The organism is Bradyrhizobium sp. WYCCWR 12699 (assembly GCF_032144035.1).
Taxonomy (GTDB): Bacteria; Pseudomonadota; Alphaproteobacteria; order Rhizobiales; family Xanthobacteraceae; genus Bradyrhizobium.
On record NZ_JAVTJN010000001.1, the window covers coordinates 339648 to 396095 of the forward strand.

52 protein-coding genes and 1 pseudogene (2 of these 53 running past the window's edge) are annotated in these 56448 nt (G+C 64.4%); 20 read left to right on the forward strand and 33 right to left on the reverse strand.

All coding sequences use genetic code 11. From position 1 onward, the window contains the following. A protein-coding gene (locus RPS27_RS01625) for a glycoside hydrolase family 15 protein (RefSeq protein WP_212067240.1) crosses the window boundary here: on the forward strand, positions 1-391 show its end. It extends 1412 nt beyond the left edge of the window; the window shows 391 of its 1803 coding nt (coding positions 1413-1803); its start codon lies off the left edge, out of view; the stop codon is at positions 389-391. Positions 392-456: 65 nt separating this feature from the next. Here the strand turns inward: RPS27_RS01625 and RPS27_RS01630 are convergent, their stop codons facing one another. From RPS27_RS01630 to RPS27_RS01660, 7 genes are all read right to left on the reverse strand, one after another. After that, the gene (locus RPS27_RS01630; protein WP_212067239.1) at positions 457-1269 is read right to left on the reverse strand and encodes an HAD family hydrolase; all 813 of its coding nucleotides are present in this window, start codon (positions 1267-1269) and stop codon (positions 457-459) included. Between the two features lie 26 nt (positions 1270-1295). Beyond that, entirely contained in the window at positions 1296-1826 is a 531-nt protein-coding gene (locus tag RPS27_RS01635; RefSeq protein WP_212067238.1) for a gluconokinase, read from the reverse strand. Next, positions 1813-2562, reverse strand: a complete 750-nt coding sequence (gene pgl / locus RPS27_RS01640) for a 6-phosphogluconolactonase (protein ID WP_212067237.1) — start codon at positions 2560-2562, stop codon at positions 1813-1815. The genes RPS27_RS01635 and pgl overlap by 14 nt, the downstream gene beginning before the upstream one ends. After that, complete coding sequence (gene zwf / locus RPS27_RS01645) at positions 2562-4073, reverse strand: glucose-6-phosphate dehydrogenase (protein ID WP_212067236.1); 1512 nt, start codon at positions 4071-4073, stop codon at positions 2562-2564. The genes pgl and zwf overlap by 1 nt, the downstream gene beginning before the upstream one ends. A 28-nt stretch (positions 4074-4101) precedes the next feature. Continuing rightward, positions 4102-5100: a phosphogluconate dehydrogenase (NAD(+)-dependent, decarboxylating) gene (gene gnd / locus RPS27_RS01650; RefSeq protein WP_212067235.1), complete on the reverse strand. Its 999-nt coding sequence runs from the start codon at positions 5098-5100 to the stop codon at positions 4102-4104. A gap of 12 nt (positions 5101-5112) precedes the next feature. Beyond that, entirely contained in the window at positions 5113-7962 is a 2850-nt protein-coding gene (locus RPS27_RS01655; protein WP_212067234.1) for a bifunctional transaldolase/phosoglucose isomerase, read from the reverse strand. A 139-nt stretch (positions 7963-8101) separates the two neighbouring features. After that, positions 8102-8272, reverse strand: a complete 171-nt coding sequence (locus RPS27_RS01660) for a hypothetical protein (protein WP_212067233.1) — start codon at positions 8270-8272, stop codon at positions 8102-8104. A 40-nt stretch (positions 8273-8312) separates the two neighbouring features. Here RPS27_RS01660 and RPS27_RS01665 point away from each other — a divergent pair, with 40 nt between their 5' ends. From RPS27_RS01665 to RPS27_RS01680, 4 genes are all read left to right on the forward strand, one after another. Next, a complete protein-coding gene (locus tag RPS27_RS01665) occupies positions 8313-8987 on the forward strand; it encodes an STM3941 family protein (RefSeq protein WP_212067232.1) in 675 nt (224 codons plus the stop codon). Positions 8988-9282: 295 nt separating this feature from the next. Then, positions 9283-11226, forward strand: a complete 1944-nt coding sequence (locus RPS27_RS01670; protein ID WP_194404070.1) for a PrkA family serine protein kinase — start codon at positions 9283-9285, stop codon at positions 11224-11226. 30 nt (positions 11227-11256) lie between these two features. Beyond that, complete coding sequence (locus tag RPS27_RS01675; RefSeq protein ID WP_211416608.1) at positions 11257-12534, forward strand: YeaH/YhbH family protein; 1278 nt, start codon at positions 11257-11259, stop codon at positions 12532-12534. Then, complete coding sequence (locus RPS27_RS01680) at positions 12531-14069, forward strand: SpoVR family protein (protein WP_194404069.1); 1539 nt, start codon at positions 12531-12533, stop codon at positions 14067-14069. Before RPS27_RS01675 ends, RPS27_RS01680 begins: the two co-directional genes overlap by 4 nt. A 167-nt stretch (positions 14070-14236) precedes the next feature. On the opposite strand, the gene RPS27_RS01685 is transcribed toward RPS27_RS01680, so the two are convergent. From RPS27_RS01685 to RPS27_RS01710, 6 genes are all read right to left on the reverse strand, one after another. Continuing rightward, positions 14237-14680, reverse strand: a complete 444-nt coding sequence (locus RPS27_RS01685) for a DUF1801 domain-containing protein (protein WP_194404068.1) — start codon at positions 14678-14680, stop codon at positions 14237-14239. A gap of 9 nt (positions 14681-14689) precedes the next feature. Continuing rightward, the gene (locus RPS27_RS01690; protein ID WP_194404067.1) at positions 14690-14893 is read right to left on the reverse strand and encodes a hypothetical protein; all 204 of its coding nucleotides are present in this window, start codon (positions 14891-14893) and stop codon (positions 14690-14692) included. A gap of 45 nt (positions 14894-14938) precedes the next feature. Continuing rightward, a complete protein-coding gene (locus RPS27_RS01695; protein ID WP_194404066.1) occupies positions 14939-15370 on the reverse strand; it encodes an SRPBCC domain-containing protein in 432 nt (143 codons plus the stop codon). After that, entirely contained in the window at positions 15367-15690 is a 324-nt protein-coding gene (locus tag RPS27_RS01700; protein WP_194404065.1) for an ArsR/SmtB family transcription factor, read from the reverse strand. Before RPS27_RS01700 ends, RPS27_RS01695 begins: the two co-directional genes overlap by 4 nt. A 97-nt stretch (positions 15691-15787) precedes the next feature. Beyond that, entirely contained in the window at positions 15788-16237 is a 450-nt protein-coding gene (locus tag RPS27_RS01705; RefSeq protein ID WP_194404064.1) for a DsrE family protein, read from the reverse strand. A 41-nt stretch (positions 16238-16278) separates the two neighbouring features. Next, positions 16279-16899, reverse strand: coding sequence for a hypothetical protein (locus RPS27_RS01710; RefSeq protein WP_211416184.1), 621 nt, complete (start codon positions 16897-16899; stop codon positions 16279-16281). Between the two features lie 330 nt (positions 16900-17229). Between RPS27_RS01710 and RPS27_RS01715 the strand changes: the two genes are divergently transcribed. Continuing rightward, positions 17230-18744, forward strand: coding sequence for an SUMF1/EgtB/PvdO family nonheme iron enzyme (locus tag RPS27_RS01715; protein WP_211416185.1), 1515 nt, complete (start codon positions 17230-17232; stop codon positions 18742-18744). A gap of 17 nt (positions 18745-18761) precedes the next feature. After that, a complete protein-coding gene (locus tag RPS27_RS01720; protein WP_211416186.1) occupies positions 18762-19211 on the forward strand; it encodes a DUF4399 domain-containing protein in 450 nt (149 codons plus the stop codon). Here RPS27_RS01720 and RPS27_RS01725 read toward each other — a convergent pair whose 3' ends face one another. From RPS27_RS01725 to pqqA, 10 genes are all read right to left on the reverse strand, one after another. Continuing rightward, the gene (locus RPS27_RS01725) at positions 19212-20267 is read right to left on the reverse strand and encodes a 2-oxoacid:ferredoxin oxidoreductase subunit beta (RefSeq protein WP_211416187.1); all 1056 of its coding nucleotides are present in this window, start codon (positions 20265-20267) and stop codon (positions 19212-19214) included. Then, positions 20264-22111, reverse strand: a complete 1848-nt coding sequence (locus RPS27_RS01730) for a 2-oxoacid:acceptor oxidoreductase subunit alpha (RefSeq protein ID WP_211416188.1) — start codon at positions 22109-22111, stop codon at positions 20264-20266. Before RPS27_RS01730 ends, RPS27_RS01725 begins: the two co-directional genes overlap by 4 nt. Beyond that, a complete protein-coding gene (locus RPS27_RS01735; RefSeq protein WP_212067231.1) occupies positions 22081-23880 on the reverse strand; it encodes an FAD-dependent oxidoreductase in 1800 nt (599 codons plus the stop codon). The genes RPS27_RS01730 and RPS27_RS01735 overlap by 31 nt, the downstream gene beginning before the upstream one ends. Before the next feature lie 240 nt (positions 23881-24120). Next, positions 24121-24798, reverse strand: coding sequence for a DUF4286 family protein (locus tag RPS27_RS01740; protein WP_212067230.1), 678 nt, complete (start codon positions 24796-24798; stop codon positions 24121-24123). Positions 24799-24811: 13 nt separating this feature from the next. Beyond that, a complete protein-coding gene (gene pip, locus RPS27_RS01745; protein WP_212067229.1) occupies positions 24812-25798 on the reverse strand; it encodes a prolyl aminopeptidase in 987 nt (328 codons plus the stop codon). Further along, positions 25788-26969 carry a pyrroloquinoline quinone biosynthesis protein PqqE gene (gene pqqE / locus RPS27_RS01750; protein ID WP_194404055.1) on the reverse strand — a complete coding sequence of 394 codons (1182 nt, stop codon included), beginning with the start codon at positions 26967-26969 and terminating at the stop codon, positions 25788-25790. Before pqqE ends, pip begins: the two co-directional genes overlap by 11 nt. Beyond that, positions 26966-27277 carry a pyrroloquinoline quinone biosynthesis peptide chaperone PqqD gene (gene pqqD, locus RPS27_RS01755; protein WP_126255155.1) on the reverse strand — a complete coding sequence of 104 codons (312 nt, stop codon included), beginning with the start codon at positions 27275-27277 and terminating at the stop codon, positions 26966-26968. Before pqqD ends, pqqE begins: the two co-directional genes overlap by 4 nt. 12 nt (positions 27278-27289) lie before the next feature. Further along, a complete protein-coding gene (pqqC, locus tag RPS27_RS01760; RefSeq protein ID WP_212067228.1) occupies positions 27290-28069 on the reverse strand; it encodes a pyrroloquinoline-quinone synthase PqqC in 780 nt (259 codons plus the stop codon). Beyond that, on the reverse strand, positions 28066-28995 hold the full coding sequence (gene pqqB / locus RPS27_RS01765; RefSeq protein WP_212067227.1) for a pyrroloquinoline quinone biosynthesis protein PqqB: 930 nt from the start codon (positions 28993-28995) through the stop codon (positions 28066-28068). Before pqqB ends, pqqC begins: the two co-directional genes overlap by 4 nt. A gap of 131 nt (positions 28996-29126) precedes the next feature. Further along, positions 29127-29207, reverse strand: a complete 81-nt coding sequence (pqqA, locus tag RPS27_RS01770) for a pyrroloquinoline quinone precursor peptide PqqA (protein ID WP_007595659.1) — start codon at positions 29205-29207, stop codon at positions 29127-29129. Positions 29208-29468: 261 nt separating this feature from the next. Here pqqA and RPS27_RS01775 point away from each other — a divergent pair, with 261 nt between their 5' ends. The 5 genes from RPS27_RS01775 to tarD all read left to right on the forward strand — a co-directional run bounded on the left by RPS27_RS01775 (position 29469) and on the right by tarD (position 33363). Beyond that, the gene (locus tag RPS27_RS01775; RefSeq protein ID WP_194404052.1) at positions 29469-29726 is read left to right on the forward strand and encodes a DUF6894 family protein; all 258 of its coding nucleotides are present in this window, start codon (positions 29469-29471) and stop codon (positions 29724-29726) included. A 206-nt stretch (positions 29727-29932) separates the two neighbouring features. Then, the gene (locus tag RPS27_RS01780) at positions 29933-31333 is read left to right on the forward strand and encodes an amidase family protein (protein ID WP_212067226.1); all 1401 of its coding nucleotides are present in this window, start codon (positions 29933-29935) and stop codon (positions 31331-31333) included. A 2-nt stretch (positions 31334-31335) separates the two neighbouring features. After that, a complete protein-coding gene (locus RPS27_RS01785) occupies positions 31336-31812 on the forward strand; it encodes a glutathione peroxidase (protein WP_194404050.1) in 477 nt (158 codons plus the stop codon). An 11-nt stretch (positions 31813-31823) separates the two neighbouring features. After that, positions 31824-32066 (forward strand): DUF3297 family protein, encoded by a 243-nt coding sequence (locus RPS27_RS01790; protein ID WP_041748727.1) that lies wholly within the window; start codon positions 31824-31826, stop codon positions 32064-32066. Positions 32067-32193: 127 nt separating this feature from the next. Beyond that, entirely contained in the window at positions 32194-33363 is a 1170-nt protein-coding gene (tarD, locus tag RPS27_RS01795) for a D(-)-tartrate dehydratase (protein WP_212067225.1), read from the forward strand. A gap of 219 nt (positions 33364-33582) precedes the next feature. On the opposite strand, the gene RPS27_RS01800 is transcribed toward tarD, so the two are convergent. After that, complete coding sequence (locus tag RPS27_RS01800; protein ID WP_212067224.1) at positions 33583-34935, reverse strand: malonyl-CoA decarboxylase; 1353 nt, start codon at positions 34933-34935, stop codon at positions 33583-33585. A gap of 230 nt (positions 34936-35165) precedes the next feature. Beyond that, positions 35166-35987 (reverse strand): helix-turn-helix transcriptional regulator, encoded by an 822-nt coding sequence (locus RPS27_RS01805; RefSeq protein ID WP_371746173.1) that lies wholly within the window; start codon positions 35985-35987, stop codon positions 35166-35168. Positions 35988-36039: 52 nt separating this feature from the next. Between RPS27_RS01805 and RPS27_RS01810 the strand changes: the two genes are divergently transcribed. Together RPS27_RS01810 and RPS27_RS01815 are read left to right on the forward strand one after the other, a co-directional pair. Continuing rightward, a complete protein-coding gene (locus RPS27_RS01810; protein ID WP_211416196.1) occupies positions 36040-37212 on the forward strand; it encodes an MFS transporter in 1173 nt (390 codons plus the stop codon). A 371-nt stretch (positions 37213-37583) separates the two neighbouring features. Further along, positions 37584-39851 carry a cation:proton antiporter gene (locus tag RPS27_RS01815; RefSeq protein WP_313753857.1) on the forward strand — a complete coding sequence of 756 codons (2268 nt, stop codon included), beginning with the start codon at positions 37584-37586 and terminating at the stop codon, positions 39849-39851. Here the strand turns inward: RPS27_RS01815 and RPS27_RS01820 are convergent. Both RPS27_RS01820 and RPS27_RS01825 read right to left on the reverse strand, forming a co-directional pair. Further along, positions 39848-42997 (reverse strand): efflux RND transporter permease subunit, encoded by a 3150-nt coding sequence (locus RPS27_RS01820; protein ID WP_212067222.1) that lies wholly within the window; start codon positions 42995-42997, stop codon positions 39848-39850. The genes RPS27_RS01815 and RPS27_RS01820 overlap by 4 nt on opposite strands. Before the next feature lie 12 nt (positions 42998-43009). Beyond that, positions 43010-44203 carry an efflux RND transporter periplasmic adaptor subunit gene (locus RPS27_RS01825; RefSeq protein ID WP_211416199.1) on the reverse strand — a complete coding sequence of 398 codons (1194 nt, stop codon included), beginning with the start codon at positions 44201-44203 and terminating at the stop codon, positions 43010-43012. A 233-nt stretch (positions 44204-44436) separates the two neighbouring features. Between RPS27_RS01825 and RPS27_RS01830 the strand changes: the two genes are divergently transcribed. Then, positions 44437-45228 carry an ABC transporter substrate-binding protein gene (locus RPS27_RS01830; protein WP_212067221.1) on the forward strand — a complete coding sequence of 264 codons (792 nt, stop codon included), beginning with the start codon at positions 44437-44439 and terminating at the stop codon, positions 45226-45228. A gap of 29 nt (positions 45229-45257) precedes the next feature. Continuing rightward, a complete protein-coding gene (locus RPS27_RS01835; protein ID WP_212067220.1) occupies positions 45258-46142 on the forward strand; it encodes a hypothetical protein in 885 nt (294 codons plus the stop codon). A gap of 34 nt (positions 46143-46176) precedes the next feature. Here the strand turns inward: RPS27_RS01835 and RPS27_RS01840 are convergent, their stop codons facing one another. Then, positions 46177-47160 carry an NAD-dependent epimerase/dehydratase family protein gene (locus RPS27_RS01840; protein ID WP_212067219.1) on the reverse strand — a complete coding sequence of 328 codons (984 nt, stop codon included), beginning with the start codon at positions 47158-47160 and terminating at the stop codon, positions 46177-46179. A 251-nt stretch (positions 47161-47411) separates the two neighbouring features. Here RPS27_RS01840 and RPS27_RS01845 point away from each other — a divergent pair, with 251 nt between their 5' ends. Both RPS27_RS01845 and RPS27_RS01850 read left to right on the forward strand, forming a co-directional pair. Then, positions 47412-47591 carry a hypothetical protein gene (locus RPS27_RS01845; RefSeq protein WP_211416203.1) on the forward strand — a complete coding sequence of 60 codons (180 nt, stop codon included), beginning with the start codon at positions 47412-47414 and terminating at the stop codon, positions 47589-47591. 207 nt (positions 47592-47798) lie between these two features. Next, a complete protein-coding gene (locus RPS27_RS01850) occupies positions 47799-48569 on the forward strand; it encodes an outer membrane protein (protein WP_211416204.1) in 771 nt (256 codons plus the stop codon). 134 nt (positions 48570-48703) lie between these two features. Here the strand turns inward: RPS27_RS01850 and RPS27_RS01855 are convergent, their stop codons facing one another. The 3 genes from RPS27_RS01855 to RPS27_RS01865 all read right to left on the reverse strand — a co-directional run bounded on the left by RPS27_RS01855 (position 48704) and on the right by RPS27_RS01865 (position 51913). Then, positions 48704-49771 carry a hypothetical protein gene (locus RPS27_RS01855; protein ID WP_212067218.1) on the reverse strand — a complete coding sequence of 356 codons (1068 nt, stop codon included), beginning with the start codon at positions 49769-49771 and terminating at the stop codon, positions 48704-48706. A 95-nt stretch (positions 49772-49866) separates the two neighbouring features. After that, positions 49867-51354 carry a flavin-containing monooxygenase gene (locus RPS27_RS01860; RefSeq protein ID WP_212067217.1) on the reverse strand — a complete coding sequence of 496 codons (1488 nt, stop codon included), beginning with the start codon at positions 51352-51354 and terminating at the stop codon, positions 49867-49869. Positions 51355-51448: 94 nt separating this feature from the next. Further along, positions 51449-51913, reverse strand: coding sequence for a cupin domain-containing protein (locus tag RPS27_RS01865; protein ID WP_211416207.1), 465 nt, complete (start codon positions 51911-51913; stop codon positions 51449-51451). Positions 51914-52100: 187 nt separating this feature from the next. On the opposite strand from RPS27_RS01865, the gene RPS27_RS01870 reads away from it, so the two are divergent. Continuing rightward, positions 52101-53126 (forward strand): AraC family transcriptional regulator, encoded by a 1026-nt coding sequence (locus tag RPS27_RS01870; protein WP_212067216.1) that lies wholly within the window; start codon positions 52101-52103, stop codon positions 53124-53126. A gap of 102 nt (positions 53127-53228) precedes the next feature. Here the strand turns inward: RPS27_RS01870 and RPS27_RS01875 are convergent. After that, positions 53229-55096, reverse strand: a pseudogene (locus RPS27_RS01875) (ATP-binding protein). Positions 55097-55224: 128 nt separating this feature from the next. Continuing rightward, a complete protein-coding gene (locus tag RPS27_RS01880) occupies positions 55225-55857 on the reverse strand; it encodes a cupin domain-containing protein (protein ID WP_211416210.1) in 633 nt (210 codons plus the stop codon). Positions 55858-56071: 214 nt separating this feature from the next. On the opposite strand from RPS27_RS01880, the gene RPS27_RS01885 reads away from it, so the two are divergent. After that, positions 56072-56448, forward strand: the 5' portion of a protein-coding gene (locus tag RPS27_RS01885) for a peptide ABC transporter substrate-binding protein (RefSeq protein WP_211416211.1). It continues 1315 nt past the right edge of the window; the window shows 377 of its 1692 coding nt (coding positions 1-377); the start codon lies at positions 56072-56074; the stop codon falls past the right edge of the window.

Consider the following 56448-nt stretch of genomic DNA (forward strand, 5'->3'; position numbering starts at 1 on the left):
TTTTCTGCCGGCGGACGATCCGCGCATCCGCGGCACCATCACGGCTGTCGAGACACGCCTGATGCGCGACGGCTTCGTGCTGAGGCACGATCCGCGCGAGTTGCCCGCGGACCAGCCGCCGCTCGAAGGTGCGTTCCTGGCCTGCACATTGTGGCTGGCCGATGCCCATGTGCTGGCGGGCGATCTCGACAAGGCGCAAGGCTTGCTCGACCGCGTAGCCGGCATCGCGAACGACGTCGGCCTCCTGGCCGAGGAATATGATTCAGTCGCCCGGCGCCAGACCGGAAATTTCCCGCAGGCGCTGACCCACATCGCGCTGATCAACACCGCACATAATCTGTCCGCGGCGAGGCAGAAGAGCGAAAAGCCAGCGATGCAGCGGTCGAAGTGAGGAGGAGAGGTGCGCTCCCCCGCTGCGCGGCGACCTCTCCCGCAAGCGGGAGAGGTTGAAATACCTCACCCCACCCCGTTCCGCTTCAGGATCATCTCCATCGCTTCCGCAAATCCGTCCTGCTCGTTGCTCGCGGTGACGTGGGTCGCCTGGTCCTTGACGTTGTCGGTGGCATTTCCCATCGCGATCGAGGTGCCGCTGACGGCGAACATCGCGAGGTCGTTCTGCATGTCGCCGATGGTGGCGACGGCGCTGGTCGCGATGCCGAGCCGCTTGGCCATCGCCTCGACGAACGTGCCCTTGTTGAAGCCGGGCGGGGTGATGTCGAGATAATAGGTCTGCGAGCGCACCGCAGTGGCCTCGCTGCCGAGCGCCTCCTGCATCGCCTTTTCGCAACGTTCGAGCCCGGCGGCGTCGGCACTGGCGCCGACGATCTTGCAGGCACTGGCGAGATACGGCGAGAAATCCGTCACGATGGTGGGATCGGAGCGGATCGTGTGCTGCTCATGCGCGACGTATTTGCCCCCGGGATTGTCGATCAGCCATTTGTCGGTGGTGAAGAGCCAGATGTCTGCGCCGAACTCGCGAAGGATCTGCAAGGCGCGCTCGGCCGCGCCGGCCGGGATCAGGTGCTGCTCGACCGGCCGCATCTCGGGATCGACGATCGAGGAGCCGTTGAACGGCCCGACCGGCAGCCAGAGCGCCAGCGGTTCGATCAAAAAGCGCATGCCGATGGCGGGACGGCTGGAGGTGATGGTGAAGCCGATGCCGGCCTTATGCAGCCGCTGCACTGCGCTTCTCGCGCGCTCGGTCAGGGTCTTGTCCTTGGTCAGCAGCGTGCCGTCGACGTCGGATACGACCAGTGAGATTTGCGTCATGGCAGAACCTTCAGGTTTTTCAGGTCTCAGCGCTTCGCCCCGCCCAGCTTCAACTGCCGTACGATGCCGTCCACGATCGCTTCGACCGTTTCATCGATCGAGACGGTGATGACGTGCTCGCCGGCTTCCGGCGGCTCCAGCGTCTCGAACTGGCTCGTCAGCAACCCCGGCGGCATGAAATGGCCTTTGCGCTGGGCGAGCCGCTCGGCGATCAGCTCTTTCGTACCCTTCAGGAAGACGAAGCGGACATCGTCGCGCCCGCGCAGCAGCACGTCGCGGTAGGTGTGCTTCAGCGCCGAGCAGGCGATGATGACGTGCTCGCCCTTGTCGCAAACCCGCGCGATCTCGTCGGCGATGGCGTTGAGCCAGGGCCAGCGGTCCTCGTCGGTGAGCGGGTGACCGGCGCGCATCTTCTCGACATTGCTGGCGGGATGAAAGCTGTCGCCGTCCTCGAAGCGCCAGCCGAGCCGCTGGCCGAGCGCTGCCGCGATCGTGCTCTTGCCCGACCCCGACACGCCCATCACGATCAATGCACAAGGTGCTTCAACGCCCGCCACGAATGCCCTCCGGAAGCGCGGCTTGGTCGACCAGCCAGATGGTCTCACCCTTCGAGCGCGCGCGTAACGCCGGCAGAGTCTCGCCATTGAGGAGGCGCGTCAAGATCGCTTGCTTGTCGTGCCCGGCCATCTCGAACAGCATTTCGTAGCACGACGCAAGGACGGGCAGGGTAAGCGAGACCCGCGGCACGAAAGGCGCGACATTGGCCTTGGGCACCCCGACGACCCAGCGCTCGCTCTCCTCGATCTCGGGGAAGCCGGGAAACAGCGAAGCTGTGTGGCCGTCCGGGCCCGCGCCCATCAGGACCATGTCGAACAGCGGACGCGACGGATCGAGGCGTCCAGAGCCGTAGAAGGCCTGCAGCTCGCGCGCGTAGGCTTCGGCGCTTTCCTCGGGAGATTCAGTCCTGGTCGGAATCGGGTGGATGTGGCTCGAAGCTGCATTGCGGTCGAGAAACGTCGCGCGCGCCACCGCCATGTTGTTGAGGGGATCGCTCTCGCCGACAAAGCGCTCGTCACCGATGAACCAGTGCACGCGCTGCCACGGGATCTTGCCGCGATAGGCGTCGCTGCCGAGCAATTGATAGAGCTTCTTCGGGCTGGAGCCACCGGTCAGGCAGATCGCGATGCGGCCGGGATTGGCCGCGATCCGCGCCATCACCCGCTCGGCCGCGGCCTGCGCCAGGGCTTCGGCGTCGGCCGCGACGATCAGCTTCGGCTGGCCCGCTGCGGCCATCACGAGAACTTCCGCCAGCTTCGCCCGTCGCGCCGCAGCAGCTCGTCGGCGCATTTCGGCCCGTCGCTGCCGGCTTCATAGGTCTCGATGCCGTTGGTGCCTTCACTCTTCCAGGCGTCCAGGAACGGCTGCACCGCCTGCCATCCGGCCTCGATGCCGTCGGCGCGCTGGAACAGGATGTTGTCGCCGATCATGCAGTCGTAGATCAGCGTCTCGTATCCGGTCGAGGGATCGGCCTGGAAATAGTCGCCGTACTTGAATTTCATCTCGACGCCGTCGATCGTGATGCTCGGTCCCGGGATCTTGGCGTTGAACTGAAGCTCGATGGTTTCGGTCGGCGCGATACCGATGGTGAGGAAATTCTGCGACAGGCGGTCGACGTCGGTCCCCGAGAACATGGACAACGGCGCCTGCTTGAACTTGATCGCGACCTCGGTGCGCTTGTGGCCGAGCGCCTTGCCGGTCCGCAAATAGAAGGGAACGCCGGCCCAGCGCCAATTGTCGATCATCAGTTTCAGCGCAACGAAGGTCTCGGTGGTGCTGCCGGGTTTGACGTCCTCGGTCTTGCGGTAGTCCGGGACATCCTCGTCGCCGACGCGGCCTGCGAGATATTGCGCGCGGACCGAGTTTTTCAGCGCATCCTCCCGGCTCGGCAGCTGGATCGACGTCAGCACCTCGGCCTTTTCGGAGCGGACCGAATGGGCGTCGAAGCGCGCCGGCGGCTCCATCGCGACCAGCGACATCAACTGGAACAGATGGTTCGGCACCATGTCGCGCAGCGCGCCGGTCGCATCGTAGAAGCCGCCGCGATGGCCGACGCCGAGCTTCTCCTCGACCGTGATCTGGATGTGGTCGATGTGGTTGCGATTCCAGATCGGCTCGAACATGCCGTTGGCGAAGCGCAGCACCAGGATGTTCTGCACCGTCTCCTTGCCGAGATAATGATCGATCCGATAGATCTGGTGCTCGTCCATGATCTTCAAGAGCTCGGTATTCAGCGCCCTGGCCGACGCGAGATCGGTGCCGAACGGCTTTTCGATTACGAGGCGGCGCCAGGCGCTGTTCTCCTTCATCATGCCGGTGCGGCCGAGCTCACGCGCGGTCGGCGCGAACGCGGCCGGCGGCGTGGCCAGGTAGAACAGGCGGTTGCCGCCGGTTTCCTGCGCGCATTCCAGCGAATCCAGGTGTTCGCGCAGGCGATCGAACGACGGCGGGTCCTTCGGATCGGCCTCGACGAAGGTGACGCATTGCAGCAGCTGCTTTGCGATGTCGTCGTCGACCGGCCGCGTCGCGAACTTGCGCAGGCCCTTCATCAGGCTGTCGCGCAGTTCGTCATCCGACTGGCTCTTGCGGGCCACGCCGACGACACAGAACTTTTCAGGCAGCAGGTGCTCGGCGGCGAGATTGTAGAGCGATGGCATCACCAGCCGATGGGTGAGGTCGCCGGTCACGCCGAAGATGACGAAGGCGCAATTTTCCGGCTTGCGCTTGGCTTGCGGGTCTTTTGTCACGAATTGTTGGCCCTCGCTTCGCTACTTGCTATTTCGACTTCGCAGCGCCCGGCTGCTTGGGCTCCCTGTGGCCGCCGAATCCCGCGCGCATCGCGGAGAGAATTTTTTCGGCGAAGGTGTGTTCCCGACGGGAACGGAAACGTGTGTAGAGCGCCGCGGTCAGCACTTCAGCCGGCACGGCCTCGTCGATCGCGGCATTCACGGTCCAGCGTCCCTCGCCGGAATCTTCCACGAAGCCGGAATATTCGGCGAGTTGGGGGCTGTCGGCGAGCGCGGTCGAGGTGAGGTCGAGCAGCCAGGACGGGATCACCGAGCCGCGCCGCCACACTTCCGCAATGTCGGCGAGATCGAAATCGTAGCGATGGTCCGCCGGCAGGGCCTCGATGTTGGCATTCTTGAGAATGTCGAACCCTTCGGCATAGGCCTGCATCAGGCCGTATTCGATGCCGTTGTGGATCATCTTGACGAAGTGGCCGGCACCGACGGGGCCGGCATGGATGTAACCCTGCTCGATGCGGGGATCGCGTCCCTCGCGTCCCTCGGTGCGCGGAATGTCGCCGGCGCCGGGCGCGAGCGCGGCGAAGATCGGGTCGAGCCGGTCGACCACCTGCTCCTCGCCGCCGATCATCATGCAATAGCCGCGGTCGAGGCCCCAGACGCCGCCGGAGGTGCCGACGTCGACATAGTGGATGCCGCGGGCTTTCAGCGCCTTGCCGCGGCGGACGTCGTCCTGCCAGAAAGTGTTGCCGCCGTCGATGATGACGTCGCCTTCCTGCATCACGCCGGCGATCGTGTCGATCGTCGTTTCGGTGATGTGGCCGGCCGGCAGCATCACCCAAGCCGTGCGGGGACGCTCGAGTTTCGAGATGAACTCCTCGAGCGTCGCCGAGCCGACTGCGCCGTCGGCGGCAAGGCCGGCCACGGCCTTGGCGTCCTTGTCGTAGACCACGGTCGAATGTCCGTGGCGCATCAGGCGGCGAACGATGTTGCCGCCCATCCGGCCGAGGCCGATCATGCCGAGTTGCATTGGCGATATTCCTTAAGTGAGCGCGTCGGTGAGCGCCGCGTTGAGAGCGGCAAGACCCTTCTTGAGCCCGCCCTTGAGGTGGACGCGCAACGCGCGCCGGCCACGCTCGGTGAGCACGTCGAAATCGCCGCGCGCCTGCGCCGCCTTGATCACGCCGAAGCTGGCCTTCTGGCCCGGCACCTTGAGGTCCTTGGCATCGTCGGCGGTGATCTGGAGGAACACGCCGCTGTCGGGCCCGCCCTTGTAAGCCTGCCCCGTGGAGTGCAGGAAGCGCGGGCCGAACTCGGCGCAGGTTGCGACATGCCGCTTCTCGCGCACCTCGAGCCGCATGGCCTGGAGCGCGTCGATCGTCGCCTTGTCGCGCGCGACATAGCCGAGCAGGGCGACATAGTCGCCATCGCCCGAGCGCGACAGATGCGCCTTCAGCCAGGAGGCGAGATCGCCATTGGCGCCGGCGGCGCGCAGCGCCGTGGCGTTGGCTTCGTCGGTATAGAGATCGGCCTCATCGGTGCTGACCACCGGCTGCTCTTCCGGCAGCGCGCCGGTCTTCTCGAACGACGCCGTCAGCTCGCGAGTCTTGATCTTGGCCGCTTCCACGTCCGGCTGGTCGAACGGGTTGATGCCGAGGATCGAGCCCGCGACTGCGGTCGCCATCTCGAAGCGGAAGAATTCCTGGCCGAGATGGTCGATCGACTTCATGACGATGCGAACCACGGGATGGCCGGCCGCTTCGATCGCGGCGAGCTTGGAATCGTGGGCGGCGTCCGCTTCGCCTTCGATGCGGATGTCGATGAAGAACCGGTCGTTGCCGTAGACCGCGGGATCGCCCAGCGGCTCACCCTCGATCGGGATCAGGCCCTTGCCTTCCTTGCCGGTCGATTCCGCGATGAGCTGCTCGGCCCAGGCGCCGAAATCGGCGATCTTCTTCGAGGCCAGGATCGTCACCTTGTCGCGACCTTCGAGGCCGGCAAGACCCAGGGCGAGGCCGAGCTGCACGCCCGGGTTTTCGCTCGGCGGCACGTCCGGCCCGCAGGAGCGGGCCATCGCGAGCGCATGCTTGACGAAGGTCTTGACGTCGATGCCGGCGGTTGCCGCCGGCACCAGGCCGAACGGCGAGAGCACCGAATAGCGTCCGCCGATCGAGGGCTCGCCATGAAAGATGCGGGCGTAGTTCAGCTTCTTGGCCGCCTTCTCCAGCGACGAGCCGGGATCGGTCACCGCGATGAAGCGATGGCCGGTCTTCACCTTCGCACCCACCGCCTTGGCAACCTGCTCGTGGAAATAGTCCTTCATCGCGTTCGGCTCGGTGGTGCCGCCCGACTTGCTCGAGACGATGAACACGGTGCTCGCGATGTCGATCTTCGCCTCCATCGCCCGCACCTGCGCCGGGTCGGTGGAATCAAGCACATGCAGCTTCGGGAAGCCGGGCTTCTTGCCAAAGGTCTCGGCCAGCACCTCGGGGCCGAGGCTCGATCCGCCCATGCCGAGCACGACGGCGTCGGAGAATTTCTGGCCCTTCACGCGGCCCGCATAATCCTCGTAATCGGCGACGTCGGCCTTGGCCGCGCTGTCGAGCCAGCCGAGCCATTTGTCCTCATCAGTGCCGGTCCAGACCGACTTGTCGCGCTGCCACAGCCGGCGGATCTTGGCGGACGCCCGCCATTCCTCGGTGCTCTTGGCCACGGCCTTGCCGAGGCCGTCGCCGAGCGAGAGCTCCTGACCATCGAGCGCGGGCGCGAGCACGGTCGCGCGCTTGTGGGCGACGGCGCCGTAGAGCTTGTCGGCGGCGTCGGCGAACAGCTTGACGCCGTCCTTGACCAGTTCCTCGGTGATGGCGTCGAGCGAGATGCCCGAGCGCTCCAGCTCTTCCAGCACACGGCGAGCGTCGTCGACGTTCTCCTCCAGGCTGTCGCGCGGCTTGCCGTGGTCGCGGAACGCATCCAGCGTCGCCGGCGGAACCGTGTTGATGGTGTCGGGGCCGATCAGCTCCTCGACATAGAGGACGTCGCTGTAATCCTTGTTCTTGGTGCCGGTCGAGGCCCACAGCATGCGCTGCGGCTTGGCGCCCTTGGCGGCGAGCTTGTCCCAGCGGGGGCCCGAGAACAGGCGCTTGTAATCCTGGTAGGCAACCTTGGCGTTGGCGATCGCGACCTTGCCCTTCAGCGCGGCGAGCCGCTCCTTCTCGGACGGGTCGTTGGCGCGGGCGATCTTCTCGTCGAGCTGCTTGTCGACCACGGAGTCGATGCGGCTGACGAAGAAGCTCGCCACGCTCGCGACATGCGAGGGATCGCCACCACTGGCGACGTATTTTTCCAGGCCGGCGATGTAGGCTTCGGCCACCTGGAGGTAGACCGCTTTGGAGAATAGCAGCGTGATGTTGATGCTGATGCCGTCGCCGATCAGCGTCTCGATCGCCGGCAGGCCCTCGGGCGTTGCCGGCACCTTCACCATCAGGTTCTTGCGACCAACGTCCTTCCAGAGCCGCCGTGCTTCGGCGACCGTGCCTGATGTGTCCATGGCGAGATAGGGCGAGACTTCCAGGCTGACATAGCCGTCGCCGCCTTTGAGGCGGTCATAGACCGGGCGGAGCACGTCGGCGGCGGCCTGGATGTCCTCGACCGCGACGGCCTCGAACAGATCGGCCACGGTCCGGTCGCCGCGCTTCAGCGCCTTGCCGATCGGGGCATCGTATTCGTCGGAGCTGCCGATCGCCTTCTCGAAGATCGAGGGATTGGAGGTGACGCCCTTGACGCCATCGGTGTCGATCAGCCGCTTCAGGTCGCCCTTGGCGATGAAGCCACGGGCCAGGAAGTCCAGCCAGACGGCTTGTCCGTGCTTTTCCAGTTCTTTGACGGGATTCATGATGCTTATTTTATCTCCAAGCCTGCGGGCGAGGGGTTTCCGCGCCGGTCCTGACGCGCTATCCTCTAGCTTACATGCTCCCGGGAGGGAACCAATCAAGGGTACAGGCGTCATACCCTCCAGTGTAACTCCGTCGCGATCATGGCGATCCGGGCGGCAGCAGGGTTGTTGCGAAAAAGTCCTTGGGTTGCGTAATCTTTGGGTTGCGTAAAAAGTCGTTGGCCGAAAGTTCGGCCAAGTCTGGTTGCGTCAAGTCTGGTTGCGTAATGTCGGCCGCTTCGCTATCAACCAGTGGCTGTGCGGATGCCATCGGCTGATTCCAGTGCATCTGGTGAATAGCTCGGTCGCAAATGGCCATGCTGGGGGAAAGCATGCACGCTAGTCATGAAGGCATGGCGTTCGCCGTCGCCAATAGTGCGCCGCCGGGCGCGCAGGCCGGATCCGTCGACGGATCGCAGGATCTCGAAATCAGCCCATGTAGGACCTTGCTGCGACTGCTGGTTGCGGCGGGCTTTGCGATGACCCTGCTCAGTGCGACCCTTGCCTTCCACTGGTGGGATGGTCTTGGCGATTACAACACGATGGTCGGATATGCCGGCGTCGTGGTGTTCGCCTTGGTGACGATCCGGCTGATCTGGATGCTTCCCACCGAGCGGGGCCCGGTTCTCATCGTCAATCGCTACGGCATCCGCGATCTCCGGCTCGGCAATGAATTTCTGCCGTGGGATTCGATCGCACGGATTTCTGCCGAAGAGTGTCGCGGCCGCGAGATGATCGTGCTGACGCCGACGCCGGACTTGCAGCGGCACCTCCGCAGCATGCGCAACCTGGCCCGTCATGCGCAGAACGATCGTATCGTCATCCGGGCAGAGGGCCTGGCGGCCGATTTTGATACAGTGCTGCGTGCTTGCCGCGACGCGCACGCAGCCAGCACGCCGCGCACCGCATTGCAGCAGGAAGATGAACGCGGCACCCAAGGCGATGCTCAAGGCGGTGCCCAAGGCTTCGCCGTACAAGCGTCATAAGATCGCCGCCGGGATCGCTATGCTGCAACGCCGGATGAACGCATCCCCGGTAACGCCCGGATGTTGCGACCGAGTGACATTTCTTGGAAATGAGCCAATATAGACAGAGATTCGCACAAATTACGGGCATGTGCCTGTTCGTAACTCAACGAGTGCCTACGTTGTGCGTTGCGTCGTGTTGGCACCCGGGTGTCCAATGATCGTCATGTGCTCACGCTGATTCGAAACGGCCTGAGGAACGGTCCGGTAACTGCTTTCGTTTCAGCTTGTAGCGGAACTCACGCGGAGAGGGATCATGTACAACGATTCTCTATTCAACGCTTTCGCTCGGTCGTTCGAGGCGAGAAGCCAGCACGACATGTCGATGGCGGAATATCTGGAATCGTGTCGAAGCGATCCCATGAAATACGCGAACGCGGCCGAACGACTGCTAGCAGCGATCGGTGAACCTCAGACGATTGACACGGCCAAGGACCCACGCCTTGGCCGTATTTTTTTGAACCGCACGATCCGGACCTATCCGGCCTTCGCCGGCTTCTACGGCATGGAAGAAACGATCGAGCGCATCGTTGGTTTCTTCCGGCATGCGGCGCAGGGCCTCGAGGAGCGCAAGCAGATTCTCTATCTGCTCGGACCGGTCGGCGGCGGCAAGTCTTCGCTCGCCGAGCGGCTGAAGTCGCTGATGGAAGTGCATCCGATCTACGTGCTCAAGGCCGGCGATGAACTCTCCCCGGTGTTCGAGAGCCCGCTCAGCCTGTTCGATCCCGATCAGCTCGGCCCGATGCTGGAAGAGAAATACGGCATCCCGCGCCGGCGTCTCACCGGCTTGATGAGCCCGTGGTGCTACAAGCGGCTGGAAGCCTTCGGCGGCGACATCTCCCAGTTCCGGGTCGCCAAGATCCAGCCGTCGCGGCTGCGCCAGATCGCAATCGCCAAGACGGAGCCCGGTGACGAGAACAACCAGGACATCTCCTCGCTGGTCGGCAAGGTCGACATCCGCAAGCTCGAGACCTACGCGCAGAACGATCCCGACGCCTACAGCTATTCCGGCGGCCTCAACCGCGCCAACCAGGGCGTGCTCGAGTTCGTCGAGATGTTCAAGGCCCCGATCAAGATGCTGCACCCGCTGCTCACCGCGACGCAGGAAGGCAACTACATCGGCACCGAGAACATCGGCGCGATCCCGTTCACCGGCGTGATCCTCGCGCACTCCAACGAAGCCGAGTGGGCGAGCTTCAAGTCCAACAAGAACAACGAAGCCTTCATCGACCGCATCTGCGTGATCAAGGTGCCTTACTGCCTGCGGATCACGGAAGAGCAGAAGATCTACGAGAAGCTGATTCAGGGTTCCGAGCTGGCCTCGGCGCCTTGCGCGCCGTCGACGCTGGAGACGCTGGCACGGTTCTCGGTGATGTCGCGCCTGCGCAAGCACGAGAATTCCACCGTGTTCGCCAAGATGCGGGTCTACGACGGCGAGAGCCTGAAGGAATCCGATCCGAAAGCGCGCAGCGTCCAGGAATATCGCGACGCCGCCGGCGTCGACGAGGGCATGGACGGCGTCTCGACCCGCTTCGCGTTCAAGATCCTGGCCGCGACCTTCAACCACGACCCGCAGGAGGTGGCCGCCGACGCCGTGCATTTGATGTACGCGCTGGAGCAGTCGATCCGCCGCGAGCAGCTGCCGGAGGAAGTCGAGAAGCGCTATCTCGAATTCATCAAGGCGGATCTGGCGCCGCGTTATGCCGAGTTCATCGGCAACGAGATCCAGAAGGCCTATCTGGAATCCTACTCGGATTACGGCCAGAACCTGTTCGATCGCTACGTCGACTATGCCGACGCCTGGATCGAGGACCAGGACTTCAAGGATCCCGACACCGGCCAACTGCTCGATCGCGAGCTTTTGAACCAGGAGCTGACGAAAATCGAGAAGCCGGCGGGCATCGCCAACCCCAAGGACTTCCGCAACGAGGTTGTCAAATTCTCGTTACGGTCGCGGGCCCAGAACGGCGGCAAGAATCCGACCTGGACCTCCTACGAGAAGATTCGCGACGTGATCGAAAAGAGGATATTCTCCCAGGTCGAGGACCTGCTTCCGGTCATCTCCTTCGGGTCGAAGAAGGACGGCGAGACGGAGAAGAAGCATGGCGAGTTCGTCGCTCGCATGGTGGAGCGTGGCTACACCGAGCGTCAGGTTCGCCGGCTCGTCGAATGGTACATGCGCGTGAAGCAGGCCGGTTGAGGCGGATGGGAGGCGAATGGTAAAGTGCCCATTCACATTATTGACAGGCGCCTGAATCCAGGCGGCAAGAGTCTTGAGAACCGCCAGCGGTTCTTGCGTCGGGCCAAATCCCTGGTGCAGGGCGCCGTCAAGAAGACCTCGCAGGAACGCGACATCAAGGACGTCCTGGAGGGGGGCGAAGTCACGATTCCCCTCGACGGCATGCACGAGCCGCGCTTTCGCCGCGAAGGCGGTACGCGCGACATGGTGCTGCCCGGCAACAAGAAGTTCATCGAGGGCGACTATCTGCAGCGCTCCGGCCAGGGCAGCGCCAAGGATTCCGGCCCGGGCGAAGGCGACAGCGAGGATGCGTTCCGCTTCGTGCTCTCCCGCGACGAGTTCGTCGATCTCTTCCTCGACGATCTCGAGCTGCCGGATCTCGCCAAGCGCAAGATCGCGCAGACCGAGAGCGAGGGCATCCAGCGCGCCGGCTACACCACCTCGGGCTCGCCCGCCAACATCTCGGTGAGCCGGACGGTGAAGCTCGCGCTCGCCCGCCGCATCGCGCTCAAGCGTCCCAGCAAGGACGAGATCGAGGAGCTGGAGGCCGCGATCGCCGCCTGCACCGACGAGGACGAGCGCGTGGAGCTGGTGGCTCGGCTCGAAAAACTGAAGGCGAAATCGAAGCGCATTCCCTTCATCGACCCGCTCGACATCCGTTATCGTCGCTACGAGAAGGTGCCGCGGCCGGTGGCGCAGGCGGTGATGTTCTGCCTAATGGATGTCTCCGGCTCGATGTCCGAGCACATGAAGGATCTCGCCAAGCGCTTCTACATGCTGCTCTACGTGTTTTTGAAGCGCCGCTACAAGCATGTCGAGATCGTCTTCATCCGCCACACCGACCGCGCCGAGGAGGTCGACGAGCAGACCTTCTTCTACGGTCCGGCCTCGGGCGGCACGCTGGTCTCCAGCGCGCTGCAGGCAATGCACGAGATCGTGCGCGAGCGCTTCAACCCGTCGGACTGGAACATCTATGCCGCGCAGGCCTCCGACGGCGACAATTCCTATTCCGATGGCGAACTGACGGGCATGCTGCTGACCGACAAGATCCTGCCGGTCTGCCAGTTCTTTGCCTATCTCGAGGTCGGGGAGTCCGGCGGCAGCGCCTTCGATCTCTCCGACTCCTCGCTCTGGACCCTCTATGAGCGCCTGCGCAACGGCGGCGCACCGCTCTCGATGCGCAAGGTCTCCGAGCGCAGCGAGATCTTTCCGGTGTTCCACGATCTGTTCCAGCGCCGCGAAACTGCCCAGGAGAAGGCCGCTCCATGACGGAACGATTGTTCGAAGGCGCGGATTGGGATTTCCACACATTGCAGCGCATCACGGATGCCTGCGAGGCGGTGGCGTTGAAGGATCTCGGGCTCGACGTCTATCCGAACCAGATCGAGGTGATCACCGCCGAGCAGATGCTGGACGCGTATTCGTCTGTCGGCATGCCGCTGTTCTACAAGCATTGGTCCTTCGGCAAGCAATTCGCGTATCACGAGGCGTCCTATCGCAAGGGCCTGATGGGGCTCGCCTATGAGATCGTGATCAACTCCTCGCCCTGCATCTCCTATCTGATGGAGGAGAACACGGCGACGATGCAGACCCTGGTGATCGCGCACGCCGCTTTCGGCCACAACCACTTCTTCAAGAACAATTACCTGTTCAAGCAGTGGACCGACGCCGACGGCATCCTGGATTATCTCGACTTCGCCAAGACCTACGTCATGCAATGCGAGGAGCGCTACGGCCGCGTCGAGGTCGAGCGCACGCTGGACGCCGCACACGCGCTGATGTCGCACGGCATCGACCGCTATCCCGGCAAGAAGAAGCTGGATTTGCGCGTCGAGGAGAAGCGGGCAGGGCGCCGCCGCCAGCACGAGGAGGAGGTGTTCAACGACCTCTGGCGCACCGTCCCCAAGGGCGCCGCCAAGAGCCGGTCCGCGCTCAGCATCGAGCGCCGCCGCAAGCTGCTCGGGCTGCCGCAGGAAAACCTGCTCTACTTCCTGGAAAAAAGCGCGCCGCGCCTGGCTCCGTGGCAGCGCGAGTTGCTGCGCATCGTCCGCCACATCGCGCAATATTTCTATCCGCAGAGCCAGACCAAGGTGATGAACGAGGGGACGGCGACCTACGTCCACTATCGCATCATGACCAAGCTGCACGAGCAGGGCCGCATCAGCGACGGCAATTTCCTCGAATTCCTGGGCTCGCACACCAACGTGGTGTTCCAGCCCGAATTCGACGACCGGCGGTTCTCCGGATTCAACCCTTACGCGCTCGGTTTTGCCGTGATGCAGGACATCGAGCGGATCGTCACCAAGCCGGAAGACGAGGACCGCGAGTGGTTCCCCGACATCGCCGGCAAGGGCGACGTGATGGGCGTGCTGCGCGACGTCTGGGCCAACTACCGCGACGAAAGCTTCATCGGCCAGTTCCTGAGCCCGAAATTGATGCGGCACTTCCGCATGTTCCATCTGCACGACGATCCGGAGGAACGTGCCGGCATCCGCGTCGACGCCATCCATGACGAGCGCGGCTTCCGCCGCGTCCGCCGCGAGCTGGCACGGCAGCACGATGTCGGCTACATCGACGCCAATATCGAGGTGGTCGACGTCGATCTTTCCGGCGACCGCCGCCTGATCCTGCATCACCACGTCATCAAGGGCTCGCAGCTCAACGAGACCGACGCCAAGCGCGTGCTGCAGCACCTCGCCGATCTCTGGACCTACGACGTCGCGCTGATCGAGGTCGACGCCAACGACAAGGTCCTCCGCGAATACGTGGTCAGCCCGCGCCCGATCGCAGCCGCGGTGGCGTGAGGGCCTGCCGATGTGAGCAATACAGCGGCGCGTTGATGTGCCCTCGCCCCTTGTGGGAGAGGGCAGCGACTCCGGTAAATGCGAGCGCACTGGGGTGAGGGGGATCGCTCCGCAATTTCCGTGTTGACAGAACCACATCCGGCGCTTCGCGCCACCACCGCGCGCTTCTATCCCGATCGCTTCACCGGCTTCTTCTTCGCCTTGCTCGCATTCAGCTCCACCGCCGCGCGGATCAGCGCCTTCAACGCCTTCTCGTTGACCTTCTCGCCCTCGCGAATATCGATCGCGCGCCGCACATTGCCGTCGAGGCTGGAATTGAACAGGCCCGAGGGGTCATCGAGCGCCGCGCCCTTGGCGAAGGTCAGCTTCACCACTTCCTTGTAGGTCTCGCCGGTGCAGATGATGCCGTCATGCTCCCACACGGGAACGCCGCGCCATTTCCATTCCTCGACGACATCAGGGGCGGCCTCCTTGATCAGGCCGCGGACCCGCGCCAGCATGTCGCCGCGCCAGTCTCCGAGCTCCTTGATCCTGCCGTCGATCAGCTTGGAGGGGGAGGCTCCATTCGCGTCCGACGCGCCGGCCTTCTTCGCGGTCACGGTCTTTTTCATGCTCTCGCCTCACGCGTTGCTGCGGCTGAGATAGGGCTGCGCGAACAGATACAGCCCTGTCGCGAGCAGCGGAATCAGCGGCACGAGCGCCAGGAAGCCGATCCACACGGCCTGGAGCTGCATGATCATGGCGACGATGTTGGCGATGACCGCAAGCGTGAAAGCCATCGACAGCCAACGATGAATTTGCCGTATCCACATCTGCGTGCTCATTAGGTCCTCTCTTGAAAATGTTCGGAAATAGACGCGGGCGGAGAGCTAGGCTCCTCGCGCCAGCACCTCGTCCAGTTTTGCCAAAAACTGCTTCCAGCCGGCCTGCGCGCCGCCAAAAGCCTGCTTCTGTGTCGGGCTGAAGCCCGCCTGCTCGACGCGCAGATGCGTGCCGCTGCTGGTCGGCGTCAGCGTGAAGGTGACGACGCTTCTGAGGTCGAAGGCGGCATCCTCATGCGAGAAATTCCAGGTGTAGGCGAGACTCTTCTGCGGCTCGAGGGTGAGCACCTCGCAGTCCAGCACGCCGCCCCATTCGCCGCGCAGATTGAAGCGATGACCGACCTCGGGCTTGAAGTCGTTCTTCATCAGCCAGTCCTCGATCAGATGCGGCTGCGTCAGCGCGCGCCAGAGCCGTTCGGCCGGAAACGCGAATTCGCGTTCGACGACCACGGAGCGCGTCTGGCTTGAGGCTTCAGTCATTGGTCCATCCTCTTCAGGAGATCATCGAGCGCGTCGAGCCGCTTCTGCCAGAAGCCGGCCATCTGGCTGGTCCAATCGACCAGCGGATCGAGCGCGCCGGGCTGGGCGCTGTAATGGGTCTGGCGTCCCTCATGGCGGTCGCGCACCAGGCCGGCCTGCTTCAGCGCACCGAGATGTTTTGAGACCGCCGGCTGCGAAACGCCGGATCGCACCGTCAATGCCCCGACCGTCTGCTCGCCCTCGCGGCACAGCCGCTCGAAGATCGCCCGCCTCGTGGGGTCGGCGAGCGTCCTGAACAGGATATCGGGGGCGGGGGACATGGAAATCCATAACCTTGTAGTTATGGATTGATGCATAACCGTGGAGTTATGGGTAAGTCAAGGGGCATCGGACGTCATGGAGCGTCGTGGCGCCGCCCTACGGCCGCAAGTACAGATACCCCTGCGACTGCAGCTCGGCCAAACGAACCACGCCGCCCTTCTCCGCGCTGACGAAGCCCGGCAGCAGCTCCTTCAGCGTGACGTTCTGCGCCTTCATCGTGTTGCCGCAGGCGGCGAGCTCGACGCCGTCCTTGGAGAATTCGCCGATCCGCTTGCTGAGATCGGGGTTGGCTTGGCCAGCATGAAATGCTTTCAGCGCCGGACCGTGGATCACCAGCGCGATCGTGACGTGTTCGGGGCCACCGACCCCGTCGATGTGGTTCTGGATGTTGCCGAGCACGAAGTTGACCTTCTCGGCGTCGCTGAGGTGATAGACCACTTTCAGCTTGTTGCCCGCGCCCGCTTCCGTCGCGGCTTGCGCACGCGAGGCGCCGAACGCTGCGCCCAGCGCCGAGACGGCGCTCCACAGGATGTTCCGGCGGTTCATGGCGATCTCCCTCGACTGGGTCCAACTTTGCCGAAGGAATATCACTTGTGGCGCAGTGCCGCGAGTTCCTTGCGGTCGGTCACCAGCGAAGCGCATTCGCTGGTATCGGTGCGATCGAGCCGGAAAATCCTATCGTCGGCGCCGCCGACGAGCGATCGCTCGGCGTCGTCGTCCGGCTTGTTGTTCTGCCAGACCCTGACGCGCTCGAGCCGCACGATCGCCGACCTGTCGTCCTTCGAGAGTGCAACGCCGATGCCGCCGCCCTCGCAGTCGACGCCGCAACCCAGGCGGACTTCGTTGCCGCCCTTGGTGAACACAGCGTGATTGCACGAACCGCTCGAATCGAAGTCGCCGGAGCGATGCCGGTACCTGAAGCCGAGCCGGAAGGAGTTGTGCAGCTCCTTGTCCTCCTTGTCCAGCTCCGCCGAGATCAACAGCTTCATCGAGGCGACCTTCTGCTTCGGATGCCGCGCAAGATGGTCGGCATCGTAGCGGCGGACGAAGCAGGCATAGGCTTTTGCGCCGGGGGCGCCCGCATACATGCGCGCATTGAAGGTCTCGGCTTCAGCCTTGCTGGCCTCACGGATGTCGTCGCCTTCCTCGGCCTGGGCGGCGCTGATGAATGCGGCAAGGGCAAGCGGGAGGACAAGAGCAAGCTTCATGATCGCACCGGGCGCTTGGCGGCAATAGCCCGCCGCGGCAGGGCGGCGCAGGCCTGCCATTAGTCGCTGCGCCAGCGCACTGCGTTCAGGCCTTCGGCACGGTCACCCGCGCGACTATCCCGGCACGAACTCGGGCCGTCGTCTCAGGCCTGGCCTTAGTCATTGATGGCACCAAGAAGGTTCAACTGATGCACTCCTTGATTTCTCCGGAACCCGATGTCGGCGATGGCTACGACATTGTCTCGGTTCGACAATGTGGTAGCGTTCACAGACGGCCGCCTTTGGCAGTCGTAAGCTGGGGCTGCCTTGTAAGCGTGTGGAGTCCCCCGCATGGGCGAAATTCGCAACTTCAGATCCGGCAATCAGGATGAGCCGCCGCCACACGGCCCCATGCCTCGCCGTCTCGCAGCGATCATTGTCGGCGACATCGCTTCCTACAGCCGCATCATGCAAGCGGACGAGGAGGGAACGCATGTTCGCGTCAAGCGGATCGAGCGCGATATCATCCAGCCCAGCATCATCGAGCACCATGGAAGTCTGGTGAAGACCACGGGCGATGGCTTCATCGCCATCTTCGACAGCCCTGTTGAGGCCGTTCGCTGCAGCATCGTGATCCAGCAGAACCTCATCGGCCGCAATGCCTCGCTCCCAAAGCATTCGCGGCTCGAATACCGGATTGGCGTCAATCTCGGCGACGTGATCGTGGAGCCGGACGATATCTACGGCGACGGCGTCAATATCGCCACACGTATCGAAGGCATTGCGGAGCCTGGTCAGGTTTACATCTCAGGCGCGATCTACGAGCAGATCAAGCACAAGGTGGTGTGCGGCTATGAGTCGCTCGGAGACCGCAAAGTCAAGAACATCACCGATCCGGTGCGTGTCTATCGCGTGCTGCCGGATGCAGATGCGGTCGGCAGGACGCGAGGGCGGCGCGAAAATACCCTTATCTTCCTTTTGGCCATCACGGTGCTGATTATCGCGACCGGCGTGCTCTGGTATTTGCTGGTGCAGCCCGGCAGGATCAACGAGCAGGCCGCCACGCCCACCGCCGCCCCGGCCGCGCTGCCGCAGGAGGCAGCGACGCAGACGCCACAACCCTCCCCATCATTGGCTTCCGCCCCTCCCTCGCCGTCGCCGGCGCCGGCGCCCAGCCCATCGGCGACGCCGCCTCGCGAACCCGAGATGATCGCCATTCGCGGCGGAAGCTTCGCGATGGGAAACAATGACGACCCGACCGAACGACCTGTCCACCAGGTCGCGGTCAAGCCGTTCTCGATCGGAAAATTTCCGGTAACAGTGCGGGAGTGGAACGAGTGCGCCGCCGCCGGGGCGTGCGGATTCACGGCCACCGGCAAGGACGATGCCCCCGTCAGCAACGTGAGCTGGGCCGATGCGCAACAATATGCCGCCTGGCTCGCGCAGACGACGAAGAAGCCTTACCGCCTTCCGAGCGAAGCCGAATGGGAATATGCGGCGCGCGGCGGAACGCAGACCAAATACTGGTGGGGCGACAAGCTCCAGCCGGGCATGGCCGGGTGCAAGGATTGCGGTGATCTTGCGGCCGAGCAGCCGGCCAAGGTCGGCAGCTTCAGGCCCAATCCATTCGGGCTTTATGACATGGGCGGCGGCATCGATCAGTGGGTCGAGGACTGCTGGCATAAGACCTATCAGGGCGCGCCGGGTGACGGCTCGGCATGGAGCAGCGGCGACTGCAGCTCTCATGTCTTGCGCTCGGGGTCCTGGAAGAACGATTCGAGATATGTGCGGCCGTCAAACCGCGATGGTTACGACACTAATGTTCGTTACCCTACACATGGATTCCGTGTCGCACTCAGTCCGTAAGTGCTGGAGTAAGTTTGATGAAGATCATTGGCTGTGTCGCGCTGGTAGTCGCGATCGCATTGCTACCGGGCGTGGCCTGTTCGCAGGGCAAGGCTGCGCCCAAGGACGCCAAGCTCTATTTCATCACGCCGCATGACGGGCAGAAGGTTCGCGGTGGGGTCTGGGTCCGGTTCGGCTTGCGTAACATGGGTGTGACGCATGCTGGCGACGACTACCAGAACGCCGGCCATCATCATCTGCTGGTCGACGTCAACGACCCCATCGATCCGAATGAGCCGATCCCGCAAGACAAGTCGCACCTGCATTTCGGCGCAGGGCAGACCGAAACCATGCTTGAGCTTGCGCCGGGCACGCACACGCTCCAGCTGGTGCTCGGCGACGCCAAGCACTATCCGTTTCAACCGCCGATCGTGTCGGAGAAGATTACGATCCGCGTCAGGTCGCCGGCCTCGGCGCGGAACAAATGATTACCGCAGGCTGGCGTTGATCTTGTCCAGCACGGCCGAGCCCGGACACAGCGTGTCGGCCTCCAGCGAGTTGAGCGGCGTCTCGACCGTGTTGAGGTGCTCGTGCAGATCTTCCGCGTCGGGGTCGACGTAGAGGAGACCGGTGACGATCTGCCCCTTGGCGGCGTGCTTCGCGAGGAAGGTCTGGGCGCCGAGCCGGTCATGCGGATCGTAATCGGCGTCGATCTTGCGCAGCGCGATCTTGCTGCCGTCATGCTGCTCGACCATCTGCACCGTGCCGGGCGCGTAATCGACGGCGATGGGATCGCGGCCGACCAGCACATCGAGCCGGTTCACGGCGTCATTGTGCTCGCGGACATAATCAAAGCTCTTGGTCGAGCCGGCGTGATTGTTGAAGGCGATGCAGGGGCTGATGACGTCGATGAAGGACGCGCCCTTGTGGCGGATCGCGGCGGCGATCAGCGGCACCAGCTGGGTCTTGTCGCCCGAGAACGAGCGCGCGACGAAGGTGGCCCCGAGCTGCAGCGCGATCGCGACGAGGTCGATGGCGTTGTCGGTGTTGGTGACGCCCTTCTTGCTCTTCGAGCCGCGGTCGGCGGTCGCCGAGAACTGGCCCTTGGTCAGGCCGTAGACGCCGTTGTTCTCGACGATATAGGTCATGTTGACGCCGCGCCGGATCGAATGCGCGAACTGGCCGAAGCCGATCGAGGCGGAATCGCCGTCGCCGGACACGCCGAGATAGATCAGGTCGCGATTGGCGAGGTTGGCGCCCGTCAGCACTGATGGCATGCGGCCATGCACGGAGTTGAAGCCGTGCGAATTGCCGAGGAAATAGTCCGGCGTCTTCGAGGAGCAACCGATGCCGGAGATCTTTGCCACCCGGTGCGGCTCGATCGACAATTCGTAGCAGGCCTCGATGATCGAGGCGGTGATCGAATCGTGGCCGCAGCCCGCGCACAGCGTCGAGATCTTGCCCTCGTAGTCGCGATGCGTGTAGCCGAGCTCGTTCTTCTTGAGGCCCGGATGATGGAATTTCGGTTTTGCGATGTAGGTCATGACACGGCCTTGCGGAGCGGGGTCACCTTGAGGTGATCCTGGTGGTCGCCAATGGCTTTTGCGATGAAACGGGCGGTGATCGGCGAGCCGTCATAATGCACGATCGGCACCAGACGCACCGGGTCGATGCCGTTCTCGTTGACAATGAGCTGGCGCAGCTGGCTGTCGCGGTTCTGCTCGACCACATAGACGAAGTCGTGCTCGGCGAGGAAGCTTGCGACGCTCGAGTGGAACGGGAAGGCGCGGATGCGCATCCGGTCGAGCTGATGCCCGCGCGCTTCCAGCAGGCCGATCGCCTCGTCCATCGCCGGCGAGGTCGAGCCGAAATAGATCACGCCGTATTTGGTCGGCCGCTCTGCATTGGCCTGCAATGGCCGTGGCACCAGGTCCTGCGCGGTCTCGAACTTCCGCATCAGGCGCTGCATGTTGTCGGCGTAAACCGAGCCTTCCTCGGAGTAGCGCGCATAGCGATCACGCGAGGTGCCGCGAGTGAAGTAGGAGCCCTTGGTCGGATGCGTGCCGGGATAGGTGCGGTAGGGGATGCCGTCGCCGTCGACATCGAGATAGCGGCCGAAGTCGCGGCCCTCTTCCAGCATCGCCGCGGTCATCACCTTGCCGCGGTCATATTGCTTGGCATCGTCCCACTTCAGCGGGCGGCAGAGCCGGTGGTTCATGCCGATGTCGAGATCGAGCATCAGGAAGATCGTGGTCTGCAGCCGCTCGGCGAGATCGAAGGCGGCCGCCGCGAATTCGAAGGCTTCGGCCGGGTCTTCCGGGAACAGCAGCACGTGCTTGGTATCGCCGTGCGAAGCATAGGCGCAGGCGATGATGTCGCATTGCTGGGTGCGGGTCGGCATCCCCGTCGAGGGGCCGGCGCGCTGGATGTTCATGATCACGGCCGGAATCTCCGCGAAATAGGAGAGGCCGATGAACTCGGTCATCAAGGAGATGCCGGGGCCGGAGGTCGCGGTGAAGGCGCGGGCGCCGTTCCAGGAGGCGCCGATCACGATGCCGATCGAGGCGAGCTCGTCCTCGCCCTGCACGATGGCGTATTTCGCCTTGCCCGTTTCAGGGTCGTGCCGGTACTTCTTGCAATGCGCGGTGAAGGCCTCCGCCACCGACGAGGACGGCGTGATCGGATACCAGGCGCACACCGTAGCGCCGCCATAGACGGCGCCGAGCGCGGCGGCGCTGTTGCCCTCGATGAAGATGCGGTCGCCGACCTTGTCGGATTTCTTCACCCGCAGCCCGATCGGACATTTCAAATTCTGCAGCGCCCAGTCGCGGCCGAGATGCAGTGCATGCACGTTGGAGGAGAGCAGCTTCTCCTTGCCCTTGTACTGCTCGCCGATCAGTTGCTCGATCAGCTTGGGGTCCATGTCGAGCAGCGCCGAGAGAGCGCCCAGATAGATGATGTTCTTGAACAGCTGGCGCTGGCGCGGATCGGTGTAGGTCGAGTTGGTGATGGCGGTTAAGGGCACCCCGATCACGGTGATGTCGTCGCGGAATTTGGTCGACGGCATCGGCTTGGTGGAATCGTAGAACAGATAGCCGCCCGGCTCGATGCCGGCGACGTCCTTGTCCCAGGTCTGCGGATTCATGGCGACCATCATGTCGACGCCGCCGCGGGCGCCGAGATGGCCTTCTTCGGTCACCCGCACCTCGTACCAGGTCGGCAGGCCCTGGATGTTGGAGGGGAAGATGTTGCGGGGGGACACCGGCACGCCATGACGCAGGATCGCGCGCGCGAACATCTCGTTGGCGCTGGCCGAGCCCGAACCGTTGACGTTGGCGAAACGGACGACGAAGTCGTTTACGCTGCTGATCGGCTTTTTGTCGGACATGTCGAACCTGCGTGGGTCATCTCGATGAAATATTTCTGCATGTCCCAGGCGCCGGTGGGACAACGTTCGGCGCACAGGCCGCAATGCAGGCAGACGTCCTCGTCCTTGACCATCACGCGTCCGGTCTTGAGGTCCGAGGAGACGTAAAGGTCCTGGTCGGGATGCGCCGAAGGTGCCTTGAGCCGCTGGCGCAGATCGCCTTCTTCGCCGTTGTCGGTGAAGGTGATGCAATCCATCGGGCAGATGTCGGCGCAGGCATCGCACTCGATGCAGAGCGAGGTCGAGAACACGGTCTGCACGTCGCAGTTCAGGCAGCGTTCGGCCTCGCCGAGCGCCAGCTTGACGTCGTAGCCGAGCTCGACCTCGGCGCGGATATCCTTCAGCGCGATCACCTTGTCGCGATGCGGCACCTTGTAGCGCTTGTCGACGGAGATGTCGTTGTCATAGCTCCATTCGTGGATGCCCATCTTCTGCGACGAGACATGCACGTCCGGCAGCGGACGTTCGGTAATGTCCTCACCCGACAGCATCTTGTGGATCGACAGCGCGGCGTCGTGGCCGTGCGCCACCGCCCAGATGATGTTCTTCGGGCCGAACGCGGCGTCGCCGCCGAAGAACACCTTTGGATTGGTCGAGACGAATGTCTCGGGATCGACCTTGGGCATGTGCCATTTGTCGAACTCGATGCCGCAATCTTGCTCGATCCAGGGGAAGGCGTTCTCCTGGCCGACCGCGACCAGTATGTCGTCGCATTCGATGGTCTGGTCCGGCTCGCCGGAGGGAACGAGGTTGCGGCGGCCCTTGGCGTCGTATTCGGCCTTCACCTTCTGGAAGGTGACGCCGGTGAGCTTGCCATTGTCGTGAACGAAGGCGACGGGGACCATGAAATTGAGGATCGGAATATCCTCGTGGAGCGCATCCTCCTTCTCCCAGGGCGAGGCCTTCATCTCCTCGAAGCCGGAGCGGACCACGACCTTCACCTCTTCGCCGCCGAGACGACGCGCGGTGCGGCAACAATCCATCGCAGTGTTGCCGCCGCCGAGCACGATCACGCGCTTGCCGATCTTGTCGACATGGCCGAACGACACGTTGGCCAGCCATTCGATGCCGATATGGATGTTGCCGGCTGCCTCTTTGCGGCCGGGAATGTCGAGCTCGCGGCCGCGCGGCGCGCCGGAGCCGACGAAGATCGCGTCGTACTTTTCGGCGAGTAGCGCTTTCATGCTCTCGATGCGGTGACCGCCTTTGAAGTCGACGCCGAGGCCCAGGATGTAGCCGGTCTCCTCGTCGATGACGGAATTGGGCAGGCGGAATTTCGGGATCTGCGTGCGCATCATGCCGCCGGCTTCGGGATCGCCGTCGAACACGGTGCAGTGATAGCCGAGCGGCGCCAGATCGCGCGCCACCGTCAGCGAAGCGGGACCGCCGCCGACGAACGCGACGCGCTTGCCGTTCTTCGCCGTGGGCTTCGGCAGGCGCTGCTTGATGTCATCCTTGAAGTCGGCTGCGACGCGCTTGAGGCGGCAGATCGCGACGGGGGTTTCCTCGACGCGTCCGCGCCGGCACGCCGGCTCGCACGGACGATCGCAGGTGCGTCCCAGAATGCCGGGAAACACGTTCGATTTCCAATTGATCATGTAGGCGTCGCTGTAGCGGCCTTGTGCGATCAGTCGGATGTATTCGGGAACCGGAGTGTGTGCAGGACAGGCCCACTGGCAATCGACCACTTTGTGAAAGTAGTCGGGGGCCGCGATATCGGTCGGTTTCATTCCTACCCTGTCCGCGCAGGCCCAAAGACCCCGCGGCCTTTTTTTGTGAGCATGGCGAGCGCTTAACGCGCTTCGATCTGGTTTCTGAATGACGTCATTGGGTTAGCTTATTAGAACGGCTCCGAAGTACAACGGCAAATTTGCGGGATCACCGGCTTTCATGGGAGCCAAGCGCGCACAGCATTAACGGCGGCGCGTGATGCGCGTGCGGTGCAGCATGTTGCGATGCGCGCGAGCGCGTCAACTCTGCGCGATGTCGCTCTTCGCGAGGTCCCACATCAGGCTGTACGTGCCGACGGAGACGGGGGGTGGGAAGGGCGCAGCCGCTGGGCCGGTGAAGCGTTCGGCGATCACGGCCGAGACCGCGCCGACATGCGTGCCGTCGATCAGCACGAACCAGTCGCGCGCGCCTTCGTTGCGCACCGCTGGAATATCGGCCTTTGCGCCGGACAATTCCGGCTCGCTTTCGAGCAGGTGCATCGAGATGATGCCGTCGCGCTCTTGCGGCGCCAGCTTGTCTTGCAGTGCGTCACGCCACGCGGCCGCATTGTCCGCGGTGGGACGCAGCCGCACCAGGCCGAGCGCAGCGCCCCGGCCGGTGCCCTTGCTGAGCGTGATGCGCGCCACGACGCGCAGCATGTCCTTGAAACGCGCCATGGACCGCCGTGACCATTCGGTCTGATTGGCGAGCCGCGCGCGATAGGCGGGACTGTCCAGCACGTCGATCGTTTCGGTCGAGTACAGCGAGAGATATTTGGGATTGGCGGCATGCGCGACATAGCGCCGCGCCTCCAGGAAACCCTCGATCGCGACGCGCTCTTCCAGATGCTCGCGATCGTACCAGCGGTTGAAATCGTCCTCATCGGCTGCGTCGATATTCATCGACGTCAGCAGCATGCCTTTCCCGGCGAGTGGCATTCTTCTTGTCCTCTCATCGCCCGATCTTCGATGCGAGGTCGGCGATCGACTTCATCACCGCGTCCCTCACGCCGGTATCATAGAGCGAATGCCCGGCTTCTTCCACGACGCGAAGCTCGGACGTGGACCAAACTTTTGCGAGCGCGTGGGATGTCTCGGGAGGACACAACAGATCGTAGCGGCCCTGCACGATCATGCCGGGAATGCCGGCGAGCCGGCCCGCGTTCCGCAACAACTGGTCTTCGCTCATGAAGGAATTGTTGACGAAATAATGCGCTTCCATGAACGGCGTCGCCGGCAGCGTGCGCCAGACGTTCAGCGACGCCAGGTCGAGCCGCGTCTTGCCAGGCTTGTGCTCCGATAGAGCTCGCTCCGTGTCGTGCCAGGCCCGCGCCGCAGGGCCGTGCACGGCCGGATCGGCATCCAGGATGCGGCGCCAATAGGCGTCCACCGGCTGGGCCCGCTCGTCAGGCGGCAGCACGCTGAGAAAATCCTCGTACAGTGCAGGATAGAATTGCGCCAGGCGCACCGTGAACGCCGTCTCGACCTCTGCCCGGGTGCCCAGGAACGTCGCGCGGAGCGCAACGCCGGAGACGCGCGTCGGATACGCCTCTGCATAGGCCAGCGCCAGCGTCGCTCCCCAGGAGCCCCCAACCACCATCCAGCGTTCGAAGCCGAACGTCTCGCGGATTTTCTCCATGTCCGCGATCAGATGCGCCGTGCTGTTGTGCTCGCGCGAGCCCTTGGGCCGGCTGCGGCCGCAGCCGCGCTGGTCGAACAGCACGGCGCAGAAGCGATCGGGATCGAACAGCCGGCGATGGTCCGGCTGGCAGCCGCTGCCGGGCCCGCCATGCAGGTAGATCGCCGGAATGCCGTCGCTGCGGCCGACGCTCTCGACATAGAGCTCATGGCCGTCGCCGACGTCGAGCATGTCGGAGGTCAGCGGCGCAAAAGGATCGGCACGCCTGGCGGAAGCGGCCGCGTCGGCGTCAGGTCCCATTCTCGGATTCCAGGGTGCCGCCGGCAAAATTCCGATAGAGGAAGCGGCTGGTCTCGCCCTCGGCCTCGGCTTCCGCCTGCTTGAAGATGGTCTCGTGCAGCGGCGACAGCGCGCAGGCCGGATCGGTGTTGGCGGCGTCGCCGGTCAGCGCGAAGGCCTGGCAGCGGCAGCCGCCGAAATCGATCTCGCGGAATTCGCAGGATTTGCATGGCTCCTTCATCCAGCCGGTGCCGCGATAGCGGTTGAAGGCCTCGGAGTTCTGCCAGATCCAGGCGATCGAATGGTTGGAGCGCACCGATTCGAACTCGAGCCCGGTGATGCTCTCGGCGGCGTGGCAGGGCAGCACCTTGCCGGCCGGCGAGATGTTGAAGAACTGCCGGCCCCAGCCGCCCATGCATTTCTTCGGCCGCAGCGCGTAATAGTCGGGAACGACATAGTCGATCGCGAGCGTGCCCTTGAGGCGTTCGCGCGCCTCCTCGACGATGCGCGTGCATTCGTCGAGCTGCGCGACGGTCGGCATCAGGGCAGCGCGGTTCTTCAGCGCCCAGCCGTAATACTGGACATTGGCGACCTCCAGGCGATCGGCGTCGAGATCGACGGACATCTGGATGATGTCAGGCAGCTGGTGCAAATTCTGCCGGTGCATCACCGCGTTCACGGTGAGTGGCAAATCCAGCTCGCGCGTCCATTTCGCCACTTCGAGCTTCTTGCGATGGCCGCCCTTGTAGCCGGCAACGCGGTCGGAGAGGCCCTCTTCGATGCCCTGGAAAGAGATCTGCACATGGCAGAGCCCGGCGTCCGCAAGCTCGCTCAGCCGCTCGCGCGTCAGCAGCACGGCCGAGGTGATGAGATTGGTGTAGAGCCCGACATCGCTGGCGTGCTTGACCAGCTCGACCAGGTCCTTGCGCGCCGTTGGCTCGCCGCCGGAGAAATGCACCTGGAGCACGCCGATCTCGGCGAGCTCGCTCAGGACCTTCTTCCATTCCTCGGTGGTCAGCTCCTTGCCCGAGCGGTCGAGCTCGACCGGGTTGGAGCAATAGGGGCATTGCAGCGGGCAACGATGGGTGATTTCCAGCAGCACCGCGAGCGGAATGCCGAAGGTCTCCGCCGTCGAGCGCTGCTTCTCCAGCACCGCGAGGCTGTCGCTGGGTGGGATGGTCACGTCGCTCATGACGTCTTCTCCCTGATCTCGGTCAGAAAGCCCTTGTCGGCGAGGTCCTGCAACATGACGATGACGTCGGCCAGGATCGCCTCGCGGGGAGCCGCGTATTTCGCCGCCAGCTGATCGGATACGTCGCCGACACTGCGCTTGCCGTCGCAGAGCTGCAAGACCTCGACCGCGATCTCGTCCGGGGCCAGCACGCGTTCCGGGGCCAGGATCACCCAGACCTTGCGGGTCTCGTCATATTTCAGCTTGGCATGCCGCGGCAGCACGGGGCGGCTCGCCTCGCTGACGCTGATGTTGCGCGGCCCGGCCATTGCTGCTCCTCTTCAGCCCGCTTTGGGCACGAACGCGCCCGGCGGAATGTTGCCCTCGACATAGGCGTGCTGCAGCGCGTCCAGCTGCACCCACAACACGTTGGTCTTGAAGATCAGCGCGTTGCAGACCAAAGCGCGCTCTTCCGGCGTCCTCGCATGCGTTCTGACATAGTCCAGCGCGAAATTGGCATCGCGCGGCGCCTGCGTCAGGCGGCGCTTGAAGTAGCTCATGATGTCGGGATTGACGAAGTCGTAATGCTCCAGCATGCCGGCGATGCGCTCTTCGTGCAGGTTGGGCGCAAACAGCTCGGTCAGCGAGGAGGCGATCGCCTCCAGCGGGCTCTTTTCGCGGCAATAGTGCACGTAAGCCTCCACCGCGAAGCGCGTCGCCGGCAGGATGCCTTCGGTGGATTCCACGTAGGCCGTGTTGAGGCCGAGGCCTTCGGTCAGCTTGATCCAGCGCTCGATGCCGCCTTCGCTGCCGACATCGCCGTCATGGTCCTCGATGCGGTGGCGCCATTCCACGCGCGTGGCGCGGTCGCGGAAGCGCGAGATCACCACCGCGTCCTTGATCGGGATCGTGCTCTGGTAATAGTAGCGGTTCAGCGCCCAAGCCTGCACCTGGCCCTTGTTCAGCTTGCCGCCGTGCAGGAGCTTATGGAATGGATGTAGGCTGTGATAGCGCGTCGCCCCGATATGGCGCAGCGTCGCCTCGAGCTCCTCGGCGGAGTTGAGCCTGATATCCCTGCCGATCGAGAGCGCAGTCATTCCCGTCATTGACGCCGTAGTCACAGCACGATCTCCGTTCCATCCGCCGGTATCTGCCAGCCCGCCGCCTCAGCCGTCTTGCGCTCGGGTGAGGCAGGCAGCAGCGCCGGGTTCGAGTTGTTGATATGCAGAAATATCTTCCTGTCGATATTGAGGTCGGCGAGGCGCGCGATGGCGCCGTCGTCGCCGGACATGGCGACGTGTCCCATGCTCTTGCCGGTCTTGTGGCCGAGCCCGGCCCTGATCATCTCGTCGTCGCGCCAGACCGTGCCGTCGAAGAACACCAGCGAAGCGCCGTCGATCTCGGCCTTGAGGACGTCGGTGATTTCGGCGCAGGCGGCGATGAAGTAGAAATATTTGCCGGTCGACTTGTCGGTGATCTTCAGGCCCAGCGTATCGCCGTCGCCGCTCTTGCCGCCGGGATGCGCCTTGCCTTCCAGATACCAGGCCGACTTGCCCGAGACCGCGAACGGCAGCACTTCGAGCCCTGAACGCGCACCATCGGGAAGGCGCGGCTCGAACGGCTCATGGATGCCGATCGGCTGGCGCCGCACGTGCTTCTCGTTCAGCACGTTGAAGATGCTGTTGCTGGCCAGGATCGCCAGCACTTTCTCATGTGCATAGATCGTGAACGGCGAGCTCTCGCGCATCGAGAGCAGGCCCGCCACTGCATCCACTTCGCTGTTGGTCAGGACCACGCCCGCGACAGGCGTATGGCGCAGCGCCCCGGCCTTGGGGTGTAGCTGCGGCGTGGCATTTAATTGCTGGCGCAGGTCGGGGGAGGCGTTGATCAGGAACCAGTTCTCGCCGTCGCCGCTGAAGGCGATCGAGGCCTGCGTCCGGTGCAGCTCATTCCCGCCATTGCGGGCCGCCCGGCAACCCTCGCAGCCGCAATTCCACTGGGGAACCCCGCCGCCAGCTGCGGCGCCCAGGACGACGACGCGAAGCATGATCCGTCTCCTGGAAAGGAACACGCGCGGTGGATCTCAGGCCGACGCAAATGCCGACACGGATTCTTTCCTTCGGAAACGCGTCGTGACCGAAAGATCCACCGCCGCAGAACGCGAAATCGCCAACCGGCTTACTTGCGGGTGGCGCTCACATACATGTTGATTTCCATGCCACAGGGCACTTCGACGATCTTCGGGGCTTTCCATGCCATTTTGGCTCTCCATTTTTGCGAATTCGGACGTATCCGCCCACCCTCTAAGTTAATGCGCGCCGAGAAGTTCGCTAGTGAAATTTTCCCGGACCTAGGTAGTAGGCCTCCCGAATTGCTGCGCTGCAAGAGAGCGCATTCCGGCCGCAAAGATGCGCGAATGACACACCAAAATGCCGATAGGTCGTGATCCCTGTCGGGATAAACGAGTTGTGAGTTTGCAACGGCTTCCAATCGGCTACAGGCGACCCCATTGGATCAGGCATGCCCAGATATTTCTTCAACACCCGTATCGGCGACGAACTGATCGTGGATCCTGACGGCGAGGACCTGCGCAACCCCGATCGCGCCTGGGAGGTCGCCCGCCAGATGATCCTGGAGGTGGTGAAGTCCGAGGGCACTCAGCGGGCCCTGCTCGAGGCGGTGATCGAGGTAACCGACACCGAAGGCGAGGTCGTGCTGGAGTTTCCCTTCACCGAGGCGCTGCTGGACATCCCGGATCCGTCCGCGACAAGGCATTAGAGGCATGCGAGGTGCGCTGCCTCCCCCGCTTGCGGGGGAGCGCTGGGGAGAGGGCGTCTCCGCAAGCGAGAACCCCCAGGGGACAGAGCCCTCACCCGAGCCCGCGGCGCGATTACGTGCTGAGCGCCCGCCCTTCACCCCCGCGAAATCCGCATGGCTTTGCCGCGTTCCCGGCGCTAAAAGACGCCGGTTACACGGAGCAAGCCATGCAAGATCTCTGGCGCCTGTCGGCTGCCGACCTCGCTACCCTCGTCAAGTCCAAAAAGGTGTCCGCCCGGGAGGCTGCCAAGGCCGGTCTCGCCCGGCTCGATGCCGTCAATCCCCAGCTCAATGCGGTGATCGACCACCGGCCGGACGACGTGCTCAAGCAGGCCGATGCCGTCGATGCCGCCATCGCGCGGGGCGAGGACCCCGGCGTGCTCGCCGGCGTGCCCGTCACCATCAAGGCCAATGTCGACCAGGAGGGCTTTGCCACCACCAATGGCCTGAAGCTGCAGCGCGACGTGATCGCGCGCGAGGACAATCCGGTCGTCGCCAACTTCCGCAAAGCCGGCGCCATCCTGCTCGGCCGCACCAATTGCCCGGCCTTCTCCTATCGCTGGTTCACCACCAACCTCATCCATGGCGACACCAAGAATCCGCGCGATGCCTCGCTGACGCCGGGCGGCTCCTCCGGCGGCGCCGGTTCGGCGGTCGCGTCCGGCATCGGCCACATCGCCCACGGCACCGACATTGCCGGCTCGATCCGCTATCCCGCCTATGCCTGCGGCGTGCATGGCCTGCGCCCGACCTTGGGCCGCATCCCCGCCTTCAACCCGGCGCTGCCGGAGCGCCCGATCGGGCCGCAGATCATGGCGGTGTCGGGTCCGCTGGCGCGCACCGTCAACGACTTGCGCATCTCGCTCGAAGCCATGTCGGCGCGCGACATCCGCGATCCCTGGTTCGTGCCGGCGCCGCTGCAAGGCCCGGCGCGAGACAAGCGCGCCGCGCTCTGCCTCAATCCGGGCGGCCTTGCCACCACGCCGGAGGTCAAGGCGGCGGTGAGCGACGCCGGCAAGCGGCTGGAGCGGGCGGGGTGGACCGTCGATATCATCGAGGACACGCCGCCGATGCGCGAGGCGGTCGAGTGGCAGATCAAGCTGTGGCTCGGCGACGGCTATGAGGCCCAGCTCGAGGCGGCCGAACGCGAAGGCGATCCCGGCGCGCTGGCCTGCCTGCGCGGCAACCGCGCCAGGGTCACGCCGATGGACCAGGCCAATTACGCCAAGGCGCTGACGCGGCGGGCCACGCTGACCCGCGACTGGATGCTGTTCTTCGAGAAATATGCGGTGCTGTTGACGCCGGTCTCGGGCGAGCTGCCGTTTCCCGATCACCTCGACCGCAAGGACGACGAGTCTTTCAAGCGGGTGTGGGAAGCGCAGCTGCCGCAGATCGCGATTCCCTTCATGGGATTGCCCGGCCTCGTGGTCTCCACGGGTCTGGTCGGCAAGGCGCCGGTCGGCGTGCATGTCGTGTCCGGCCGCTATCGCGAGGATCTCTGTCTGCTCGCAGGCGAGGCGATCGAGGCCGGCGGCGTGCCGCCGTCGCCGATCGATCCCGTGGGCTAGCGATGTCGGTGATCTACGACTTCAAAGCCAACTCGCTGGCCGGCGAGGAGGTCCCGATGCGCCGCTTCGAAGGGCAGGTGCTGCTGATCGTCAACACCGCGAGCAAATGCGGCTTCACGCCGCAATATCGCGGACTGGAAGATCTGCATCGCGATCTGTCGCCGCGCGGCTTTGCCGTGCTCGGCTTTCCCTGCAACCAGTTCGGCGCGCAGGAGCCGGGCCAGGCAAGCGAGATCCAGGCGTTCTGCTCGACCAATTACGACGTCACCTTTCCCTTGTTCGAGAAGATCGACGTCAACGGCGCCAATGCGCACCCTCTGTATGAGTACTTGAAACGCCAGCAATCCGGGCTTCTCGGCGCCTCCATCAAATGGAATTTCACCAAATTCCTGGTGGACCGAGCGGGCAAGGTGGTCGCGCGCTACGCGCCGACCGCCCGGCCCGAAGGATTGCGCAACCAAATCGAAACACTGTTGTAAGCGAGACAATCATGAGCGACGAATTTCCGGACCGCCTGTCGGTCGATCCGAACAGCCCCTATTACAACGCGGACATCCTGTCGCGCGACGTCGGCATCCGCTTCAAGGGTGTCGAGAAGACCAATGTCGAGGAGTACTGCATCAGCGAGGGCTGGGTCCGCGTCACCGCAGGGAACGCCAAGGACCGCCACGGCAACCCGCTGACCATCAAGGTGCACGGACCCGTCGAGCCGTATTTCAGGGATAAGAAATAGTCACCGTCATTCCGGGGCGATGCGAAGCATCGAACCCGGAATTTCGAGATTCCCCGGTGCGCAATTGCGCACCTGAGGTCTGGTCCTTCCGACCCTCCCGGAATGACGCCAAGAGAAAGCCTGCCCCATGTCCGTCCGCATCGTCGACGTCCGCGAGATCACCAAGCCGATCTCGTCCCCGATCCGTAACGCCTATATCGACTTCACCAAGATGACGACGAGCCTCGTCGCCGTCGTCACTGACGTCGTGCGCGACGGCAAGCGCGTCGTCGGCTACGGCTTCAACTCCAACGGCCGCTACGGGCAGGGCGGCCTGATCCGCGAACGCTTTGCCGCGCGCATCACGGAAGCCGATCCGAAGTCGCTGCTCAATGGCGCCGGCGACAATCTCGACCCTGACAAGGTCTGGGCTGCGATGATGACCAACGAGAAGCCCGGCGGCCATGGCGAGCGCTCGGTCGCGGTCGGCACCATCGACATGGCGGTGTGGGATGCGGTGTCCAAGATCGCCGGCCAACCGCTGTTCCGTCTGCTCGCCGAGCGCCACGGCGTCAAAGCCAATCCGCGCGTCTTCGTCTACGCCGCCGGCGGTTACTATTATCCCGGCAAGGATCTCTCGATGCTGCGCGGTGAGATGCGCGGCTATCTCGATCGCGGCTACAACGTCGTGAAGATGAAGATCGGCGGCGCGCCGATCGAAGAGGACCGCATGCGGATCGAGGCGGTGCTCAAGGAGATCGGTAAGGACGCGCAGCTCGCCGTCGATGCCAACGGCCGTTTCAACCTGGAGACCGGCATCGCCTACGCCAAGATGCTGCGCGACTATCCTTTGTTCTGGTACGAGGAGGTCGGCGATCCTCTCGACTACGCGCTGCAGGCCGCGCTCGCCGAATTCTATCCGGGACCGATGGCGACGGGCGAAAACCTCTTCAGCCACCAGGACGCCCGCAACCTGATCCGCTACGGCGGCATGCGCCCCGACCGCGACTGGCTGCAATTCGACTGCGCGCTGTCTTACGGTCTCTGCGAATATCAGCGCACGCTGGAAGTGCTGAAAACTTATGGCTGGTCGCCCAGCCGCTGCATCCCGCACGGCGGCCACCAGATGTCGCTCAACATCGCCGCGGGCCTCGGCCTCGGCGGCAATGAGAGCTACCCCGACCTGTTCCAGCCCTATGGCGGCTTCCCGGACGGCGTCCGCGTCGAGAACGGACACATCACGATGCCCGATCTCCCCGGCATCGGCTTCGAGGGCAAGTCGGATCTCTACAAGGAGATGAAGGCGCTGGCGGAGTAGGGGCGCCAGCGCTACGGCACGATGGCCGCGTCACACTCGCTGTCGTCCCGGACAAGCGCGCCCCAAGCGCGCGCCGATCCGGGACCCATAGCCCCAGGGAAAAGTCGTGGCGCGAGCTGGTCACTCCGAGTCCCCGTCACCATCACTCTCTGTGGTTATGGGTCCCGGATCGGCGCTTCGCTTCGCTGCGCTTGTCCGGGACGACGACTGGGTTTGCAGCTACGACAGCCGCATATCCAGCAGCCGTCGCCCTTCGCCCTTCAGCAGCTTCTTCACCGCGCTGGACGCCACGACCTCGCCGTCATTGGCATAGGCTTCGTGGTTCTTCTCGATGTCGTCGAGGCGGTAGAGGTAGTTGACCATCACGCCGGCCGACTCCCGCAATCCCTTCGGTGAGAGGTCGCCCAGCCAGTTGATGCGTTCGAGCCTTGCACCGTTGCCGAGGTGGAAGCGGGCGACGGAATCGATCAGCTTGCCCTTCGGCGTGCGCGCCTTGAGGAAATAATGCGCGGCGAGCGGCTCGATCACGGCGCGGAGCAGCGACGTCGTCTCGGGGTTCTCGAACCATTTGGGATCGTCGAGGCGCTTCAGCACCTCGCGGTCCTCGTCCGAGAGCGGCAGGTCCCTGTCCTGCTTCACCCAGGCCATGAAGCCCGGCACCGGCGACAGCGTCACGAAAGTGTCGAGCTTCGGCGTTTCGCGGCGCAGCTCCTCGACCACCTGCTTGATCAGGAAGCTGCCGAAGGAGATGCCGCCAAGGCCACGCTGGGTATTCGAGATCGAATAAAACACGGCGGTGCGCGCGCGCTCGATCGGCAGATGCTGGCGGTCGACCGCAAGCAGCGGCGCGATCGCGCCCGGGATGGTCTCGGTCAGCGCCACCTCGACGAAGATCAGGGGCTCATCCACCATCGCGGGGTGGAAGAACGCATAGCAGCGGCGGTCGACCGGATCGATGCGGCGGCGCAGATCGTCCCAGTCGGAGATCTCGTGCACGGCCTCGTAACGGATGATCTTTTCGAGGATGTTGGCCGGCGTCGACCAGTCGATCCTGCGCAGCACGAGAAACCCCCTGTTGAACCACGAAGAAAGCAGATGCGAGACGTCGCGATCGAGTGCGGCGAGATCGGTGTGTCCGTTCATCATGCCAAGCAGATCGGCGCGCATGTTGACGAGCTCGCCGGTGCCGCCGGGCGCGCGGTTGAGACGGCGGATCAGCTCCTGCCGCCGCGGCTCCGAAGCGAAATGCAGCGAGCTCGCGTCCTCGTCGCTCGGCGCGGCACGCCATTTCTCGATTGCCTTCGACAGACGCTCCCGGTCCGGGCCGAAATCGCGCACCAGTCCGTCGAAGAAGGCGCGGCGTCCCGCCGCATCCAGCTCACGGTAGATGTCGAGCACCTCGCGGGCGATGGCGATGCCCGACGCTTCGCCCCGGCCCGACAGCAGCGCATCACAGAGCTCGATCAGCCCATCGGCATCCGGTCTGGTATCGGCGGCCTCGCCGCGACGAAGCAGCGTGCGGCCGCGCTCGGAGATGGTGGCGAGCAGGTCGGAGAAGAAGGCGTTGGCCATTGGGGCTTTCGTGTCAGTTGTGCGTTGCGGAAGCTTACACGGGATTTGGGCGGAAACCGATCACAATCAAGCGGAGGAATGCGGCAACTTTAGTCGGACCGTGCGTTTGGAGAATGCAGGCATGCTGGGCGAGGCGAGGGCGATCGCATATGGCTATTTGAGGCATTCCAGTTTCCGCATCGTCATGGCCGGGACAAGCTTGGGCACGACGACCTGTGAATGCGAGCGGCCTACTTCCCCGCAAATTCCGTCGGCGTCCGTCCCGTCACTTGCCGGAACGCGGCCGAGAATGCCGGCACGCTGGCATAGCCGAGCTGGGTCGCGAGCTGCTTCACGGAGACATTTGCATCTGTCGACAGCCGCTGGATTGCCGCGGCAATCCGCGCGCGCTGGCACCAGCTCTTGAAGCTCAGCTGTGTCTCCGCGGAAAACAGCCGCGACAGCGTGCGCGCGGAAGTTCCGACCTCGCGCGCCAGCGTGTCGATGTCGTGCAGGCCGGTTGGGTCGTCGAGCACGATCATCGCGGCGCGGCGGCAGCGTGGCTCATGTGGCAGCGGCACGAAGGTCGCGGAATCCTCGGCCTGGTGCAATTCCAGCATGACGAGGCGCACCAGCAGCTCGGCGCGCTCTTCGGTATTGCCAGTGTCGAACAGCGCGAGGATCGCCTGGTTGAGCAGCGGCGAGACCCGCACCACGAATTCCCTGGTCAATCCCTCATAGCGCTTTTCGCGCTTCAGCCAGGACAGGTCGAAATACAGCGTGCGCATCTCGATATCGGCGAGCAGGTCGAGGGCATGATCGAGCCCGGCCGGGACCCACACCGCCCGGTCCGGCGGCACCAGCCAGCGTCCCCCGGGGGTCGTCACCTGCATGGTGCCCTTGGCCGCATAGATCAGCTGGGCCTCGCGGTGCAAATGCGGATCGATCCGCATCCCCTTGGGATAGTCGCGCGCGACCAGATGCACGCCGGCGGGCGAGCGGTGGTTGCTCCGGACCTCCCGGAGGATAGGCGTTTCCAAGTTTGGCCTTTCCAAGACAGTCATTGGCGGCATCCCGTCATGGGGAGGACATATAACTCATTTCGGAGCAGGAGAGGATTCGGGAATGAACAGCCCCAGCCGGGTGATCAGTTTCGTCAACGCAGGCCATTTCATCGACCATTATTCGATGCTGATCTTCGCCGCCGCCGTCATCATCATGGGCCCGGCGCTCGGCATGGCCTATTCGGAACTTTTGCCTTACGCGACGCCGGGCTTCGTCGCCTTCGGCGCCGGCTCGCTGCTCACCGGTTGGCTCGGGGACCGCTGGAGCCGCCGCCACATGATGTTGATCTTCTTCGTCGGCATCGGTCTGTCCATGATCGCGGTCGGCTTCGTGCAGACCCCGGCGCAGCTCGGCGCCGCCTTGCTTTCGATCGGTATCTTTGCCTCGATCTATCATCCGGTCGGCACCGCAATGATCGTGTCCTATGCCGACCGGCTCGGCCGCGAGATGGGCATCAACGGCGTCTGGGGCAATCTCGGCGTCGCCTCCTCGGCGCTGGTCACCGGCGTGATCGGGCAATATCTCGGCTGGCGATTTGCCTTCATCGTGCCCGGCGTGGTCACGATCCTGATCGGCCTCGCCTTTGCGATGATGGTCGTGCACGAGGACCGCAAGGGCGCCAAGCAGGCGGCCGCGCAGGCGCGGGTGGCCAAGCAGGACATGTGGCGCGTGGTGCTGTCGCTGCTGATCGTGGTGATCGCGATCTCCACGACGTTCAACGCCGTCACCGTGGCGCTGCCGAAGCTGTTCGCGGAGCGGCTGGCGGATTTGACGAAAAGCCCGGCGCTGCTCGGCGTCATCGCCGCTTGCGTCTACGTGTTCGGCGCGATGACGCAGTACACGATCGGCCGGCTGCTCGACCGCTACTCGCTGAAGACGGTGGCGTTGCCGCTGTCCTTCATGCTGGCGCCGTTCCTCTATCTCGCCGCGACCCTGAACAATCTGCCGCTGATCCTGGTGTCGATCGGCATCGTCATGGGCGCGTTCGGCCAGGTCACGGTGAACGACGCCATGGTCGGCAAATACACCAGCGAGGAATGGCGCTCCCGCGCCTACGCCGTGCGTTACTTCATCGGCTTCACCGCGGCGGGTGCTTCGGTCGGCCTGGTTGCCTGGCTCTACGAGCAGGGCGGCTTCGTCACCATGCTGCACGCCTTCGCCGGCCTCTGCCTGCTCGCGATCGCCGCCGCTATCATCCTGCCCCGTGAGATCCGGACGCCGCAGCCCGTGTGAGGGGCCTCGTGTCCCGGACAAGCTGCAACGCGCAGGCGTTGCGGCGCAGAGCCGGGACCCAGAAGCGACATGGCATGCGGCGAGATGGGCCCCGGCTCAGCAGCGCCTCGTCGAAAAGACGCTGCGCTGCGTCCGGGGAACGCTCGCACCGTCCATGATCTCACTCCTACTCCTGTTTTGCGCGACGGAGCAAAGCGCTTCGGTAACGCCAAAATTTTCCCGAGCCTTTTCAACTCGATCCCTACTGTGCATGGGGTTGTTTTCGACTTTTTGTTGCCGCCCGCAGCCTCCTACGCCGGGAACCCGCGCCACCTTCCGCGGGTTCTATCCCCATGGCTCCGACACCGGGGCAAAGGGGGAAAGACATCTGCATGCCATGGCGCCTGCTCGGATCGGCCAGCCTTGCCTTCGCGGCGCTCGTTCTCACCACCATTGCGGCCGGCGCCGAAACGGGCAAACCGGCCGGCCCGTCCGAATTCCTGCTGGTGGCGCAGATCGTGCTGCTGATCGCGGTCGGCCGCGGTCTTGGCGAGATCATGCAGCGGATTGGCCAGCCCTCGGTGATCGGCGAGCTGCTCGCCGGCATCATCCTTGGTCCGTCGCTGTTCGGCTGGGTCTGGCCGGAGGCGCAAGCCGCGATCTTCCCCAAATCGCCCGAGCAGAAGGCGATGATCGACGGCATCGCGCAGGTCGGCATCCTGCTGCTTCTGCTGCTCACCGGCATGGAGACCGATCTCAAGCTGGTCCGCAAGGTCGGCAAGGCCGCGATCGCGATCTCGATCGCCGGCATCCTCGTGCCCTTTGCCTGCGGCTTCGCGCTCGGCGAATTCCTGCCCGATGCGCTGCTGCCCAATCCGCAACAACGTCTCGTCGCCTCGCTGTTCATGGGCACGGCGCTGTCGATCTCCTCGGTGAAGATCGTTGCCGTGGTCGTGCGCGAGATGAACTTCATGCGGCGCAATGTCGGGCAGATCATCGTCGCGACCGCCGTGATCGACGACACCATCGGCTGGATCATCATTGCCGTCATCTTCAGTCTGGCCTCGCATGGGGCGCTGGATATCGCCTCGGTGGCGAAAGCCGTGCTCGGCACGCTCGCCTTCCTCGCCGTCAGTTTCACGATCGGCCGCCGCCTAGTGTTTCAGCTGATCCGCTGGGCCAACGACAACCTCGTCAGCGCCGCGGCCGTCATCACGGTGATCCTGCTGCTGATGTGCGCGATGGCGATGATCACGCATCTGATCGGCGTGCACACCGTGCTGGGTGCTTTCGTCGCCGGCATCCTGGTCGGGGAATCCCCGATCCTGACGCGGCAGATCGACGAGCGCCTGCGCGGGCTGATCTCGAGCTTCTTCATGCCGGTGTTCTTCGGTCTGGCCGGCCTTGCCGCCGATCTCTCGGTGTTGCGTGACCCCAATCTCCTGATGCTTACCGGCCTCCTGGTCGTGATCGCCAGCGTCGGCAAATTCGGCGGCGCCTTCGTCGGCGGCACGGTCGGCGGCCTCAGCACGCGGGAATCGCTGGCGCTCGCGAGCGGCATGAATGCCCGCGGCTCGACCGAGGTCATCATCGCGACCATTGGCCTGTCCATCGGCGTGCTCAGCCAGAACCTGTTCACGATGATCGTGACCATGGCGATCGTGACCACGATGGCGATGCCGCCGATGCTGCGCGCGGCGCTGGCGCGGCTGCCGATGAACAAGGAGGAGAAGGAGCGGCTGGAGAGGGAAGAGTTCGAAAAGCGCGGCTTCCTCGCCAATCTCGAGCGCCCTCTGCTGGCGGTGGACGAAAGCGTCAATGCCACCTTTGCCGCCCACCTTGCGGGCCTGATCGCCGGTATGCGCGGCCTGCCGATCACCGTGCTGCATATCGGCAAGCGGCCGGAGGAGCAGGAGAAGAGCCGCGACGCGGAGGAGAGCCACGAAGCCGTGGTGAAGAAGGCGGCCGAGGCGGTGGCTGCCAACACCGAGGGAGACACCGGCAGCGTCGACGTCGTGACCCGCGCGAGGCGTGCGGAGCTCGGCGAGACCATCGCCGAGGAGGCCCGCAAGGGTTTTGATCTCCTCGTCGTCGGCGTCGACAAGGTCGCCGCGACCAAGGATCGCTTCGACCGCAAGATCGAGGACATTGCCACAACGTTCGAGGGACCGCTCGCGATCGCCGCGGCCAAGGGCAAGCACCTGAAGCAGCCGATGCCCGAGGGACTCAACATCCTCGTCCCGGTCTCCGGCAGCGGCATCTCCAAGCGCGGCGCCGAGGTCGCAGTTGCGCTGGCGCAAGGAGGATCAGGCTCGCTCCGGGTGATCTATGTCGCGACGACGCGCGACAAGGGCGCGCAGCGCGGCACCTCCCGCGGCCACAGCCAGGAGGCGGGCATCCTCAAGGACGCCAGCGATCTCGCCGCCCGCTACGACGTCGACATCACCACCACGCTGCGGGTCAACCGAGCGCCGGAGGCGGCGATCCTGCGCGAGATCGACACCACCGACGTCGATCTCGTCGTCATGGGCGTCGACCGCATCCAGGCCGATCATCTCTCCTTCGGCGGTGTCGCCGACGCCGTGCTTAGGCAGTCGAAGGTCTCCGTGCTGCTGGTGTCGAGCGGCGAAGCGCGGCAGGCCCCAGCGGAGAAGGGCTAGGGCTTTACCTCGGCCACCTTCGGCGCCTTCTTGCTCGCCCGCCAGTTCTCGAAGCGCTGCACCACCACGAAGAACGCCGGCACGAACAGCACCGCGAGGCAGGTCGAGGCCAGCATGCCCGAGAAGACCGTGATGCCGATCGACTTGCGGGCGCTGGCGCCGGCGCCGGTGGCGAGCACTAGGGGCACCACGCCGAGGATGAAGGCGAACGATGTCATCAGGATCGGGCGGAAGCGGGCGCGCGCCGCTTCGATCGCGGACTCCAGCACCGGCTTGCCGTCGCGGCCGTGCAGCTCGAGCCCGACCTCGACGATCAGGATCGCGTTCTTGGCCGACAGCGCGATCAGGAGGATCAGGCCGATCTGGCAATAGAGGTTGTTGTCGATCTTGAGGGCGGAGAGGATCAGCATCGGCCCCAGCAGCGACAGCGGCACGGCGAGGATCACCGAGATCGGTGCGTACCAGCTCTCATACTGGCCGGCGAGCACCAGGTAGACCAGCAGCATGGCAAGGCCGAACACCCAGTAGATCTGGTTCGAGACCGCCTTCTCCTGATAGGACATCGCGGTCCATTCGTAGCCGGTGCCCGGCGGCAGCGTCTTGTCCGCGATCTCCTCCATCAGCTTCAAGGACTGGCCGGAGGAATAGCCCTGCGCCGGCAGGCCGATCACGGTCGAGGAGGGGTAGAGATTGTAGAGGCTGATCAGCGATGGCCCCGTGGCCGGCGTGATCTTGGCGACGGTGCCGATCGGGATCATGTCGCCGTTCGAGTTGCGCACTTGCATGTTGGCGATGTCGCGCTCGGTGACGCGGAAGGCGGGATCGGCCTGCGTATAGACCTGGAACACGCGGCCGAACTTGTTGAACTGGTTGACATAGGACGAGCCGAGATAGGTCGACAGCGCCGAGAACACCTGATCGGTGGTGACGTGCAGCGTCTGGGTCTTGACGCGATCGATCTCGACGTTGAATTGCGGTACCGAGGAACGGAACGAGGACTGCACCCGCTGCAGCGCACTCTGGCTCTGGCCGTTCGAGACCATCGCGCCGGTGATGGCCTGCAGCTTGGCGAAATCGCTGTTGCCGTCGCGCAGCTCGACCTGCATCGAGAAGCCGGCGGCGTTGCCGATGCCCTGGATCGGCGGCGGCGGCAGCACGATGGTGCGGGCATCCATGATGGCCGCGAGCTTGTCGTTGAGGCCGTACACCAGCGAGCGCAGATCCTCGCCGGGTCCTTTGCGCGCGTCCCAGTCCTTTAGGATGATGTAGGCGACGCCGGCATTGGCAAGGCTGGCGCTGTTGTCGAGCGCGGAGATGCCGGCGATGGTGATGACCTGCTGGACGCCGGGGGTCTCCTTGATCAGTGTGCTGGCCCTGTCGAGCACCGCCTGGGTCCGCTCCAGCGCGGCGCCGTCGGGCAGCTGCACCGCGGCGATCAGATAGCCCTGGTCCTCGATCGGCAGGAAGCCGGTCGGCACCCGCGACAGGCCATAGCCGCTGGCGCCGATCACCAGAAGCGCGAACGCGACCGAGACCGTGGCGTGCATCACGAGGAACGTGATCAACCTGGTGTAGCCGCGCTCGACGCGGTCATAGACCGCGTTGAAGCCGCGGTAGAAGAAATTGCGTTGCTCCGGCGGCACCGCCGGCCGCAGCCACAGCGCGCATTGCGTCGGCTTCAACGTCGCCGCGTTGATGGCGGACAAAAGCGCGGTCGCCGCGATCACCAGCGCGAATTGCGAATAGATCCGCCCGGTGAGGCCGGCGAGGAACGAGGCCGGCAGAAACACCGAGATCAGCACCAGCGTGATGCCGACGATCGGCGCGAACAGCTGGTCCATCGCCTTGATCGCGGCGTCGTGGCCGTTCATGCCCCGCTCGATGTTGTGCGCGGCGCCTTCCACGACGACGATGGCGTCGTCGACCACGATGCCGATCGCGAGCACGATCGCGAACAGCGTCGACATGTTGATGGTGAAGCCGAGCGCCGCCATCGCCGCGAAGGCACCGATGATGGTGACGGGCACGGTGGTTGCCGGCACCAGCATCGCGCGCCAGTCCTGCAGGAAGACCAGGATCACGACCAGCACCAGCAGGCCGGCCTCGATCAGCGTCATGTAGACCTCGTGCACCGAGGCCTCGACGAACTTGGTGGTGTCGAACGGCGTGTCGTATTTGACGCCTTCCGGGAAGCGCTTGGCGAGCTCGGCCATCTTCTTCTCGACGGCCTGCTCGACCTGCAGCGCGTTGGCGCCGGGCGACTGGAACACGCCGATGCCGACCGCCGGCTGCTTGTTCAGCGAGAAGATCTGGCTGTAGGTCTGTGCCCCCAGCTCGACCCAGCCGACGTCGCGCACGCGCGTGACATCGCCGCTGCCGCCTGACTTGACGATGATGTTCTCGAACTGGCTGGTGTCGTCGAGCCGTCCGTTGACGTTGAGCGTGTACTGGAACGCCTGTCCCGGCGGCGTCGGCGGCGCGCCGACCTGGCCGGCGGCGACCTGCTGGCTCTGCTGCTGGATCGCCTGGATGACGTCCTGCGGCACCAAGCCGCGGACCTGCAACTTGTTCGGATCGAGCCAGACCCGCATCGAATATTGGCCGGCGCCGAACACGGTGACGTTGCCGACGCCGGGCAGGCGGGAGAGCTCGTCACGGATGTTGATGGTGGCGTAGTTGCTCAAATAGAGGCTGTCGTATCGCGAATCCGGCGAGGTCAGCGTCACGAACAGGAGGATCGAGGTTGACCGCTTCTGCACGGTGACGCCCTGGTTCTGCACGGCCTGCGGCAATTGCGATAGCGCGCTGGAGACGCGGTTCTGCACCAGCACCTGCGCGAAGTTGAGATCGGTGCCGATCTTGAAGGTCACCGTCAGCGTATAGGTGCCGTCGGAGCCGCTATAGGACTGCATGTAGAGCATGTCCTCGACGCCGTTGACCTGCTGCTCGATCGGCAAGGCAACTGTGTCGATCACGGTCTTGGCGCTGGCGCCGGGATAGCGCGTGGTGACCTGCACGGTCGGCGGCACCACGTCAGGATATTGCGCGATGGCGAGGTTGAACAGCGCGACGCCGCCGATCAGGATCATCAGCAGCGCGATGACGTTCGAGAGGACCGGCCGCTCGATGAAGAATTTTGAGATCATGGCTGGCAGCCCTTACTTGCTCGAGGCCTGCGACTGCTCGATCTTCGTCACCTGCGGATCGATCTTCTGGCCCGGGATCACCCGCAACAGCCCCGCGATGACGACGCGGTCCTCCGGCTTCAGGCCGCTTTCGATGACGCGCAGGCCATTGTCGACCGGGCCGATCTGCACCTTGCGCTGCTCGACGACGTTGTCGGCGTTGGCCACCAGCACATAGCGGCCGCCCTGGTCGCTGCCGAGCGCCGTATCAGGGACGAGCAGGGCGCTCTTCTCCTGGTCGAAGGGCACGCGGACGCGGACGAAATAGCCGGGCAGCAGCACCCGCTTGTCGTTGGGGACGAGGCCGCGCACTGCCAACGTGCCCGTCGATTGATTGAGCGTCGGCGAGACGTAGTCGAGCTTGCCCTCGTGCGGATAGCCGGCCTCGGTCTGCAGTCCCACCTGAATCGGGAATTGCTTCATGTCGGCCGGCGTAAGTCCTCGGCGGGTGGCTTCGGCGCGGATGCGCAGCACGTCCTGCTCGTTGACGGTGAAGTTCACATAGATCGGGTCCATCGCGACGATGGAGGCAAGCTGGGTCGGCGAGGAGACGCCGACGAGCTCGCCGACCGAGACCATGTGGGCGCTGACGATGCCGTCGAACGGCGCCGTCACCTTGGTGTAGCCGTAATTGACCTGGGCCAGCTTGGTGTTGGCCTGCGCCTGCTGCAGATTGGCCTGGGCGTTGTCGCGCGTAGAGGTGGAATTGTCGAGCGTGGCTTGCGAGACCGCCTGGCGCTGCACCAACTCGGCCTGCCGCTTGTAATCGGCTTCCGACTGCCGGACCGAGGCCTGCGCGCCGGTCTCGGCCGCCTGCGCCTGTTCGAGCTTGAGCTTGTAGGTCTCCGGCTCGATCGTGAACAGCTGGGTGCCCTGCTTGACGAAGCTGCCGTCCTGATAGTCGATCGATTGCAGAAAGCCCTGCACCCGCGCGACGAGATCGACGCTCTTGATCGGCGCCGTGTTGCCGGTGGCCTCGATGTAGCGCGTCACCGGGCGTTGCACGGGCGTTGCCACGTCCACCTTGGGCGGGGGCGGTGCCACGAACGTGTTCTTGTCCTCGCAGCCGGCGAGCACGGCCACGGACGCCGCAGCGCAAAGGCCCCGCACGATATGCCTCCGCGCACCATTGCGTCTTGCGGGAGAGGCGGGATTCGCTGCGGTCATTCGGTGGCCCCCGATTGCTGTCTGTCGATGCGGCAGGCTAGCAACAAAAGACTGGCCGTGGAACACCATAGCCATGGCAGTCGCCGGCCTTGCACCGCAACGAGCGATGTGGCCTTTGGCAAGTTTATCACGACAAACCGCTTTTCACCGAGGGCGTGATCGACCAGAATTGTATCAAAGGCCGCGAGCCGAACGGAGCGGCCGGGAAGAAGAAAAGGTGAGGAGACCATGACATGCCAACGCCATTCCGGTCGGCCCTTGCGGGCCTCGCTCTCGCAGCGATCGTTGCCATGCCCGCGCTAGCAGACGGTCTGAAAGACGAGATCGCACCGACCGGCAAGCTGCGGGTCGCGATCGCCATCAGCCCCGCAGGCGGCGCGTTCTGGTCGACCAAGACCGAAGCCGGCTATGCCGGCGTGCCCGTCGATCTCGGCAAGGCGATGGCCGCACAGCTCGGTCTCCCCGTCAAATATGTCGTGCACCAGAATTCCGGGCAGATCACCGACGCTGCGTCAAAAGGGACGTGGGACGTCACCTGGCTGCCCAAAGATCCCGAGCGCGAGACCAAGATGCTGTTCGGCCCGATCTACGAGGTCGCGGACGCCACCTACATCGTCAAGCCCGGGTCGGCGGTCAGCAATTTTGCGACGCTCGACCAGCCCGGCATCAAGGTTGCGGCCGTCAACGCCACGACGACCATGCGCGGCGCGATCGCGCATCTGAAGCATGCGAAGGTCACGGGCTATCAGACCTATGACGAGATTTTCAGCCTGTTGAAGAGCGGCGAGATCGACGCCTTCGCCCTGTCGCGCGACCAGCTCAACAAGATGGCGCAGAAGATCCCGGGTACGCGCGTGCTGGACGAGACGTTCAAGAAGACGGTGACGGCCGTCGCCCTGCCGCTCGGCCACAACCAGGCGCTGGCTTTCGTCACCAAATTCATGAATGAAGCCATGACCAACGGCACGCTGCGCAAGGCCTATGACGATAACGGCCTGAAGGATTCGCCGATCCGGACGGAGTAGTCCAAAGGGCGATTGCCGGAGCCCCTGTCATGAATCGTGTGCTTCACCTGATTGTTCTACTCGCAATTCTCTCATTCTCAACCCGGAATGCAGCCTTTGGAGACGAAGCTTCGATCGTCTCCATCACCACGCCACGCGGCGTTCAGCAGACCTTCATTCTGATCAAGCCGGAGCACGCAATCGCGTCAGTCATCCTGTTTGCTGGCGGGAGTGGCAAGCTGGGCTTGAGCAGGATGCCGCCTCCGCAGGTGGGGCCTTACGCTTTCGTAGCCGGAAATTTCCTGGTGCGCAGCCGCGAGAAATTCGCTGCGCACGAGTTCATGGTGGCCGTGATCGATGCGCCGTCCGATCAACCGAGAGGCATGAGCGGATCCTTTCGCCTCAGCACAGAGCACGCGATCGACATCGGGCCCATCGCCGACTACTTGAAGAGCCATGCCGATGTGCCGGTATGGCTCGTCGGCACCAGTGCGGGCAGCTGGTCGGCAGCGCGCCGCGCCATCGCTGCCGGCCGCGACGGCATCGCAGCCGGTTCGATCGATGGCCTCGTGCTGACGTCGACCGTAACGAGGATTGCGCCGGGCTCGTCCTTCGCCAGACGCTTTCCGGAATTCGCCAGGGATTACCCGGACGGCGTCATCAGCATGGCGTTACCCGAGATCAGGGTGCCCACCCTGATCGTGTCGCACAAGGAAGATGCCTGCGAGTTCACACCTGCCGCGGATGCGCCGGCGCTCGCCAAGCGCCTGACGGGCTCAGCCCAGGTGGCGACCGTGTTGTTGAGCGGCGGTGACCCGCCGAGATCCGACCCTTGCGAAGCTTATGCGGCCCATGGCTACTATGGCATCGAAAGAGAGGCGGTCGACAGAATTGCAGAGTTCATCGCGACGAACAGCAAGCACGGACCCCGATGATCTCAAAGCACACGCCGCGTTCCGGCGGCTTGCCCTAACTCCTTTGGGCAATGTGCCACGCCGCAAGCACGTCCCGCTCTTCATCGGCGGTCAGCCCGATGACCGGGCCTCCGCTGTTGAGAAGCCAATGCAACGTATCGCGCGCGGTGTCTCCCGGAGGTCGCGAGGTCAGTCCGGCCTCGCGGGCCGGTGAGGTGTCGCGCGTCATGAAGCCGGCGAAGTCGGGCAGCGGCAGCCACAGCGGCAATGATCGCGGGCCCGCCCAGCGCCGCACGTCGTGGGCCTCAAGAAACGCACGATCGATCCAGGTGAAGGTGCACGCCGCATTCAGCGCGGCTGCGCATTCGGCCAGGACTTCGCCGCGCGTGCGAATTGGCCCGATCCCGTCATAGATGCCGGTGAGGCGAATTTCCGCGGCATGCACGATCCATTGCGCGAGATCGCGCACGTCGATGAACTGGACGGCATCATCAGGGGATGCCGGGGCCAGCACCTCGCCGCCGCGCGCGAGCCGTGTCGGCCAATAGGCAAAGCGCCCCGTCGGATCCTCCGGCCCGGCGATCAGGCCGGCGCGGCAGATGAAGGCATCGTTGCCGACCGCCTGCTCGCAGGCGACCTTGGCGGCGCCGTAAATGGCATCCGTGCTGTGCTCCAGTTCCCCTGCCGCGGGCTCGCGCAGCGGCGCTGTATCCGCGCGTTGTCCTGGTATCCGGTTGTCCGCATACACGCTGATCGTGGAGACGAAGGTCCAGTGCACGCCGGGTCGCTTCAGCGCCGCGACCGCGTGTCGGACCTGGCCGGGATGACGCGAGACGTCGACCACAGCATCGAATGTCTCGCCCGCGAGCGGCGCAAGACCGTCGGCCGCATCGCGGTCGATCCGGATGAAGCGCGCGCCCGCCGCAATCGGCCCGGCTACGCCGCGGGCGGCGCAGGTCACCTCGTGACCGGCAGCGCAGGCATGGCTCGCGACCGCGCGTCCGAGAAACTGGCTGCCGCCGAGAATGAGAATACGCATGGATTGATCCGCGTCGCTGGTGAGAGCGAGAGGCTACAATTTTCGGTAGCGGTTGCAACCGCCCGCGTCGAGCGGCCGGCCACGGGTGCCGGACCGAGCAAATTGAGTGGAGTCAGACGCTCGATCTCGGTCGACTTGCCTTTTACCGCCATCCGCAGGATCGCTTCGCCCGGGCGTGAGTTCTCCTGGGCTCGGATTGGATGTGATCCAAGACCGACTTCCTCTCGTTTGAGTCACCGAGGAAGCTGTCTATGAACCAAATGCTTGCGAAGATCTGTCAGGAAATGGCCGGCCGGGTGCTCGAACTTCAGCGCGGCCTCAACACGCCTGAGCGGCGGTTGGAATTGGCGGGTGAACTTCAGGCCACGATTGAAAAGTACCTCGCGTTCGAAAAGCGAAAGAACCGCTTTTCGGTGCGGAAAGACAGGTAGCACCGCTTCAATCAGGTTGAGTTCCGAAATGTTGGCACGTCGGCGCTGTGCTTTTATTGATTTCTTTGGGCTTTTGGCCCTGAACGTTCGGAATTGGGAGGAACTCTCCTGGCTAAACACCCACTAGACCCGTGTTTTCACGGCTACAGCGAAGCACCGCTCAATGGTGTCTAGTTGTTACGGCATTTCAGCCCAAGGGGACTACATATGAAAAAAACAATGCTTGCCGGTGTCGCAGTGGCGGCACTGGCGTTGAGTACCCATGCGCAGGCCGCTGATATGGCGGCAAGGCCGTACGTTAAAGCGCCGCCGCCCGCTGTGGCGTCGGTTTACGACTGGAGCGGCTTCTACATCGGCGGCAACGGTGGATACGGCACCACCCGCAACTGCTGGGACTTTGTGAGCTTCGCAGGCGCACCCTTTACGGCAGGCGAGGGATGTCACAACGCAGACGGTGCCGTCGCTGGCGGTCAGATCGGATATCGCTGGCAGTCGGCGTCCTGGGTGTTCGGACTGGAGGCGCAAGGGGATTGGGCCGACTTGAACGGATCGCGGGTGTCGTCGCCTGCCTTCGTGTTCGCGCCGGGTGACCTCACCATCAATTCCCGGCTGCGCGCCTTCGGTCTTTTCACGGGCCAGGTCGGTTGGGCTTGGAACAACGTGCTGCTATATGCGAAGGGCGGCGCGGCCGTGGTGGATAACCGCTACACCCACACTTTCACGGGAACCAATGCGTTGATCAACTCCAGCAGCGATACGCGGTGGGGAGCTACCGTCGGCGCTGGCATGGAGTTCGGTTTCGCTCCCAATTGGTCGGTCGGCGTGGAGTACGATCACATCTTCCTCGATCGTCGGACTCTGAGCTTCGCAGCCGCCCCCGGAGGCGTTGCCACGACCAACAGCATCGGTCAGGACGTGGATATCATCACTGCGCGCATCAACTATCGCTTCGGCGGTCCAGGCTTGACGCGCTACTGAGGACCTCTGGTCCGGCCCCGGGATCGTCATCATGATCCCGATGATGTGAAATGAGGAGGAGGGCGACCGATCTAGCCGGTCGCCCTTCGCGTGAACGGACCAAGGCAAACCCGATAAAGTTGCCTGGCGCGCGCCTACCGCCCCTTGATCTCCGCGTGTTTCGCCATCGCCTTCTCGAACTTGCGGTTGAACAGCCACATCGCGGCGAGGATCTCGCGGAAGCTTGCGGAGGTGCGGGCACGGTCGGCCTGCCCGAACGCGAAGATGCTGTTATTGCGCAGGTGCTTCATGATCGTGGGGCTGGACACCCTGTAGTTCAGGAGATCGCCGGATTTGAGCGCAGCCCGCGTCGGGGTCGGCACAATCTGAATCAGCTCGAACAGCTTCATCTGGTCGATCGGGTCGGGCAGTGTCTTCACGATGGCCGGGATCTCGCGGAACACCTCCGCATGCGCGTTCATCAGGCCGTCGCGCACGTTGGTCCAGTGGTTGAAGCGGCGGTCGATGCCGCTCGCCCGTGCCTCCTCCTTGTCGTCGCGCGCGCTCAAGGCCGCATCGATCGCGGCGATCTCGCCCTTGATCGCCTGCCATTTCCTGTGGCCGTTGCGGTCCTCGGAGGGGCCGGTCTGGAAGCTGCCCATGTAAGTGTTCGAGCGCCCGTTGCGGACGTTCTGCTTGCCGTTGGTCTCCGCAAAGAACAGTCCGAGGCTGATCCGCCCCGCAGCGGCGGCGTGCTCAGGTGCGAGCCCCTTGACTCGGGCGATCACCGTGGCGAGATCGACGACATCCTTGAATGGTGTCGCCGAGTTCTGCGCATTGGCGGGCGGCGCCTCCATGACATCGAACAGTCTTGAATATTCGTCGATCATCGGTTCGATCTCGGCGTCGAAATAGGCCGGCGGAATCTCGAACTTGTTGGGCTTCCCGATCCGCGACGGCATGGCATCGGTGAGATCCTTGTACGAGCTGATCACGGCGACGCGCGCGAGATAAAGCGCCTGCCCCGGCAGATTCGGCAGCGGCTCTTTCGCGTCGATCTGGCGCCGCCGTTCGGCGAGGATCGATTTGAACTCGGCGAGCGCCTTGTCATAGGCGGCGACCGCCTCCGTCTGCCGCGGCGTGAGCGCACGCTGTTGGCTGGCGGCGGGCGCTGCGACGAAGAAGGCAACAACCGCAAAGATCGCGAGACGTCTGAATCCCATGGCCGGTTCCCATCGATTCGCTGGCCAGGGAGATCGTAAGCATCGGAGGTAAGGGCTGGCGAGATGCAAATCCCGCTCAGCCGTCATTCTTGCCCTTATGCCGCACGATAGTCCGGCGCCGTCGCCAGGAATTTCGCATAGGCATCCGCATTCGGCGGCTGGAAGCGTCCTTTCAGTCCGCCCGTCTTCTGGTTCTTCGTGCCGATGTCGGCCATCAGCTCGTCGAAATGGCGGTAGTGATAGGGCGCGACGCAGAGGCCGCCATAGACGCCCGCGGCCGGTCGCTCGACGCGCTTGAAGTGCAGCATCATCTCGATGTTGTCGCGCATGGCCTGCGCCGTCGGCTGTTTGGCGAGCTGGCCGTCGGCATAGCGCACCAGCCAGTTGGCGGCGAGGTCGGCGCAGAGAACGGTGCAGAACGAGGAGTTGAAGCCGACGAAGCCGAGTTCGGGCAGATCAGGATTGGCGATCAGGCGGTAGAGCCGGTACTGCCCGTCGGCATCGACCAGCTTCTGCCTGTAGGCCTCGGGCAGGAACGGCACGCCGAGCTTGTAGCCGATCGCGAGCACCGCGACGTCGGCACCGACGCGCTCGCCGCCGCTCATCACGATGCTGTCGCCGTCATAATGGTCGAACGTGCCGAACACCGCCTTGATGCGGCCGTCGGCGACCATCGGATAGAAGCCGGGTGTTGCGATCGGCACCGAGCAGTTGACGCCGTCCTCGATCCGGTCCTTCGGCACCATCTTGCAGCGGCCGAGCTTGAGCTGCGCTTTCAAGAGGCTCTCCAGCCCGCGCCAGTTCGCCCACACCAGCGGCGCGGCGACGCGATGGGCGAGCCGCCCCATCGCGCTGATGCCCCAGCCCGGAAACATCTCCTCCTGCGCGCGGATGTAGAGGATGCGCTTGAAGTTCACGAGCCCGCCGATGAAATAGGGGATGCGCCAGACCGGCTCGCGCATCACGATGGTGACCTCGCGCGCGCCCGATTTCACTGCGTTGACCGCGATGTCGGTCGCCGATTTCGACCCGCCGAGCACGACGACACGGCGTCCCTTCGCCAGCGAGGGATCGCCATATTTCGACGAATGCAGGATCTGGCCGCCTTGTGCCAGAAAGCCTTCCTCGCCCGGGCAATGCAGCTCGCGCGGCTCGTTGAACTGGCCGGTGCACACAGCGACGAAATCGAAATCCTCATTCGTCGTGCCGTCCTTGCCTGATAGTGCGAGCGTCCATCCCGGCTTGCCGTCGGCGCGGCGCGCCATGCCTGCCACGGCCGTGTCGAGGCGCAACATGCGGTCGAGGCCAAAACTCTTCGCATAGTCGGCGAGATAAGCGTGAACCTGCGGCCCGGTCGGCCATTCCGGATAGGCGTCCGGCATGGCGCGGTCGGTGTAGCGATAGAGCTCCTTCGGGCTCTGCGTCTGCACATCGGGATAGGAGCGCGCCGGCTCCCAGACGCCGCCGAGATCGCCAGAGCGTTCGACGATGGTGACGCGGTGGCCGCGGGAGGAGAACGCCTTGGCGGCGGCGAGGCCGGAGACGCCGGCGCCGATCACGCAGACATGCTTGGGAGTGACCATGAGTTTGCTCGCAATGTGTTTTCCGCGCAAGCGACCACGTTCGGCCGCAAGGCGCGGCCGGCGGGCCGGCAAGCAGATGAAGTGGACGAGGAAGCTAGTCGTTCGCCTCGGGCGGCAGGAAATCCACCTCGTGCAGCGCCGAGATGCGCACGACTTCGGCCGGGTCGGTCAGATTGTGCAGCTGGTTGAACAGCGCCTCGAGCTTCTGCATCGGCGAGACCCAGAACAGCGCGCGGCACGGCTTGTCTGATTTGTTGAAATAGCCGTGCGGGATGCCGCGCGGCATGCGCACGAGATCGCCGGCATGGGCCTTGACCCATTGTCCGTCGAGCTTGAGGTCGAGCGTGCCTTCCTGGACCAGGATGAACTCGTCCTGGGTCGGATGGATGTGCACCGGCACGAACTGGCCGGGATCGCTGTTGGTCTCGAATGCGAAGGTGGAGTCGGTGACGGCCTTGGGGAAATAGACCTGGCCCAGGATGTTCCAGGTCTTGCCGCCGTAGCCTGTGCCGTTCGCGGTAATGCCTTTTTCGAGTGCAGTCTTTTCAGGTGCAGTCATGGCGCGCTCCCATTGGATTCCGGCGAGGATGGAGCTTCAGTCAACAGTGGGGCGGCTGTCTATCCGCTAAACGAATCCGGCGATGGTTGCTGCCGTGCAGCACGACGATTTTGCGGGCGTGGCCCTTCTCGGCCCGGTGGAGTTGTTATAAGCTTAAAGCAATTCCGCGACGCGAAGTGTGGTCGAGATGTCCGCAGCCGTGCTGGAAATGAGCGCAAGGGCATCCGCAGCCGAACGGCTCGCGGATTTCGCCCGCGTCACCACTGACGATGTCGACGAAGCGGCCGAGGAGATCGGGCGCATCTTCTGCCCGCACGACCTCAAGCCGGCCCAGGCGCGCGCGTCCGGCTTCTCGGCCCGGCACAATTGTGCGACTTTCGACGGCTTTTCCATCAACTACGTCGCTTATGGCGGATCGGTCGGCATCGATCCCGGCTGCCTCGAGCGTTTCTTCTTGGTGCAGATCCCGCTCACGGGCACAGCCCACATCCGCGCCGGCATCACCGAGCTCGAAGCCGCGCCGGAGCGGACGGCGTCGCTGCTGTCGCCGACGATCCCGACGCGGATGATGTGGCGCGACTGCGCGCAGGCGATCCTGCTGCTCGACCGCCACATGGTGGAACAGCGCGCCGCGGCGCTGTCCGGCAGGGCTTCGGGCACGGTCGAGTTCGATCCGGTGATCGATCTCGATGCGCCGTCGGGGCGGCGCCTGCGAACCAGCCTCGCCGAGCTGATGCTGCTCGCCGAGCGCCTCGGTCCCACCGGCAGGCTGTCAGCGGTCGCGATGGCCGATTGGCGCGAGCTGCTGCTCGATCGTCTGCTCAATGGCCAACGGCATGGCCTGTCGGATGCGATACGAACTTTCTCCGGCCGGGCCGAGCGGCTGCCGCGCGCGCTTTGTGCCGCGCGCGATCATCTTGCGGATAATGCCGGCGAGCCGCTCGACCTCGCGCAGCTCGCCTGCGTCTCCGGCATCGGCATCCGCGCGCTGCAGCTCGGTTTCCGCCGCCACTTCGGCGCGTCGATCTCGCAGATGCTGCTCGACATGCGCCTCGCCGCTCTGCACGCCCGGCTCGCACAAGGATCGGCTGATGCCTCCGTCACCGACATCGCCTTCGATCTCGGCTTCACCCATCTCGGCCGCATGGCCGGCGCCTACCGCGAGAAATTCGGCGAGACGCCGTCGGCGACGCTACGGCGAAGGATGAGCTGAGAGGCGCTCGGGCGGTCGTTGTTCACCTCTCCCTGCGGGCGAGGTGAACCCCGCGGCCAGCAGCGGTTCAAACAACGCGCATTTGCACTCGGCACGAGATCGCTATTTCCGCGGCCTCCTCGCGCCGCTGTCCTCCGCCGCCTGCTTGCGCAGAAAAGCCTCGACGTCGGCCTGCACCGAGTAGGGCGTCGGGATCGCGTCGCCGGCGGAATCGACCGCCGTGTCGAGGCAGCGGCGCAGCATGCGTGCGAGCTCCGCCTTGCGGTAGGGCTTTCGCAGCAGCGGGGCGCCCATCGTGGCGCGGCCCTGGGTATGCAGGGAGTCGTAGGCATAGCCGGAGGTGAACAGGATCCGCAAGGAGGGACGCGCCGCCGCCATCTGCTCGGCGAGCTCGCGTCCGTTCATGCCGCCGGCCATCACGATGTCGGTGAAGAGCAGGTCGAACGGCTTGCCTTCCGCCGCAATCGCGAGGGCCTCGGTCGCATTGGCGGCCGGGATGACCGTGTAGCCGAGGCTCTCGAGCTGGACCGTGACGTAGTGGCGGACATCGCGGTCGTCCTCGACGCAGAGCACGGTTTCCTTGCCGCCGACGATCTTGCGGTCGTCATACCCGGTAGGGCGCAGCGCGCTCGCCTCCGCCTTCGGCAGATAGATCGTGAAGACCGTGCCGCGCCCTTCTTCGGAGGCGACCTTGATGCCGCCGCCGGACTGCTTGATGAAGCCGAACACCATGCTGAGCCCGAGGCCCGTGCCCTTGCCGACCTCCTTGGTGGAGAAGAACGGATCGAAGATCCTCTCCAGGATGGCTTGCGGAATGCCAGTGCCTGTGTCGGCAATCTCGATCTCGACATAATCTCCCGCATAGCCGGCGCCGACCGCCACGGCCTCGCGCACGCCGAACACGACGTTGCGCGTCGTCAGCGTCAGCCTGCCGCCGTCCAGCATGGCGTCGCGGGCGTTGATCGCGAGGTTGAGCAGCGCCGAGCTCAGCTGGCCACGGTCGGCGAAGGCGAGCCAGACGTTGCGGTCGAGCCGGGTGACGATCTCGATCTTCTTGTCGAAGGTTGCCAGCAGCAGCTTTGCCAGCTCTTCCAGGAGCTCGTTGACGTCGATGTCGGCCGGCTGCAGCGCCTGCTTGCGAGCAAAGGACAACAGGCTCGACGTCAGCGCCGCGCCGCGGTCGGCGGCTTCGCTGATCAGCTTGGTGATGGTCGCAAGCGGCGGGTTGTCTTTGACGGCATCGGCAAGGATCTCGATCGTGCCCGTGATCACCGTGAGCATGTTGTTGAATTCGTGCGCGATGCCGCCGGTGAGCTGCCCGACCGCCTCCATCTTCTGGGACTGCACGAGCTGCTCCTCGGCCGCGCGCTTCTGGGTGATGTCCCTGGCGAAAGTGTTGACGACGGCGCGTCCGCCCAGCCGCAACACCGTGCTGGAGGCTTCCGCCAGGATCCGGTCGCCGTTCCTGTGGATCAAGGTCAGCTCGAAGCGCAGGCCGGACGGGGTGTCCGACAATTCCGGCACCAGCCGCGCCATGCGCTGCCTGAAGGCGGCGCGCAGCGGTTTGGCGACGATGAGGTCGACGACGTCGGCGCCGAGCGCCTCCTGGCGCGTCCATCCGGTCAGGCCTCGGCCTGGAAGCTCCACTCCAGCACGGTGCCGCTGTCGTCGATCTGAATGAAGGCATCGAGGGCAGTCTTGATGACGGCTTGCGTCATCTGCGCGCTGTCGCTGCGCGCCCGCGCCAGCTCGGCGGAGTGCGCGACGGCGCGTGCGTGCTCTGACCTTTCGATTGCGCCGGTGCAGAGGCGCACGAGCAGCACGGCAATTGCAGCGCTCGCCAGGAGGGCGACGAGCTGGAGAATGCCGAATTCACGCGGGCCGGTCAGAGCATAGGAGGCGACCAGGGCTACGGCCGTCACGATGGCCTGTGTAACCATCGCGAGTGTCAGAAGCCCTCTGAGTTTCATGGTCTCACACCAAGGACGCCAGCCGCGGACCGGGGCGGCCGCGTCGAGGAGGCCGCTTCATGTGAGCTACAGATTGGATGCGGCGCCGTCGAGGGGCAATTTCCGGCGGTCGCGGGTTTGGGCCGGCCTCAACCAGCAGGCGAATCGGTCTGCTGCAGCGTCGTCACCCAGATCACGCGCGCCGCCTGCTGGGTCGGATTGTCGAACATGTGCGGCACGATGCTCGGAAAGCGGAAACTGTCGCCGGCTTCCAGCACATGGGCCTGGTTGTCGAGCCACAGCCGCAGGCTGCCCGAGAGGATGTAGCCGGCCTTCTCGCCGGTGTGCTGCAGGAAGTCGGTGCCGGAGGAGGCGCCGGGATTGAGCGTGAGCTCGTAGAGCTCGAGCTGGCCTTTGCCTGCGGGGGTGAGGGCTTCCTTGACCACGCCGCTGGCGGTGAGCCGCAGCAGACGCCTGGCATTCTTGCGCACGATGTAGCGCGGCGCCTCGACGGGATCGCTGGTCTCGAAGAAATAGGAGATGGGCACGTCGAGCGCGATGCTGAGCAGGCGCAGCGTGCGGATGGACGGCATGGCGCGCGCGCGTTCGAGCTGGCTGATCATGCCGGTGGAGAGGCCGGTCTTGGTAGCGACATCCTGGATCGAGTAGCCGGCGCGCTGACGCAGCAGCCGCACGGTTTCGCCGAGGCGCTGGTCGACCGCATCGTCCGCCTCGATCGTCGCAGTGTCCTTCGGGCTATTCGTGTCGCCCCGACCATCCATGTCGCTCTCCCATGCATCATCTCGAGCCGCGGCCGCATCGGCCGAGGCTTCACTCGGAAAGGTCGCGCATACTAGCAATGCGATTGACAGCTGTATTTAGTCGTGATGAAATTTTGTCAGAAAAATTTAGAAGCACTAAAGCCCACTCCTGTCCCTTTGCCGGGGTCCCGGGGGCGCGGGAGACGGTGCCGCGTGCGGAAACGGAGAGTGGGTCATGGCAGACGACACCGGCAAGCTCGGCGTCCCGGCACTGCATCTCGGCATTCCGAATCGCCGTCAGTTCTTTCAGCTCGGCGCGGGCGCTGCGGCGGGATGGACGCTGTCAGGTAGCGCCTTTGCCCAGGCCGAACGCCCCACCAATCCGCCGGACAAGCCGCGCGGACAGGTGATCGCGGCGCTGTCGCAAGAGCCGACCGTCTTCCATCCGCTGATGCCGGGCATCGAGGTCGATCAGGGCATCTGGTGGCAGGTGTTCTCGCCGCTCTGGTTCATCGAGCCCGACGGCAAGTTCGTCCCCGACCTCGCCCGCGAGGTCCCGACCATCGAGAATGGCGGTCTGTCGGCGGACGGCCTGACCTGGAAGATCAAGCT

Coding starts and splice junctions, on each gene's coding strand:
- tarD (WP_212067225.1), top strand. CDS start 32,194: ATGTCCGTCCGCATCGTCGACGTCCGCGAGATCACCAAGCCGATCTCG.
- RPS27_RS01820 (WP_212067222.1), bottom strand. CDS start 42,997: ATGATCTCAAAATTCTTCATCGAGCGGCCGGTCCTCTCGAACGTCATC.
- RPS27_RS01700 (WP_194404065.1), bottom strand. CDS start 15,690: ATGTCCCCCGCCCCCGATATCCTGTTCAGGACGCTCGCCGACCCCACG.
- RPS27_RS01845 (WP_211416203.1), top strand. CDS start 47,412: ATGAACCAAATGCTTGCGAAGATCTGTCAGGAAATGGCCGGCCGGGTG.
- RPS27_RS01785 (WP_194404050.1), top strand. CDS start 31,336: ATGTCGGTGATCTACGACTTCAAAGCCAACTCGCTGGCCGGCGAGGAG.
- RPS27_RS01855 (WP_212067218.1), bottom strand. CDS start 49,771: ATGGGATTCAGACGTCTCGCGATCTTTGCGGTTGTTGCCTTCTTCGTC.
- RPS27_RS01840 (WP_212067219.1), bottom strand. CDS start 47,160: ATGCGTATTCTCATTCTCGGCGGCAGCCAGTTTCTCGGACGCGCGGTC.
- RPS27_RS01740 (WP_212067230.1), bottom strand. CDS start 24,798: ATGCCACTCGCCGGGAAAGGCATGCTGCTGACGTCGATGAATATCGAC.
- RPS27_RS01800 (WP_212067224.1), bottom strand. CDS start 34,935: ATGGCCAACGCCTTCTTCTCCGACCTGCTCGCCACCATCTCCGAGCGC.
- RPS27_RS01825 (WP_211416199.1), bottom strand. CDS start 44,203: ATGACCGCAGCGAATCCCGCCTCTCCCGCAAGACGCAATGGTGCGCGG.
- RPS27_RS01670 (WP_194404070.1), top strand. CDS start 9,283: ATGTACAACGATTCTCTATTCAACGCTTTCGCTCGGTCGTTCGAGGCG.
- RPS27_RS01705 (WP_194404064.1), bottom strand. CDS start 16,237: ATGAACCGCCGGAACATCCTGTGGAGCGCCGTCTCGGCGCTGGGCGCA.
- RPS27_RS01805 (WP_371746173.1), bottom strand. CDS start 35,987: ATGCCGCCAATGACTGTCTTGGAAAGGCCAAACTTGGAAACGCCTATC.
- RPS27_RS01790 (WP_041748727.1), top strand. CDS start 31,824: ATGAGCGACGAATTTCCGGACCGCCTGTCGGTCGATCCGAACAGCCCC.
- RPS27_RS01630 (WP_212067239.1), bottom strand. CDS start 1,269: ATGACGCAAATCTCACTGGTCGTATCCGACGTCGACGGCACGCTGCTG.
- RPS27_RS01715 (WP_211416185.1), top strand. CDS start 17,230: ATGGGCGAAATTCGCAACTTCAGATCCGGCAATCAGGATGAGCCGCCG.
- RPS27_RS01835 (WP_212067220.1), top strand. CDS start 45,258: ATGAATCGTGTGCTTCACCTGATTGTTCTACTCGCAATTCTCTCATTC.
- RPS27_RS01695 (WP_194404066.1), bottom strand. CDS start 15,370: ATGACTGAAGCCTCAAGCCAGACGCGCTCCGTGGTCGTCGAACGCGAA.
- RPS27_RS01730 (WP_211416188.1), bottom strand. CDS start 22,111: ATGTCCGACAAAAAGCCGATCAGCAGCGTAAACGACTTCGTCGTCCGT.
- RPS27_RS01655 (WP_212067234.1), bottom strand. CDS start 7,962: ATGAATCCCGTCAAAGAACTGGAAAAGCACGGACAAGCCGTCTGGCTG.
- RPS27_RS01680 (WP_194404069.1), top strand. CDS start 12,531: ATGACGGAACGATTGTTCGAAGGCGCGGATTGGGATTTCCACACATTG.
- pqqD (WP_126255155.1), bottom strand. CDS start 27,277: ATGGCCGGGCCGCGCAACATCAGCGTCAGCGAGGCGAGCCGCCCCGTG.
- RPS27_RS01735 (WP_212067231.1), bottom strand. CDS start 23,880: ATGAAACCGACCGATATCGCGGCCCCCGACTACTTTCACAAAGTGGTC.
- RPS27_RS01775 (WP_194404052.1), top strand. CDS start 29,469: ATGCCCAGATATTTCTTCAACACCCGTATCGGCGACGAACTGATCGTG.
- pip (WP_212067229.1), bottom strand. CDS start 25,798: ATGGGACCTGACGCCGACGCGGCCGCTTCCGCCAGGCGTGCCGATCCT.
- RPS27_RS01870 (WP_212067216.1), top strand. CDS start 52,101: ATGTCCGCAGCCGTGCTGGAAATGAGCGCAAGGGCATCCGCAGCCGAA.
- pgl (WP_212067237.1), bottom strand. CDS start 2,562: ATGGCCGCAGCGGGCCAGCCGAAGCTGATCGTCGCGGCCGACGCCGAA.
- RPS27_RS01830 (WP_212067221.1), top strand. CDS start 44,437: ATGCCAACGCCATTCCGGTCGGCCCTTGCGGGCCTCGCTCTCGCAGCG.
- RPS27_RS01880 (WP_211416210.1), bottom strand. CDS start 55,857: ATGGATGGTCGGGGCGACACGAATAGCCCGAAGGACACTGCGACGATC.
- pqqA (WP_007595659.1), bottom strand. CDS start 29,207: ATGGCATGGAAAGCCCCGAAGATCGTCGAAGTGCCCTGTGGCATGGAA.
- gnd (WP_212067235.1), bottom strand. CDS start 5,100: ATGCAACTCGGCATGATCGGCCTCGGCCGGATGGGCGGCAACATCGTT.
- RPS27_RS01710 (WP_211416184.1), bottom strand. CDS start 16,899: ATGAAGCTTGCTCTTGTCCTCCCGCTTGCCCTTGCCGCATTCATCAGC.
- RPS27_RS01725 (WP_211416187.1), bottom strand. CDS start 20,267: ATGACCTACATCGCAAAACCGAAATTCCATCATCCGGGCCTCAAGAAG.
- RPS27_RS01660 (WP_212067233.1), bottom strand. CDS start 8,272: ATGGCATCCGCACAGCCACTGGTTGATAGCGAAGCGGCCGACATTACG.
- RPS27_RS01865 (WP_211416207.1), bottom strand. CDS start 51,913: ATGACTGCACCTGAAAAGACTGCACTCGAAAAAGGCATTACCGCGAAC.
- RPS27_RS01780 (WP_212067226.1), top strand. CDS start 29,933: ATGCAAGATCTCTGGCGCCTGTCGGCTGCCGACCTCGCTACCCTCGTC.
- RPS27_RS01810 (WP_211416196.1), top strand. CDS start 36,040: ATGAACAGCCCCAGCCGGGTGATCAGTTTCGTCAACGCAGGCCATTTC.
- RPS27_RS01860 (WP_212067217.1), bottom strand. CDS start 51,354: ATGGTCACTCCCAAGCATGTCTGCGTGATCGGCGCCGGCGTCTCCGGC.
- pqqE (WP_194404055.1), bottom strand. CDS start 26,969: ATGAGCGACGTGACCATCCCACCCAGCGACAGCCTCGCGGTGCTGGAG.
- RPS27_RS01720 (WP_211416186.1), top strand. CDS start 18,762: ATGAAGATCATTGGCTGTGTCGCGCTGGTAGTCGCGATCGCATTGCTA.
- RPS27_RS01665 (WP_212067232.1), top strand. CDS start 8,313: ATGGCCATGCTGGGGGAAAGCATGCACGCTAGTCATGAAGGCATGGCG.
- RPS27_RS01685 (WP_194404068.1), bottom strand. CDS start 14,680: ATGAAAAAGACCGTGACCGCGAAGAAGGCCGGCGCGTCGGACGCGAAT.
- RPS27_RS01690 (WP_194404067.1), bottom strand. CDS start 14,893: ATGAGCACGCAGATGTGGATACGGCAAATTCATCGTTGGCTGTCGATG.
- RPS27_RS01815 (WP_313753857.1), top strand. CDS start 37,584: ATGCCATGGCGCCTGCTCGGATCGGCCAGCCTTGCCTTCGCGGCGCTC.
- pqqB (WP_212067227.1), bottom strand. CDS start 28,995: ATGCTTCGCGTCGTCGTCCTGGGCGCCGCAGCTGGCGGCGGGGTTCCC.
- RPS27_RS01850 (WP_211416204.1), top strand. CDS start 47,799: ATGAAAAAAACAATGCTTGCCGGTGTCGCAGTGGCGGCACTGGCGTTG.